This window comes from Leptolyngbya sp. GGD (assembly GCF_026735145.1).
Classification (GTDB): domain Bacteria; phylum Cyanobacteriota; class Cyanobacteriia; order Leptolyngbyales; family Leptolyngbyaceae; genus Leptolyngbya; species Leptolyngbya boryana.
Genome location: NZ_JAPQKE010000005.1, coordinates 230,687 through 286,699 on the forward strand (window position 1 = coordinate 230,687; position 56,013 = coordinate 286,699).

Genomic DNA, 56,013 nt, shown 5'->3' on the forward strand with positions numbered 1-56,013 from the left:
TTCGCTGGGCAAGACCTTCAGCGATCGCGGTTTTACCGACACCGGGTTCACCGATCAAAACTGGATTGTTTTTGGTGCGACGGGACAAGATCTGGATCGTGCGTCGGATTTCGTCGTCTCGTCCAATGACCGGATCGAGTTTCCCTTCGCGAGCATACTGGGTCAAATCACGCCCGTATTTTTCTAGGGATTCGTATTTATTCTCAGGAGTCTGGTCGGTCACTTTTTGATTACCCCGAACTTGTTCGATCGCGTTTCTTAATTTTGCTTCATCGATTCTAAATTCTGACAGCAATGCTTTTCCGAATCGACTGTCTTGGGCGTACCCGAGCAAAAGATGTTCGATCGAGATAAAGCTGTCCTCGAACTGAGTGCGATATTCTTCAGCTCGATCAAGCAAGGCATCGGCACTGCGTCCCCAGTATACCGAGGTTCCACTTCCAGAAACTTTTGGCTGACGGCGAATAAAATCATCGGTACGATCGCGCACTCGATCGACGGGGACAGCGAGTTTGTTGAAGATGCTGATCGCTAAGCCATCTTGTTCGAGTAGAGCTTTCATCAGATGCTCGGTCTCGATTTGCTGCTGCTGCGCCTGTTTTACAATCTCTTGAGTTCGGATGATTGCTTCCCAGACTTTTTCGGTAAATTTTTCTGAGTTGGTCGGCTGCATCGTGTTCCCCCTTCTGTGTCGATCGTGCTATCGCTATTGTAGAGAAGGGATGGAGTCTGGAGAGATCGGAGTACCGTCCTTTGGTGAGCGAGATAGCCGAAAACTTCTCCAATTAGATGTCCTAGAATAGGAGCAAATCCGACAATTGAAGTAGATCAAATGAATACAGATGTACAGACTTTAGCCAAAATAATGGAAGAAGACGATCGCTGGCTTTCTGACCATTTCGATGAGTTGATCGATCGATATCCAGGAAAAATTGTTGCGATCAAAAACAGCCAACTTGTTGGAGTAGGGGATAGTGCGGCAGAAGTTTGTCGCCCATTTCGGGAGGCGGGTGACAAAGTGATGCCGCTTGTGGTTGCAATTCCTTCTGCTACAGAATGGGATAATTTATGGATTTGAAGCTTCAAGTTGAGAATGAATGACAACGGTTAGATTTCCTTACAAGCAAATCCGAGGAAAAGTTCAGCCTTTCATTCCAATTGGAATGAAGTTAGGGGAAACTTGGAAACGTTTTGAAGCTTACGTTGATTCTGGCGCAACTTACACGCTGATTCAAGCACAACAGATCGATCCAGCATTCCTTGATTTTCGGACAGGTGAAAGAGTTGCCATTCAAGTCGGAAGTGGCAGCACGATCGCAGTTTATCTGAATCAGATCCAGCTTCAACTCGGCACAGAACTCCTCACCTGCCCGGTTGGAATTTCTGATCAATTAGGCATTCGATTAAATGTCTTGGGAAAAGCAGGCATCTTCGATCGCTTTCATGTTTGCTTCCGTCAATCGCAAAGAAGCTTACTGTTTGAAAAAATTGAGGTAACCGGAGAGGATAGCAGTGGTTAACTTTGTCTGAATGGATAAACGCTTCACTTTGTGGCATAAGCTATTCTTAGTGGTCAAGTCACAGATATATCCTACGCAGGTTTAGTATTTTCGCCAGTTTGGATCGATTTGAGTCAGCAGGGATTCTGCCGTGACGCGAGGTACATAGTATTCTGATAAGTCTCTCAGATTCATTGCACCGCCGCCCGATGTTAGAACTTTCCAAGTCTCGTTCTCTTTTCTCAACAGCATCATGCCGCCTGCTTCGCCTTGTTGCCATTGAAGGAGAGCGGTGTTTTCGACGATCGCGGTTTTCTTGATCGTTGCTTTGACAGATCCAGGAGTATTGAGGTGCTGAAGGGCGGTTTGCTCCATAGATTGTGGCTTTGAAGTGCCCGATGGTTGACTTGCGTCTGGATCAAACTGTTCAGAAATCGTCATCAACTGATCTCTCGCACCGAGTTCTAGCTGATTCCAGCGAGCTTCATCGGTGATGACGTTGATTTCTCGTTTTCCGACGAGTTCGACGATCGTCTTTTTGTCTTCTGGGAGCAGAACGACGACTTCATCAGAATGAAAGTACCGAATTGCGTAGATATCGCCCTGCTCATTTAGCCAATACCCCGCGCCATCGCCTTCGTTCTTCAGAGATGAAGAGGCAGAAACAATGCGGGTAACTCCTTGCGTGTCAGTCATGCTGCAAAGGGTGTAGCGCATATTCCCGACCACTTTTTCCTGCTGTTTACAGGCTTTTTGGGTAAGTCGTTCAAACTCCGTATAAATCGCCTCTGCACTGGGTTGAGTCGGCGAGGGGTTTGTTTTGCTTAAGGATGCTTCGGCTTGTCGGGGTTGCGAGGATGGCTTTTGAGGAGATGCGGAAGCGGGCTGGATAGGAGTGCTAGATAAACTTGCAGTGTTGGGTTGCCCACAGGCTAGTAAACCGAAACTGAATGCAATTAGTCCGCTCAATTTGGAGAGTACAGCTATTCTTGTGGGCATGGATGTGCTTTGTGATTAGATTGCTGAGTGAGTATACCCCGCAGAGTCTAAGAATCACTTTATACTTTGGTGCAGTTCGGCGATCGAGCTTAGTTGCCGAACTGTTGTTTGGCTCGATCGTAGATTTCGACGGTAATTTGAGTTGCCCCCATTTCTTGAGCAAGTTTTTCGATTTTCTTGCGGGCTGCGGGTCGCACGAAGAAGGGGATTTCTTTGAGTTTTGCTTCAGCTTCGGCTGTCCATTCCATCGTTCAGATTCCTCACACTTGGGTTGTGTCTCAATTGTGTGTTCCTATTTTATCGGTTGAATCTGCACCTAAAGCATGGTTCGCGTATCTCAGACCCTCTTGTTTCACTGTTTTTGGATGACATCCAATCTTAAGAACATCAGGCACGATCAAAATAGCATGGATGAAAAACGCAACTTTAGCTATGTTCAGCAATCCAATTGTCCAAATCATCTAGGTTGCGAAAATCTAGTAGAGCTTCGCTGAGATCTTCGAGGACTGGAAGCGGAAGCGCAGTTAACCGCGATCGCACTTCTTCAGGCAGTTCTCGTTGCAATCGTCGATTCAGTATCCGTGTGATTAAAGCGATCGCTTGCTCCCTTCTGCCTTCTTCTCTACCTTCTTCTCTACCTTCTTCTCTACCTTCTTCTCTACCCTTTGCTTGCGCTTCTTCTTTCGCTTCTCGAATCGCACGGGGTTCTTCAGATAGATTAATTCCTAGCATCGTTTTAATCTCCAAGAGGCTTAAGGTTGAAAACTTGTACGCCATGATCGAGGTGACTACATCTATTATGTCGTTCCTTTCCCTTGCAGTTAACGTCTCCTCATTTGCACGAGCCAAAAGCGATCGCGCTGTTTCAGGTGCTTCTTCCGGTTTTACGATTGTCAGGACAACCGCTGCAACTGAAAGGGGGAGCGATCGCGGTTCTCCTAATTCATCTAAATAAATCCGATGAACTTGATCACAACTGAGCAAAGCACGAAACGGGTGAATATCAACCTGCTCAACACTTCGAGACGGATAAATAATCACGGCTTGCCAATCTGAGAACCGTGGTAAATTCGCTTCACGCCTTGTTCGATTGCGATAGAAGTACAAAGCAGATTCACTGAACAACCGTTCGTAGAGTTCTTCGTCTCTCTGAAATTGCACTTCGCAGAAATAGACAACTCCCGGCTCGGCAGAGTCAGGCGGCAAAAAGACTCCATCAATCTCAAACTTAGGTTCTTTCACCGCAACCGAATCAAACCGATAGTCTGCTGCATTATCCGGTCGCTGATTGATCAATTCAAACAACAGCTCTGGAGATTGCTGAAACAACTTGTAGAAGAGAGGATCGCGTCGCATGTTCGGCTTCAAGGAGTCCGTTCAATTGTACTATTGCGCGAATCACTTCTCAATTTTCTTTCTTAACCGCGATCGCTCAAACCCTCTCCTACCAACCCAATCGAGTCGGCTGCTCATACACCCGTTTCAACGTATTTACATCTCTCGGTGAAATAGTTGGTGGCGTGCGCACCTGCGAAAAATACATTACATCGGTTTCTAGAGGGCTATGTCCCCAAATTCCTAAAGCATGACCCAACTCATGCCGCGCTGCTAGCAATAAAGAATCATTTGGACGATTGGGCTGAATCCGAATTTTCATCCGATGCCGCAAAACAGAGTTTTGTTTGTAAAGCTCGAACCGAGCATCCGCAAATCGAACTCGCTCCGTTGGAGGAAACCGGAGCGGAATAGAAGCACGATCAAACACAATTCCCGCTTCTTCTCTTTGATCGGTCAACTCTAAGGGAAAATAAGCTTTCCACTCATTCACAGCCTGGATCATCAGCTTTGCCCAAGTCGAATCTCCATGCGGAACATACACTTTGACTGGAAATTCTGACCAAATCAAATACTCCGGCTCAGTTTTCTCAACACGATCGAAATAATCGCCCGATCGATCAGACCACTGCGCCAAAATCGGTGGCATTGCGTGAATCTTTGGAGTCGCCTGCACCGAAATTGCCCAAAACAAAACGCATCCGATCGCGAAACAGATCGAATGCGCTTTGAACCAATTCCACTTTAACGACCGAGCCATCCGGCACTGAGAACCACCGTGATTCCCATACAAATCGTCATTAATAACCAGGTCAGACGATTCAGCGTCGTCTCTGCACTTTTGGTACTGGTAAACAGTTGCGCTTGACCGCCCAAACCGCCCAAACCATCCCCTTTCGGGCTATGCAGCAGCACCAGAATAATTGTTCCTACCGCAGAAACCATCCAAATTATCTTCAGCACTGCAATTAGCGTCATCTCAACAAATCCAATACGATCGACTCGTTTCTCATTATATGAACATTGCAGATACATTGAAGAATTTTCGGACATTCACTACTGCCCTGTATTACTTGGACTGGGGCTTGCAGTCGCTTCAGGAGTAGTCGTTGGTTCGCTCGTCGATCGCGGTTGTTCTTGACGGGCAGGCTCCTGCTGTTGAGAACTGGGCGTAGAAGGCGAGGTTTGAGGGTTAGGTCTGGGAGATTCAATTCTGACTTCTGGAGCCGGAACGACGACAGGCGCACTTTGCTGAGGTTGGGGAACCGGCACAATGCGATCGCGCTCAATCACTCGCTCGCGTACCTCTGGAGACGGAGACGGAGACGGAGATGCACTCGGAACCACAATCGTGCGTTGCGGAACCGGAGTACGATCGCGCTGGGTGACAAAATATGCCAAAGCTGCACCGCCTAAAACTAATCCGGTCAACAAGATTCCAATCAAAAAACCATTCGCCGTATTGTTTTCATCTCTGGCTTGCTGTGCGTCTTCATACCGCTGCCTTTCAACCGTTTGTCTGGACAAATCGTTACGGTTATAGCTTGGTGGGTTCAGTGGGTCGTTTGAAGTCGAGCCAGGATAGTTTGTGCGATCTTGGGGATCACGAGGATTGGGATTTGCCATTTTGAATAGTCCTTAATTATTTACAGCCAAAATCACTGAGGTTGATGTCTCAGATTGGTATTCATAGATGCTCTAATGCAACCAAAATACTCAAAACGCCAAGGCAAGTCACTCTGTCTGGAGAAGTGAGCCTTGGGCTGAAAAACTGAAAGTTACGTCAACCTTTAGAAAGAGAAGCGCTCAGAGCGAATGACAAGTTCAATACAGCGGGTCGCAGGTCGCAAACTTAGACTTGCCTCAAAATCCACCTTTTGATGTCTCACCCTAATTCTTTAATCGCTGCTTCAATAGAGATATTTCTATCAGGCGATCGAGTATTCTTAGAATAATAATAAGAATTGTTAACAACAATGACCTGGAATTTTTTATTGGAACTCTTTTGGTTTGACCGATCTGTGCCGCTACGGCGAAAGCGCTCTGCCTTTGAGATCGAGGATTTACCTGGATTGTGGCGCATTCATTGGCAACTGGGCAAGACGATAATTCTTTCCACCTTTTACACCCGCATCGACCAAGCTTGTATCCTCTGGGGAGTCATCTCGACTCTCATTTTTGCCACCGCTCAATTTTTAGCGATCGACTGGCAAATTCAAGCCTTCTTATGGTCGGGATTGTCATTGGTGGGCACGCTCTCAATGGCAAAACTTTCTCAGTGTTGGCGCACGATTAAGCCCCTGAAAGATGTGATCGATGCTTGGGTCATCCTGATGCTGGTAGGAATTACTCTCACGGATTTGAGTATATTTCTAAGTTGGGGAGAACTGATGGCGCGGCTGTGCCCTCTGTGGCTAGGCATTAATGCGATCGGGTATTTGTTCACAGGTATCAGGATTCGATCGCGGGCATTTGCTTGGATCGGAGGGCTAAGTTTTTTGGCGATCGCGCTCCTGCCTTATGTGGGTGGATGGGAATTTCTGACTACGGGACTCGTTACGGGAGTGAGTGCGCTCTTGATTGCTGAGTTGCAGTGGGATTCAGGGGATGTCTGCGCTCATCTCAAACGCCTCGAAAGATAGCGAGATCTAAATATTCCTTAAGTAGTATTGGTGAAATATAAACTGTCACGTAAGATACAGAATATAACCCCGAGTTTATAGATTGCCTGGGGAATCCTCAAGCAATAGCCTTTTTAGATTATCTCTCTTATGCGTCACTCCCGGCTTACTCAATCTTATTTGTCTCCGTTTCCCAGTCTCGAAGTGCGAGAAACGGAAATCGGACGGTCTGTGAAACCTTGGACTTGTCAGACGATCGCTCAAATGAGTATTCCAAAAGCTGATGTCCTGGTTGAGAAATCGCCTGTGAAGGCGCGACGGCTTGGCATTGTCCGCCGCTCTCATTCTGTTGCAGATGCGCATCGCGTGACGATTCACCGGAATGTCACACGTCGAATGCAGGTTGCGAGAGAACGAGGCGATCAAAATCTTTTACGCGCTTTAGAAGCCGAACTGCGAGAAATGGTCTCGATTTAAGCGTGAATTCAGTTTGTAGGTGAAGGTTAGCAGGTGGTATTGGAGATGATCCAATGCCACTTTTACTTTGTGAGATTAAATACTTTGTGAGATCAAAGCCGATCGCACAATTCAAAAACTCGCTGGCTGGGATACATTCGATCGCGCTCAGGTTTACTAGAATTCAGAAGTGTTAACTTATGGCATCTGTTTTTGAATGCTCGACTCTGGTACTTCAACTCCGCATTCCAACCCCCAAGCCGCTTCAGAGTGGTCTGCTCGATCAATCCGACCGATCGGGGCTTATGCGCTGCAAGGTTTAGCGACTTGGCACAATCAACTTGTGACGATGGATGCGATCCGAGGCTATTTGCTTCAGGTCAATCCCCTCAGTGACAATACAACAATTCTCAATTCCTATCACACCGAGCTATTTATCGAAGCAACAGGCTTTGCGGTCTGGGAGGATACGATTTGGTTTGCGAAAGGCAAAGAGGTTTATTGCTGTGAGTTTGGACAGTTTGAGCCGCAGTTGTTCACTGTTCTACCTTATGAAGCCGATGGAATCGGCATTTGGGAGTCAACAGTTTATATTACGAGTCAAAAACTGGGATATATTCTGATCTACGAACGTCAAACGAAACGCAAGATTACCCAATTTCCGTTGCCTGGCGTTGGAATTACAAATTTGACGGTAAGAGATGAAGAGCTTTGGCTATGCGATCGCACCGAAGAAACGGTTTATTGTCTCGATCGCGCAACGGGTGAACAGAAGTTCAGTATGCTCACTCCATTTGAGAATCCAACTGCGATCGCGTTCTTGAATTCAACGCTGTATGTTTCCTATGCGGGTGAAGAAGCTTACATTCGTGACAATCCGAATGCCGACCCGAATTTAGAGCTGACCTATCGCGATCGAACGTTCATTCATCCCTTACATTTTCGCCATTATCCAGACGAGCGCTACACGTTATCGACTGGATATTTGGTGGAAATGTCGTACGTTGAGGAACTCCTTCCCCTCGATGACGTGGAATTAACCGATCTAGAATGGCGAATTGCATTGCCAACGGAAACGCATCGTCAAAAGATTCGCAGCGTTGAAGCGATCGGGATTCCGTTTACCGAAGATATCCAAGACGGACAAAGAGTTGCAGTCTTTCAATTTCCGAGACTCAAATCTCAGGAGCGGCAGATTTTCGGCTGGAAAGCGGTGCTAGAAGTTCGAGGTATTAAGTATCAGTTTTCGTTTGAGGATGTTGAACAGTCGCCAGAGCTTCCGCCAGAATTTCGCGATCGCTATTTAGTCGATGATGATGAATTGGCAATGGATAAGCCAGCCATTCAACAAGCTGCGAAAGAAGCGATCGGAACGGAGACCAATGTATTACGTAAAATGCTGAAGATTCGGAATTACGTTTACGATCGGTTATCTTATGGGATTAAACCTCATATTGATTCTCCTGATGTCGTTCTTGATCGCGGAGTTGGTTCCTGTGGTGAATACGTGGGCGTGTTGCTAGCATTATCTCGTCTGAATGGAATTGCTTGCCGAACGGTTGGACGGTATAAATGTCCGCCTTTTGCCGATCGCCAAAATGTCCCGCTTGAACCTGACTACAACCATGTGTGGATTGAGTTCTATCTGCCTGGATATGGGTGGCTACCGATGGAGTCAAATCCGGATGACATTGTTGAGCGTGGACCTTATCCGACTCGATTTTTCATGGGGCTACCCTGGTATCACGCTGAGATTGGTAAAGGCATTTCTTTTGAATCGCTGAGAAGTCAAGGAATCCCGATTGGTGATTTGATGGATTTATCGATCGGGGATTTAGCATTAAATCATATTCGATTCACAATCTTGGGAGAATTGCCTCCGCCATAATTGCTGTCTTTTAGATCCGCTCAACTTGCAAAACTCTACGTGATTCAATGCCAGAATCTTCTGCGGGTTGAGCGGATCTGAGACCCAAACACCACGATAAATTGAATGTTGTGTCCAAACCGATGCGATCCTTAGATCAGACGATCGCGAAATTTAAAAATGTTCTGGCTCGAAATTTTATTAACTATCCCAGTGCTAGGTTCAATGGTCTTTTACCTCGCCTGTGCCTACTTCACACTGCAATTTTTCTCAAAATCTCACTCGATCGCATCTTCCGAAGATCCTGTCTCTGTCTTGGTTCCGATTTGCGGTCTCGACGAAGGTGCATTTGAAAACTGGTCATCTCTCTGTACGCAAGACTATCCGACCTACGAAGTCTTATTCGGTGTTGTCGATGAAACCGATCCAGCCGTCCCTATGCTCTATCACCTCAAAGAAACCTACTCGGATCGGGTTCAAGTCTTCGTCGGACTTCCCCCACGCGGAATCAACTTCAAAGACAGTACCCTTAGTTACCTTTTAGAACAGACCCAATACGAAACTCTCATCTTTGCGGACAGCGATATCCGAGTCGCTCCAGACTATATTCGCACTGTCACTGCTCCACTCGCTCAAGTTGATGTCATCACCTGTGGTTACATTGCGCATCATCCTCAGTCTTTGACCTCCGCGATCGCGTCTCTGGGGCGTTGCTGTGACTTCATCCCGAGTACTTTAATTGCCCGCACCCTCGATCGAGGATTAAAATTTGCCATCGGCGTGACGATTGCGACTCGAAAATCTACTCTCGTCAACTTTGGCGGACTCCAACTCAACCGCATCGGCTCAGACTATAACCTCGGTAAACGGGCTGCTCAAGCTGGTTACACCGTCGAACTTTCCCACCTGATTCTCGAATCCGACACAGGAAAAGAAAGCCTTTGGGATCTCTTTCAGCGAGAATTACGTTGGTCAAGAACGATCCGCTTCAACCGAGGTAGCATTTATTACAGCATGATCTTTTGCTACGGAACAATATTGTCTCTGCTGTTGCTTTTAGTGTCGAAATTTGCAGCTTGGGCAATCGTGCTGACTGGATTAGCCTATGTGATTCGTTATACTCAAGCAACGATCGCAGCATTCAGCATGGATGCCTCTGGGCTATTGCGTTGGTTATGGGTTCTGCCATTTCGAGATGCATTGAGTTTGGTAATTTGGGCGATCGGTGGATTTGGGCGAGAAGCCTACTGGCGCGGGCGAAAACTGCGCATCGAAGGAGATGGAATCATTCAGCAAATTGACTAAGTGCAATCCATTTGAAGCTTTCATCAAGAAGCAGGGCGTTTACCGGATTGTGAAACCTGAGTGTGCTAGTTTTTAACACATGTTGCCATTGGGAAGAGTGGAATGTTTGGTTTAACGAAAATCAGCTTAACCAAATCGCGCAAAATTGCTCTTGTAGTCGCAGGCGTTGCTGCTACAGGAGGCATGATTGCGATCGCGACTCAGGCGAGAGCACAATTTCGGCTCTCTCAAGTAATGCCTGCTCCTGCTCCTGATACTCCTGATGCTTTCGCTGCACCGAGCCAGATTGGCATTCCAGGCGCTCCACCCGCCCCGATTACCGCTCCGCCCGCTCCTGCGCGTCCAACTCGAAGACCTCGCCGCATCCCCATCGATCCAGTTCCCATGCCTGGAGATGCCCGCGCTCCGCTGCCTGAACTTCCGAGACCACTCGACATTCGCACGCTTCCCGGTTCTCCGGTCACTCCAATTAGCGGCATCTCTGGCAAAGTAATGTTCACTCCTATCTGTCCTGTCACCGCTCCATCCGCTTCCTGTCGTGTTCGTCCCTACACAGGTGCGATTAAGATCACGACAGTTGCCCGCGATCGCGTAACACGTCTTGTCACTGACCCCGAAGGACTCTTCCAAATTCGCCTGATTCCCGGCATGTACGTGATCGAGCCTGACTCTCCCGACTTCCCGATCGGAACCAGTCAAACGATTACTGTTCTGAACAATGTGATGCGTCAAATGGAATTCAACTTTCAGGGAAATCCGGCAGCAGTCGGTGCAACCCTGCCACCGATCCGGACTGCCCCCGGCACACCCGGTATGGGTGCAGCACCCGCGCCGCTTCCAGGGGCAATGCCTCGATAAATCAAGGATTCACTGCTTCCATGCTCCAATTACCTTGATGCAAGTGATATTGATGTCGATTCTGCGGGTCGCCTCTGAGTTCTAAGTGATCTACAGAAAGCGGCTCAAGTAAGAGTAAGCAAAACTGCGGCAAAGGTTCCGGCTGATTTGGGATAGGCGGCGAGAATGTCTCTGCGGCAGCGCGAGGGAGTCCTGGATGTGCCCAAGCGAATTGAATTCTGGCACTGTCAGACATGTCTTGCCATGCTTGCTGTCTTGCTTTTTGGAGCTTCTCATCTGAATTTGCGCGATCGATGAGCTTCAACTCTCCTGCAATCCGAAACTGCTCACGAGTATTCGGAAAATACCAGCACACCTCTCCCCAAGGGCAATGCTCGATTTGCTGAGGTTTCTCACTGCGATCGTCTGTGACGAATTTAAGCTGATCCGTCTCTTCTAAAAAGCCTCGGAAGACAATAGTGCGATTTGCGGGCTTGCCATCCGGACGAACCGTTGCCAGTTGGACATACCGGGCATTAGGCAGAGCGCGATTTCGATGCAGCGCACGAGCAATCAGAGAACGCCAAGGAGCTAGGGGCATAAACAGTACGATCGAGAAATGCTTTACAATTCTACATAGATGTTCTCTTGGTGTTATGCCTTTACCGACTGTAATTTTGCCAGGCTATCTTGCAGGCGCGATCGACTATCGCGAAATGCAGCAAACTCTCATTGACCTGGGAATTCCAGCCGTAACCGTTCCTTTGGTGAAGCGGGACTGGCTGCCAACCTTGGGCGGTCGATCTGTGTTACCGATTTTAGACAAGCTTGATCGCACTGTTCAAGAAGTTCGGCAGACTTACAATACCGAGAAAATTAATCTCATTGGGCATTCCGCAGGCGGATGGATTTCTCGCATCTACTTAGGCGCAAAAGCTTACGACATTCACGGCAGGGTTAGCGATCGCGTTTATAGCTGGCAGGCACATCAATTTGTTTCAACCTTAATCACATTAGGCACACCACAAACGAGCTATGAACGCTGGACATTGAAGAATTTGAACTTTGTCAATCTGACGTATCCAGGTGCGTTTTACCCAGAAGTCAAATATGTCTGTATTGCAGGCAAGTCGATTTTTGGAGTGCGGCGGGTTGGAAGTTGGCTAGCTTATAGCAGCTATCAATTGACAGGAGGCAGAGGGGATACTTGGGGAGATGGAATTACCCCGATCGAAGCCGCCCACTTAGAAGGAGCAGAGAATCTGACTTATGAAAACGTCAGTCATTCTCCACGATCGAGAGGCAAGTGGTATGGCTCTGCTGAGATTGTCCAACAATGGGCAACCTATCTCAATTAAAAAAGAGGGGTGCAATTGCCCCCTCCTTGAAAGAACTAATAATTCAACTGACCTCGATTCAACTTACCAAAGAGCACGTACTCCACCAGAACTATCGCTGTCATTTGTGTTAGAAGGCGTGGTGGTCGAATCTGGAGTGGTGGAGCCGCCAGGCGTGGTGGTCGAATCTGGGGTGGAACCGCCAGGTGTTGTAGTTGAATCTGGGGTGGTGGAACCGCCAGGTGTTGTAGTTGAATCTGGAGTAGTGGAACCGCCAGGCGTGGTGGTCGAATCTGGGGTGGTGGAACCGCCAGGTGTTGTAGTTGAATCTGGAGTGGTAGAGCCGCCAGGTGTCGTCGGGACAATCACATCTCCAGAAGGACTCGGCGAAGTTGGGCTAGAAGTTCCCGGAGTTACTGTTGATGGAGTGCTGCTTGGAGACGATTGGGTTGGACTGGAAGATTCGCTCGGGCTAGCCTCAGTCGGAACCGTCGAAGGATTCGATCGTGGAGAAGTCGGCTGCTGAGAAGTCGCTGGGCTGGAACTAGAACCCGGAGCCACAGAACTGCCCGGAGTCATAGAGCCACTGGGCATCGTACTGCTAGGAGCTAGGCTAGGAGTTGAAGTGTCAGGTGATGCCGCAGCAGAGCGATTATAAGGCGCTTCATTAAAGATACTGGGATTGGGATTGACCTTTCCTAGTGACGGTGTTGAGTTACGAGGCAAATCTGTGTTTGGAGAACTAGAAGGCGCGATCGTAGAAGAATCTGGAGTTGCCTGAGCCAAAGCCCGGGTATAAGGTGCTTCGTTAAAAATACTAGGATTCGGATTCAATGGCGACTGTGCCATTGCAGGTAGCGAGAGCAAAGAACCAAAGCTTGCGACCCCGATTGTCCCTGCTAATTTTGTAAATGCGTTTCTATTCTTTCCGTTCATTCGGTCTCTCCTGTATACCTAAAAGGGTTTTTGCAGATTGAAACTCACCGAGTTTCCGGAAGCGAGAATCCGAGTCTGGATTACCACCACAGGTTGTAGTCTAGTGATTGCGAAAAAAGACCTACTCCCCCTCTGGTTTGATTTATCCGAGTGCAAATTTTATGATTCGGGATCAGTTCTTCACGACAACTTCTGTCCCTACTTGAACTTTGCCAAAGAGTTCTTCAACATCTCGGTTGTACATACGGATGCAGCCATGCGAAGCCGCCGTTCCTACTGATTCTGGATTCGGTGTGCCATGAAAGCCGATCCAATTTTTGCCATCTGTCCAGAATCCAATCCAATATCGCCCCAAGGGATTGTCAGGATCGCCCCCCGGAATCGTGTATCCTTCCAGGGGATGAACCCAAGCCGGATTGCGAATCATTTGGCGAACCTTATAAGTTCCAGCGGGTGTTTCCCATCCTGCACGTCCAACAGCGATCGGATAACTTTTCACTTTGGTATCGCCGCGATAAACCGTCACTCGTTTCTGCTTCAACCGAATTTCTAATCGCATCGGTTGAGTTTGCGGCTGAGTTTCTGGGGCGGACTCAATCGCAGGTGGAGCCGAGAAACTAGGTTGCGGCATCAGAATCGTTGCACAGGTGAGCAGAGCGACCCCACACCAGAGTTTTTTTCGCTGCATCGACTTGATTTAGGATTAGCTACGTTAAGACAAAATCAAATTTGCGTTAGGTATTGCATCTATCATCCGTAGGAAATTCTCCAATGACCTCGGATCTCACATTGCGATATCATCGGGATCGACGCGATAGAGAAAACTTATGTCTGAGTCAGTCAGTGAAGCCTTTTCGCCTGCAATCAGCGATCGTATCTGCGGTCATATGAATAAAGATCACGGCGATGCAGTCTTAGTTTATGCCCAGTATTTCGGGAAAGTCAGCGATGCAAGTGCTGCTGAGATGAAATCCATTGATGCCAAAGGTATGGATCTTTCAGCACAAGTGAATGGTGAGACAGTTCCGGTACGTGTGAATTTCGATCGCACCTTAAAAGATGCCAAAGAAGCGCATGTGATCCTAGTAGAAATGCTGAAACGAGTCCGACCCAGCGACTAACAAACGCAGGATATAAGCCGCATGTTCTTAAGACTGTTCGATCATGCGGCAGTTTTGGGTATTCAAAAAGAGGGTAATCTGATGCTCTTCTGGGCGGACTGCGGTTCGCCCTTTTTCCTGTTTATGGCTCACCACGTTTTTGTCTTTCTGGAAATTCTCTCGTGCGAAGGTGGGATTCAGTCTTACGTCAAGGATATTTTGCAAGCCTATTCGCAGTTAGAAAGCGCGAACGCTGATATTTTTCTCCTACGAGATGGTGCTGACGTTGAGAATCCATTTGTGTCTGAACACATGCGATTTCACTATTGCAAAATGGATTCCGCCAAACTCGGACGTGCCAAACTGGCGATCGCACTTTTCACCCATCTCCTCAAGCATCGTCCTAGCCGCGTCTTTTGTGGACATATTCACCTCGCGCCACTGGTCGAACTGCTCTGCAAACCGTTGGGTATTCCCTATACCGTTTTGACTTATGGAAAAGAGGTGTGGGAGCCATTACCGAGCCGCAAACAAAAAGCGCTACAAAATGCCGATCGCATTTGGACAATCAGTCGATATTCGCGCGATCGCACCTGTGCAGCGAATGGGATTGATCGCGATCAGGTCGATTTTCTCTTCTGTGCAGTCGATGGCAACGTATTTCGTCCCCAAGCCAAAGCGCCGGAGTTAGTCCAGCGTTACCACCTTGAAAATCATCAAGTGTTGATGACGGTTGCCCGCTTGTGGTCAGGCGATCCCTACAAAGGTGTTGATGTCACTATTCGTGCGCTGCCCGATATCCTCCAATCTTGCCCCGATGCGAAATATTTAGTGATTGGGCGCGGTGATGATCAGCCCAGATTACAAAAACTTGCCGAAGAATTGGGAGTCAGCGATCGCGTTGTGTTTGCGGGGTTTGTTCCCTCTGAGGAATTGCCAAAGCATTATTGTTTAGCAGATGCGTATGTGATGCCTTCACAAGAAGGATTTGGCATTGTGTATTTAGAAGCAATGGCTTGCGGGGTTCCAGTACTGTCTGGTAATGCAGACGGCTCTGCCGATCCCTTACAGGATGGACGGTTTGGTTGGCAAGTGCCGTATCGCGATCCGGTTGAAGTCGCGATCGCTTGCATCGAGATTTTAAAGGGCGAAGACCAGCGCTGTAATGGACACTGGCTCCGAGAACAAAGCCTATCGATTTTCGACAAACCTGCCTTTACTCAACGTCTAAAGGCACTGCTATAAGAACTTCATTAAGCGCGTTGCTGTAGCGATTCCCCACTCCCCATCTCCCCACTCCCCACAAAAATTGCCTCTGACGTTCAATCAAACGTCAGAGGCAAGCAACATTAGATCAGAAAAAGGAATATCTTACTTTTCCCAGTTCTTCGCAACAACTTCCGCTAAGTCTACAACGCGCTGAGAATAACCCCACTCGTTGTCATACCAAGCGACAACTTTCACCATGTCGCCGCCCATCACCATGGTCAGAGCCGCGTCAATGATCGAAGATTCATCGGTTCCAGCATGATCGCTCGAGACCAACGGCAGATCGCAGTACTTGAGAACGCCTTTCATCGTCGTCTCAGCTGCTTCCTTGATCACCGCATTCACTTGTTCCGCGATCGTGCTCTTCTCAACTTGCACAACCAAATCTACAACAGAGACGTTCGGAGTCGGAACCCGCAACGCAATCCCGTTTAACTTACCTGCTAATTCAGGCAAAACCAACGCTACCGCTTTTGCAGCACCCGTTGAAGTCGGCACAATATTGATTGCTGCTGCCCGTGCGCGTCGCAAATCCCGGTGGCTCGCATCGAGAATCCGCTGATCTCCGGTATAGCTGTGCGTGGTGGTCATTGTCCCTTTGATAATGCCGAAATTGTCATTCAGCACTTTCGCAATTGGAGCTAAGCAGTTGGTTGTACAGCTTGCATTACTAATAATGTGGTGTTTGTGGTGATCATATTCATGATCGTTCACACCCACAACGAAGGTTCCATCTTCGTTTTTACCCGGCGCAGTGATCAGAACTTTTTTCGCACCCGCATTCAGGTGCTTGGTTGCGCCTTCTTTGGAGATGAACACGCCCGTCGATTCAATAATCAAATCGATATCCCACTCTCCCCACGGAAGATTCTCGGGATTGCGATCGGACGTACATTTGATAACGTTACCGTTCACCGTAATGGTGTTTTCGTCCGCGCTCACCTCGCCGGAAAACTTACCCAGCATCGAGTCATACTTGATCAAGTGAGCGTTGGTTCTGGGATCAGACGTGTCGTTAATCGCAACCAATTCGATTCCCGTCTGTTGTCGCCCTGCCCAGCACCGCAAAAAGTTGCGTCCAATGCGTCCAAAGCCGTTGATCGCTACTCTAACCACTGCGTCTTGCCCTCTGAATATAAATACCTATTGATGCAGACATCATACCGTAAAACAATGCGCTCATCTCAACTCAAAATCAATCTGGGATCAACAGATGGTGACAAGCAGGAAAAATGAGTCGCAGCGACTGATCCCTGAAGCATGCTGAGATGAATGGGCGATCGGGCAATCTCGGTGAACTTGGAAACGACCACAATTCGCTTGAGAAGCAAAAACATGTTTCTGACTGTGCAAAAAAATTGTGCATCAGCCATCTGTTGAATGCAGCCCTGAATCTAATCTGAGTCTTTACCAATACTTGTGTTCTTTCTGGCTTGCGGGGAACCCTAGGCAATCTAAAGAGTAGATGCCAATTCAAAATACTTGTGGCAAAATCTGTAGCGACTCTACAACTGTCGTATGGTGAAAAACTTGAGAAATGGAGCAGATTGAAGAAAAAGGTACAAAATTAAATCACGATCAAGTTGAGAATCGATGCAAATTGGCTAAAAAGTTGAGAGCATTTCTCACAAACGTTTAGTACCTTTAGAAGTACACAATTTAGGCTTGAATTTGTTGACAGATTGCGGATTGCAATTCAATTATTAAAAAGTTGAATTCTGTCAGGAATTGGAGCAGATCGACTTGTATCTCGTTGATTACAGCTTGTTCTGATTCAAACTCCCCAATTAAGAGCGTTCAAACTAAAATTATTTTGAATTGTTCTAAATGGACTCGATTTAGATAAGCAGATTTGCTATCAAAATGTTTTCTATTACCGTATCGGTAATAGAAGATCCTTGATATGATAGCGCGTGACATTGGTGTGGTGTTTAAGGAGCAAAAATGCTGAGTTCCGTTGACTTCAGCGGCAGACCATTTCATTTCATCGGCATTGGTGGAATTGGAATGTCAGCCCTAGCTTATGTCTTGTTAGACCGTGGGTTACCTGTTTCTGGTTCGGATCTCAGATCCAGCCACATTACTGAACGACTGCGAAGCTTGGGCGCGCAGATATTCATCGGACAAGATGCGTCGAATTTGGATCATTATCAAGTCAGAGCACAGCTTGCTCAACCCGTTGCCGCTGGTGCAAATGTTGTCACATTGCCTGCACCCGTCAAGGATCTGCCCCAAGTGATTTGCTCGACGGCGATTAATCCTACAAATTCTGAATATCGAGCGGCGCTAGAGCTAGGATGTCCAATTTTTCATCGCTCGGATCTCCTTGCTGCGTTAATTCGAGAGTATCGCAGTATCGCCGTCGCTGGAACGCATGGGAAAACAACGACGAGCAGCATGATCAGTTACATGCTCTACAATGCGAAGCTTGATCCGACGGTCATTGTGGGTGGAGAAGTCAAGGCTTGGCAAGGAAATGCCCGGATTGGACGGGGTGAATACATGGTTGCAGAAGCGGATGAGTCAGATGGCTCATTGGTTAAATTTGCACCTTATATTGGCATCATCACGAATGCAGAATTAGACCACCCCGATCACTATAGCGATTTGGATCAAGTCGTTCAAACGTTTCAAACGTTTGCCAGCCAGTGTCAAGTCACAGTCGGCTCGATCGATTGTCAAACAGTTCGCGATCGCATTCCCCCCAACATTACGTACAGTCTCGATCCGGCGACAAAGGCAGACTACACCGTGGATCAAATCCAGTATGCAGGGGATGGAACGACGGCGAGAGTGTGGGAACGGGGGCAGGTATTAGGAGAAATCAAGCTGCGAGTGCTTGGACAACACAATTTGAGTAACGCGCTGGCTGCGATCGCGGTCGGTCGCCTCATTGGATTGGAATTTAGTACGATTGCTGCCGCGATCGCGCCGTTTGAAGGTGCGCGGCGGCGGTTTGAACACCGGGGTGATTTTAACGACATTTTATTTATTGATGACTACGCGCATCATCCCAGTGAATTACGGGTCACACTAGAGGCAGCAAGACTGCAAGCTGGCAAGCAATCGCCGCGTCGTCGTGTCGTCGCCATTTTCCAACCGCATCGCTATAGCCGCACTCAAACGTTTTTAGCGGAATTTGCGGAGTCTTTTGGAGATGCTGATGTCGTGATTCTCAGTGATATTTACAGCGCTGGAGAAGTCAATACAGGCGAAATTAGCGGTCAGATCCTTGCTGATCTTGTCGCAACACATCATTCGTGCGTGCATTACCAACCCTCGCTACCTGCGATGGGCGATTTCCTGAACAAACTTCTTGTGCCGGGAGATTTAGCAATTTTTCTAGGAGCTGGAAACTTGAATCAAATCATTCCAGACGTCATGGCGGCTCAACAACGAGTTGAGAAAGCTGCTTCCTAGAAACTTCGTGTTTGTTGTGTTGAATGCAATGTGAGATCTGAACCGTGATTTCTGATTACATTGCGGTAAGGGTCTCAGGTTTAAGCTTACCTGTGACAATGTTATGACACTCTCTATTGATTCCCGGACTGTTCATTCACCCGTTATTTCCGATTTCTCTCGCAAGTCTAGCTCGGTTGCCACTCCGTACTCGTCTAGTGAAGCCACTGCAAAACCTGCACGCAAGATACTCACTCTTCCGCTCCCTGGTACTGACGCTGTGCTAAAAGCCAATGTTCCTCTCGCTTCGTTGACCTCTTTCCGGGTCGGTGGTCCTGCTGAATGGTACGCTGCCCCCCGCACAACTGAAGAATTACAAGCGAGTTTAGAATGGGCGCATGCTCAGGATATTCCAGTGACGATGTTAGGGGCTGGCTCAAATTTATTAGTCAGCGATGCTGGATTGCCAGGGCTTGTGATTTCGACTCGGCATTTGAGATTGACTGAGTTTGATGATGCGACGGGTCAGGTAACCGTGGGTGCGGGTGAGCCATTGCCGAGATTGGCTTGGAAGCTTGCCGATCGCGGATGGCAAGGCTTTGAATGGGCGGTTGGGATTCCAGGAACGGTGGGCGGAGCCGTTGTGATGAATGCTGGCGCGCACAATAGCAGTATTTCCGAGATTCTGGTTAAGACGACAATCTTGCGGCCAGACGGCACGCTGCAGGTGCTAAAACCTGCAGAGTTACAGTATGAATATCGCACGTCTGCTCTGCAAGGCAGTTCGCGCTATGTCACATACGCCACGTTTCAATTGCAGCCTGGAGCGGATCCAACGGCAGTCAATGCAGTGACGGCAAATCATAAGCAGCAGCGACAAAACACTCAGCCTTATCATTTACCGAGTTGCGGCAGTGTATTCCGCAATCCCGATGCGTACAAAGCGGGTTGGTTAATTGAGCAGGTAGGCTTGAAAGGACATCAGATCGGTGGTGCTCAGGTGGCGCAACGACATGCGAATTTTATTCTAAATTGTGGCGGTGCAACTGCATCTGACATTTTTGAGTTAATTCATCATGTGCAGCAACGAGTGCATCAGGAATGGTCGCTCTTGCTGGAGCCGGAAGTGAAAATGTTGGGTGAGTTCTGATTGTTGGGTTGGAATCTCAGATCTAGGTGGGGAATGAGGAGATGGAGAGAACCTAAACTCAGCTTGCTCTCTATTTCCCCATCCGAATCGATTATGGTGCGAGTCGTCGAGATCCCACGATCGATAAAATTTAGGTCTTTTGAGTAGGGAAATCCCTAATCAGATTGGCGCAGCTAGAGTGCGTCGGATTTGCATCCCGGTGTCATAATTAAATCTGTTTGATTGTTGCCCTGTTCGGGTTGAGCAGGCGACAATATCCACTCATTATTCACTAAAACGTTATGTCACAAGGACAGGGATTTGGCTTCGGTCTGGGCAAAATGCGCGAATTGACCGACGCAATTAAAAAGGCTCAACAGGTTCAAGAAGGCGCAAAACGGCTTCAAGAAGAACTCGAACAAATGGAGATTCAAGGCGAGGCAGGCGGCGGTCTTGTCAAGGTGACAATGAGTGGAAATCAGGAGCCACTGAAGGTTGAAATCTCACCAGACGCGCTGAAAGAAGATGCGGAAACCTTGTCGGATCTCGTACTCGCTGCGACTCGTGCGGCTTATGAACAATCCACGGCAACGATGCGCGAGAAGATGGAAGACTTGACGGGTGGGTTAAATCTGCCTGGCTTAGGTTAAGCGATCGGTTTGACAGATCTTTACATGAAACCGGACTATGAGTTGATAGTCCGGTTTTTTAGCGTTTATGAAAGGGTTGATCGGTTATCTGGCTGAACTCAAAGTCGGGAAAGCGGCGCTTTGGTGCTATCTCATTTGGTATCTTGTGACGCTTTCGTTTCATTTCGATCCTGCCCCTGCTATTTGGATCAATTCGATTGGGATGAGCGCTGTGATTGGAACGGGTCTGGTTTTCAGTGTTGCTTCCCAGACGGCAAAACTGCGCAGTTGGCAAACCTTACGGCTCTATTTGATGCCTTTTTGTGTTTCAAGTTTTGCAGCTTTGATTAAAGGAAAAGGCTTTATTGTCGTTGTCTCACCCGATTTACGGGAGACATTCGTTGCCATTGCTTGCTGTATTGCCTTTCTATCTGTTGTGATGGCAGTCAAGTTCATGAAACGGCGATCGTTGCTTACCCCTTAACGGTTTTTTTCATGTGACTGTCTGGCTGCAAGGCGAGCTTGCCACGCTCGAATTGCGATCGCGGTTCTGACCAAGGGTGAAACAAATTCCAGGTTTTCCGGTTCCAGTTCAGCTTGAGATAACGGGTAATGACTCAAACAGGGGCGGAGCGTTTCTAAGTGATCTTCGAGTTCTAACATTCGCAAAATCTCATCGGCTGATTTGAAGCGATCGTGCGTTGAAGATTTCAGCATTTTGTCCAGAATTCGCTCAAAATGATCACTCACCCGCGCCAGATTTTGCCAATTTAATTCTCCTGTGTAGGGGTCGTAATCTTGCTCATTGGGAATTCTGCCCGACATGAGATAGAGACAAGTGACACCGAGCGCATAGAGGTCGCTCGCATAGGTCGGACGCATGGCAATTTGTTCAGGAGGCGCAAAGCCAATCGTGCCGACAAAATGAGTTGCCATCGATCGCTCAGAGTAATCCGGCGCAACACAGCGTTCTTTCACTGCACCAAAATCAATCAAAACCCAGCGTCCATCTTCTTTACACCAGACAATATTAGACGGCTTGATGTCGCGGTGAATCACCTTTTGTCGGTGGACGTAATGCAGGAGCGGCAGAAATTCTTTTAGAAACTGTTTCACCGCCTGTTCTGACCAAACGCCTGACTTACGGACATCTTGAGCCAGGGTGCGACCTCGGACGAATTCTTGAGCGAGATAAAACTCGCCCTCAATCTCGAAGTAATCTAACAATTGGGGAATCTGAGAATGGCTGCCCAATCTCGCTAAAGTTCTCGCTTCCTGCTCAAAGCGTTGACGTGCTTTTTTCAGGGCAGAGGGATCTTGAACCTTAGGACAGAGCTGTTTAATCACACAGCGAGGTCTTCCCGGCAGCTGCATATCTCGCGCTATATATGTGACTCCAAAGCCACCGCGTCCCAGCACCCGTCCGATCGCATATCGATCGTGTAACAGATCATCAGAACGTTGTTCTGGACTCGCCTCATGCCTTGAAGAATTCACAGGTAACGTCATGCTGGATAAGCGCCAATCTCGAAGGACTTCGGTAAGAGTTCTAACCTATTGTCTCTCTGTGTTCTTCTAGTTTAGGGGCGCTCGCTCCGGATCACGCTAAATCTTTAAACTCGGCTCATGCCCAAAAGTCAGTTACGTCATATCCCAATTCTGCTAACATCTGCCGTAAGAGCGGTAAGCTCAATCCAATCACGTTGGTATGACAGCCTTCTAGTTTTTCGACAAATAAGCCGCCTCGTCCTTCTAAGGCAAAACAGCCGGCACAATTCATCGGTTCTTGAGTGGCAACATAGGCTTCAATCTGGCGATCGCTAATGTCTGCAAAATAAACCTGCGTCACCTGCGTTCTGACGAGCGGTGGATAAGGCATCAATGCGCCTTGCTCCGTTGTGTAAGGCTGCAAAAATGCATGTCCTGTAAACAATTCGCCCACATTGCCGCGCATCATTTTCCAGCGCGCGATCGCCTCGTCAGGGTCTTTCGGCTTGCCGTGAATTTCACCGTGAATCGCCAAAACTGAATCACAGCCAAGAATCAATCCTGGATGCGTAGAGAAAAAACCAGGCGGTAATTCAGCCTGACGATCGAACAAATCGCGCATCGTCGATCGTGCCTTCCCTTCAGCCAAAACCTGCACGAGTTGTCCGGGGTCGGTAATTTGAATTTGCGACTCGTCAAAATCGCTCGGGTAAACCATGACAGGAATCCCAGCCATCGCTAAAAGTCGCTTTCGAGCCGGAGAAGCAGACGCAAGCACAAAGGGAACAGGCATCGATCTAATCTACCTTGAAGGACTTCACAGATTTGGTCAGCAGCGGAGCCATTTTCTCCCAACGCGTCTCAGAGGTAGACGCATTCATGGTGTAGAGCTTGCCGCGATAGACGATCGCACTTGCCAAATTATGACGCTGCTCTTGATTCGGCAACGTGACCAAATATTCCAACAGGTAATAGGTGCGATCGGCAATCTGACGCTCCTCAGCGCTAATCAATTCAGCCTTGCGACCTGAATCAGGCGGAGCGATCGCGCTTTTGCCCAACTGATATCCCACGTCTGAAGGTGTGCCCAAATCCGACAGCTTCTTCTTACCGGGAACGGGGTTGATCACCATACTGATATTCTCGGTCTGCTCGATAATGTCATGAAACACCACATCAGGACCGTTTGCGACCTTGACCGAAAGCCAACCGTTGGGATAGAGGAAGCGATAGCCGTCGGTGCTATCCACAAAACTATTCAGCCCACCCACGCCAGACACACAGCCCTGCAAACCCAGTGCCAGCACCATCAGCAAAACGGCAACGACTCGTTTGAAATTCTTCAACATACATCCAATCAATTAACGCAGGGCAAAACAATGAGATCTATTGTCCCACTTCCCTCATAAAAATCTGCGCTGAATTGCGATCAAATTTGTCAAAATGGAGCAGCACTGTGCGAGAAGTCCGCTAGACTGTAATGCTGTCTGGGAAAATTTTGATTTCAGCAATTGTATCGGTTGCAACTTCCCGCAACTCTACGGAGGCAGGAATCGGACTTCGCCCACAGAATTTGCTAGGTGCGTTGCTAGACTTCACCCGCGAATTCGTCATGGATTCTCGGTACAATGCTGGCAATTCGTAATTTACCATGCGTGATTCGTAGTTAGGAGCAGTGAATGATGGAATGAAGCATTCTCAAATTCTGGGTCTTTCAGCCTTGAAGAAATAAGGTTGCTTCAGACAAATCGTGTAGTGTGACTAGCTAAATTTAAAGGAATGAGTGTCTCCGTGAATGTAATGCAGTTGAATAGCCCACCTGCTCCGCCAACTCCCCCAACTCCGATTATTCTCGATGGTCTGCCCGATCCACCCGTTGCCGATGGCGTTTGCCCCCGTCGCACCCGGATGCAGATCGATTTGTTATTGCTCGCGATCGAGGCGTTAGATCTCACTGGATCAGAGGCAATCTTGGCGGTTGCAAACGATTTTGACCTGCGCGGAGTCCTCAAAAATCGAGTGGCGCTGTGGCGGATGCGATCGACGAATCCATTCCGTCGCTATGCTCAACGTCGCCCTTTAACGTTAGTTGAAGCCAAAGCGTTAGTCCTGATCACTTGCTATTTGGCACGTCGTTTAACCGTGTTGATTCGGCAATTGCTTTTGGCGTATCAGCAGTTGAGTGAAAAGAATCTGTCTCCCGATCATCATTTTCGGCTCTCAGAGTATCTAGAGCGATTTCGCGCGCATTATCGCAGCCGGATGAATTCCAAGCGGGCGGGAGTTTTGGCGTATAGTTCAGATGAAAAACTGAACGAATTGGCGCTGGATTTGTTAGAGCAATTGCTGTTTTGTACGGGGACTTCCGGTGTACAACGGCTGTGGATTAGTTTGTTTGACGGAGAAGTGCAATGACGAATGCAATGACGCTACAACGGCAATACAGTTTGCCGAATTGCACTTTGATTTTGGAAGGGCTATCTGATCCAACTGCCACTGGACAAGCCGATATTCGTCCGGTCATGTCGCTTTTAATCAATGCAGAATGTCATCTGCCTGGGCAAGAAACGCCTCTTAAGGGCGGGCGTGAATTCTTTGAAAGCCTGGTCACAGCAGTGAGTTTGTATGCTCAAGAGTTTCTCAGTGGCGTTCATTTACCGCGTCATACGTATAGCGATCGTCCTTCTTTCGTGACCTTAGAGCGTCTCGATCGGTCTCATCACCGCCTCAGTGTCGGAAAAGATCCGAATAATCCGGCGAGTGAAGAACGCTCTGTGGATTTGACCACGGTGCAATTATTTGATCTCGTTGAAGCGATCGATCAATTTGTGGCAGATACGCAGACTCTGCCGTTTTGGTCACTAAATCTTTCTCCTGTACCGAAACGCTATGCTCGCTCTGGCGAACCGCTTGCAAAACAAGTCGTTCCGGCTTCGATTGGCATTTCTGGCTTGGCATTGGCAGCGGTTGCCTTTTTCTCTCTGCCCACAATGCGGGTGAAAACTCCGGAGTGTTTGAGTCCGGGCGCGCCCGATTGTCCGGCTGCGATTGCCAACAACTCTCCGAGTCCGAGTCCATCGATTAGCCCGAGTCCCACCACTTCTCCAACGGCTGTGGCAAGTCCCGATCTGACCCAACTGGAAACGGCGCTGAATGCTGCCCCTGCGATTACCGATGCGGCGGAGTTGAAAACATTGGGCGATCGCGTCACTGAGCAGATTCGCGGTAGATGGACGACTCAATCTGCGGTGACTGAAGAGTTAGCTTATCGAATTGGCGTTGCCAGAAATGGCGATATTGTCGGCTTTAAAGCTGAAACGCCAGTTGCATTAGAAAAAGCAAGACAACAAACACCGCTCTTGGATTTGCTCTATCTTCCACCTGGAGGAAGTACGCCGAATTCTGAGCCACTGGCACAGTACCGAGTGGTTTTCAAACCACAAGGCAATCTTGAAGTGACTCCTGCGAATGCTGCTTCAGCTGTTCCGAGTGCAACGGTTGCGGCATCCCCCAGTCCAGATGCGGCAACCGTTGCCGCATCGCCTAGCCCAACTGCAACGGTTGCGGCATCGCCCAGTCCAACGGCTGCTGCCACACCTGCGACCGAATTGACTGATGCTGAGACTTTAGAGAATTTGCAACCAAAGCTCTATGATGCGATCGACAAAAGTTGGCAAGGCAGACCACCGTTTGACAAAGATTTAGTCTACCGAGTCCGCATCAAACCGGATGGCACGATCGTGGGATTCCAACCCGATAATCCTCCTGCAAACGAGTTTGTGAAGAGCACACCCTTGCCGCAATTAAGTAAGCAGATCGATCCAAATGCACCTGCCGAGTCAGCAGCCTCATTTAAGGTGGTGTTCAAACCCAGTGGTGTGCTGCAAATTAATCCTTGGTATGGAGTTGTGAGGAAGAAATAGAGCCTGTCAATTCTTTGCAAAATCTAAACTCAGTCCGGGTCGTTGCTCAAGTGCGATACCATCAAGGAACTCTAAGCGTTAGCTAGAACACAATTTCATGGAGCAAGACTCACTACCAACAGAGGTTATTCTGACCCATCCGCGTCGCTCTCTTGGCAATGTCCAGTTAGACTGGTCGCCCCAGCCCGGAGCCTATCTTGACTTGGAGGGTCAGACTTATGCCGTTTTAGAACGCCGTCATCGCTACCAACTCAACTTAGGGCGCTATCGACTCCATAAAGTCGCGCTCTATGTCCAAACAGCTCAACGCCCACTCGAGCGATCATTCGTCGATGGGCGTTGGTTTTTGGGAGATGCGAGTTGTGAATTTAATGCGCGATCGGAGTTAGTCCGATGTGCTGTCAATCCAGATGGTCCTTGCGAAGGGTGCCGTCACTATAGTCCGTTGGATTAAGGTTTTGTGACACTCCATTGTGTAATCGGTGACATGGCTTTCCAGCCTAGAAATTTCCCGATCGCTTCTGCTCTTTGAACCGCAATGCGAGTGAGTTCTCCACCGAGTTGACTTTGATAATGGAATAGTTTGGCTTCTGTTTCGACGGTGACTGCATTTGCCACGAGTCGTCCTCCAGATCGCAGCGATCGCCAACAGGTTTCCACGACATCCGGGACAGTTAATCCGCCTCCAATAAAAATCGTGTCGGGTTCGGGTAGATCTTGAAGTGAGATCGGCGCTTTGCCCGCAACGATCTTTAAATTGGGAACGCCGAGGGTATTGGCATTTTGGGCGATGAGTTTGAGGCGATCAGCGTTGGATTCGATTGCGATCGCGCGGCATCTGCGATCGGATCGCATCCATTCGATTGCGATAGAGCCACACCCTGCGCCGACATCCCAGAGCAATTGTCCTGGATGCGGAGCCAGGGTGGATAAAGTCACTGCTCGAATTTCGCGCTTTGTCAGTTGCCCGTCGTGGATATAAGCCGAGTCAGGAAGACCTGGAATTCGTGCAGGTAAGGGAGTAGAAGCACAAGTAATGGCGATCGTATTTAAGTCAGCGAGATGCTCGAAGTCTCCTCGAACAATTCGTTCTTGAGTGCCGCCTAGATGTTCGAGAACAACGATTTCGCTGTCGTCTAAACCGCGTTGCTTGAGGAGATGCTGAACAATCGCAGGAGTTTGTCGATCGGCACTTAACACGAGAATTTTTGCGCCTGGATACAATACAGCATTCAGCAAAGCTGGATCGCGCCCACAAAGGCTCAGCGTTTCGACTTCTTGGAGTGACCAGCCTAAGCGCGCACAGGCGAGGCTAAAGGCTGAAGGCGCGGGTACGATCGTTATTTCTGCAAGGTCAACGTGACGGGCTAAGGTTGAACCAATTCCGTAGCACATCGGATCGCCGCTTGCGAGGACGCAGACGGATTGCCCTCGGTAGGTGAGAAGTTTTTGAATCGAATGATCGATTGGAGAAGTCCAGCGAATTTTGAGGCGGGAATCGGGTGGCAACATGGCTAAATGTCGATCGCCCCCGAAAATAATTTCGGCGCGATCGATGAGTGTTCGACTCACTGGCGAAATTCCGTCGATTCCATCGTCGCCAATTCCAACAATCGAGAGCCACTTGTCCATACCCTATCCTGATTTGAGCAATCCTGATATGATATGAGGAGAACTTCTCGGATGACTAGCTCAATGGTAGAGCATCGGACTCTTAATCCGCTGGTTCTGGGTTCGAGCCCCAGGTCATCCATCGCTTTTAGCCTACTGAGACACTCGAAGAACGATTAGTTTCGCTGACTGCAGCTTTCAATCTCAAGTGGTTAGCCGAAGACTATCGGGACTATCTTACTGTACTGCCGAGATAGGTTATGACAAAAGAAATCAGCGCTCTACTAGAGAGCGCTGGTTTAGGCTACCTTCATTTTCTGCCTAATTCAGAAGGTGCGGTTTAACCGAGTTGCTTCTGTTTGAGCCGCCCGAGTGCCCCAACTGCCAATACTCCCAGAGCAGCAGCCATTCCGGGTTCAGGAACAGATGTTGGAGGTTCGGGCGTATCGACAACGGCGCGATAAATGGTGGCATGGGAGAGTGCTTGGGCGATCCCTCGTCTATTGGTTGAGACACCTTGAGTTTCCCACGTTCCACTAAATACCTCTAAAGCAGCAAGGTTCTCGAAGAAATAGGCACTCCAAGAATTACTTGCTTTCAAACTGAGGACGAAGGGACCTGTAATACCGGCTGCGATGCTCCAGTTGCCGGAAGTTCCTGATGAGTTATCAAATGTAGTGTTAAACGCACCTGCATCAGATTTGCCGACGAACTGCCAGTTTGTGATCCCGTTGAATACTCCTGTGGACAGTTTATCAACCAAGTCACCTGATCCATCGCCTTGAGCATCGTTGCCAGTAAATGAGCCAATACAACTGGTTGAAGCACCTAAACCGAAAGCAGTGACAGAACCTGCTGAGCAGTTTGCAGCATGAGCGGGTAGAGATGAAATTGAGAGTAAACCAGTCGCTAACAGCGATACTGGCAAGAATGTTGTGGACTTCATTGCGTGTTCTCTTGACAAGATTCAGTTGAGTAAGGAAAGTACTAGCTCAAATCAAGTATAAAAATATACTTAAATAGGCGTGCTTAGTATTAACCAGATCAACCTAAAGACCCTAACCTGCGTCATATTCTTTACAAAATCTTCGTCAAAAATAAATCTTTCATGTTTATATCCCAGCCTAGTTGCTTATATGGCTACTTGCTCGCCCGTTTGGGTATGTTGATCTATTGAATCTATCTCTTTAAACCCGTCAGGAAGACGGGTTTTGTATGGACGAGATTTTTGTGAAAGAGAAGTGCTATATCCTCAGAGCGGTCTTTCAGTGCGATCGCTCCTAGCATTCATGTCTATCGTTCGCTCTTAGTTTTATACTTCATTGTTCCAGGAGAGGTAGAAATGAAGTGAGAGGTGCATAAGATCAAAAATAGAGTCGTAGGGACTAGTACAGCCTCTAGGCACAAGGAGAACCCTATGAACACAAAAAAATTGCTCTCTGGACTTGCACTGTTTGCTCTACCGATGGCACTTGGGTTAGCTATGCCCTCACTTGCTATGCCGAATAACGGTGGAAGTGGAACGAAGATGGACGAGTTAAAGAAAGGTGGATATACCTGTGAAAGAGTATCAGTCAATTTCATTGAATGTACAAAGGATGGCAGTCCTACGTATTGGTGTACAGACAATGGGGAATGCCAACAACAAGCTAGAAGGCATGTAACATTTCCTGGTCAGTTACCAGGAGCAGTAGATCCAGGAAGACCAACTGTAGTCATTGAGGCTCAACCGATTCTTTCTCCGTCCAACCTTGGAGTTAGAAACGGTGCTCAATTTTAAGACTCTGCGGACAAAGACTTTGCATACATATCCTTTGTCCGCAGAGTCTTTGTCAAACACCTGCAACAGTCTGGGCAGTGGAGTATGGTCATTGGCATTGCTTGGAGTTAGTCAGATGTTGAGGAGTTTGCCTCAATCGTTGGCTGCAATGTTTTATTTCAAAAGTGCGTCGCGGCTCAGCGATCGATGAACTAACATCGGTGGACGTAGGCATAAGTAAACCAACGCGCCCAATAGAGGAATCCAAGCAATCCGAGATAGCTGAGAATCTACCCTCAATCCGCGTCGTGCCATGTCATCCTCTAGCAACGTCGGATAGGGAAATAGAAGACAAAATAACCCATTTGCGAGCGTCATCCCATGCACAAATCGATTTGTCATAAACTCTTGGGCAAATCCAGTCCAATCTCCCCAAGCGATCGCATAAACAACTAAAACGATAGTGCTAATGGTGAGAATGATGCCTGTTTTCTGAGCATCGAGAATCGCAATCCAGGAATCTTTCTCACCCTCAAATGATTGATTGGGCTGACGTAGTGCTAAGTATGGGATGAGACCAATCACGCCAGTCGCGATCGCGGCTAGCATAAATGCCCAGGCAGGTATCGATTGCATTCTGCCATCTGCAAAGATCAAGCAACTGTAAATCAAGAGCCAGATCCCAACCAGACTAAACAGTGCAATCAGAACTGGATTCATCGACAACAATTGTCCTGAGAGTAACGGTTGAAACGTATCGGCTGCAATCGGTGGGGCAAAGAAGAGGACGTAAACAATAAACCCCACCCAAATCAACCAAAGAACTTGCGATCGTGCCATGATTTAACCCTCATCCCAATATGCTTGATTGTTGAGATTGAGAGTGGTCAAATCCACCCTCTAAAGGCAGATTGAACCTAGCTGATGTGCGCTTCGATCGTGCCTTCCGCTTCTAGTACGATCGCTTTTAGTTGCTCCAGTGTTTTCACGTCTGCACTTTGCCACAAGCCTCGTTGATTCGCTTCTAGTAATCGTTCTGCCATGTCTCGCAGTGCCCAAGGATTCTTAGATTGAATAAAATCCTGAACCTGTTGATCAAACAGATATGCTTCAGCAACTCCTTGGTACATATAGTCTTCAACACAGTGAGTTGTTGCATCATAGGCGAATAGAAAGTCGATCGTAGCAGCTAGCTCAAATGCCCCTTTGTAACCGTGTCGCATTGCTCCAGTAATCCATTTTGGATTGATAACTCGCGATCGATAGACTCTTGCAATTTGTTGTTTGAGCGATCGTATTTTTGGATTCTCTGGGAGTGAATGATCGCCGAAGTAAGTTGTTGGGTTCTTTCCTTGGCTTGTCCGAACTGCCGCTGCCAGTCCACCTTGGAATTGATAGTAATCGTCGGAATCGAGTAAATCATGCTCTTGATTGTCCTGGTTTTGTAAAACAATTTGCATGGAATTCAATCGATTTTGGAACGCTTCGGGAGCAGATTGGGCAACACTAGAACTCATGTAAGCATAACTACTCCAGTTAATGTAAGCTCGTGCTAAATCTTCCTCAGTTTCCCAATTCTGAGATTCAATCAATCCTTGCAATCCTGCCCCGTATGCGCCTGGTTTTGAGCCGAAGATGCGATGTCGCGATCGTCGATCTGCCTGCTCAGGCGTTAAACCTGTTGCTTCCCACGTTTGCGTCTCTTCTTTGACCTGAGCCGCGATCGGATTTTGATCAGCGGGTTCATCGAGTTGAGAGATCGCAGCAACGGCTTGATCAAATAAATCAATCAAATTCGGAAATGCATCACGGAAAAAACCTGAAATTCGCAACGTGACATCGACTCGGGGGCGACCCAAAAACGAGAGAGGTAAAATTTCAAAATCGACGACTCGCCGAGAAACGCCGTCCCAAATCGGTTGAACGCCAAGCAATGCGAGAGCTTCTGCAATGTCATCGCCGCCTGTTCGCATCGTGGATGTTCCCCAAATCGAAAGCCCAAGGGTACGAGGATATTCGCCGTTTTCTTGGGTGTAGCGTTCCACGATCGCTTCTGCTGCTTTTCGCCCGACTTGCCAAGCACTTTCAGTTGGAATTGCTCGAATATCAACCGAGTAAAAATTGCGTCCGGTTGGTAAAACTTCAGGTCGTCCGCGAGTTGGTGCGCCAGAAGGAGCAGCCGGAACATAGCCCCCATTCAACCCATGTAAGAGATAGCCAATTTCTTGATGCGTATTTTGCAGAGCCGGAAGCAGAAAGCTTTGAATCCACTTAAGTTCTGCCGTGTAAATATGTCCTTCTGCAAGGTCATTTTCGAGTAAGCGATCGACTAAGCGAATTGCCTCAAGCTCGATTGCTTCGATCGCGTCTCCAGCATTTTGATAGCTTGGAACTGCATCACTTGGATCAGCAGTGAGTGGATCAAAATCTAAGTTCCAATCTTCTGCGATCGCACGAGTTAATCCCATTCGATTGGCTTGCGGATGACGCGCGATCGCAATGATCAAATCTCTCAACTGCCGATTCTCTGGGCATTTTCCAAAAATATGTAGTCCGTCTCGAATCTGAGCTTCTTTTAACTCACAGAGATAGCGATCGGTATTCGTAATCAGATCAGAATCGCCTGCTAGCTCATCTTTGAGATTGTCTTCTTCTACTAAATTGACAATGTGATCGCGAACTAGCTCTAATCGCGAAGGATTGAGATCTTGAGCTTCGTAGTACTCATCAATTAAAGCTTCTAATTTTTGCAAATCCCCATAAAGCTCTGCGCGGGTCATTGGAGGAGTCAGATGATCCAAAATCACAGCTTGAGCGCGACGTTTTGCTTGAGAGCCTTCGCCTGGATCATTGACAATAAAGGGATAGAGGTGAGGTAAAGCCGCGATCGCAGTTTCAGGAAAGCAATTTTCAGATAGTGCAACACTTTTACCTGGTAGCCATTCTAAATTTCCGTGCTTGCCGACATGAACGATCGCTTGTGCTCCAAAGTTCTGTCGCACCCAATAGTAGAAAGCCAGATAAGCATGAGTCGGTTCCAAATCCGGAGCATGATAGTTCAAAGAAGGATCGAGATCATAGCCTCGCGCAGGTTGAATGCCCACAAATACATTTCCAAGTTGAATGCCTGGAATCGGAAATGATTCAGTTGCAGTATTCCAGCGATTCAAAACAGATTGCTGAATCGATGCAGGCAAGGTTGAAAAGTAAGCTGTGTATTCTGCTAGAGGTAATGCTTGATGAATGGTGCGTAGCTCTCTTGCTTCTGGATCATTCGTTACGCCTGTGGTTAGTAACTTTACTAGCTCGTCTCCAGTTTCAGGAATGTTTTCAACGTGATATCCCTCATTCTGTAAAGCTTTGAGGATTTCAATACAGCTTGCTGGCGTATCGAGTCCCACACCATTTGCTAAACGTCCATCTCGGCTAGGATAGTTTGCCAAAATCAGCGCAATTTTACGATCGCATTTTTCACTCCGTCGCAAGTTCACCCAATTCTGTGCTAGATCTGCGACAAACTCTACTCGATCGCGAACTGCTTGATAAGTGACTACTTCAGTCTGCAATTCTGGATGCCGCGACTGTACCGATTTAAACGAAATTGCTCGACTAATAATTCGTCCATCGACTTCAGGTAAAGCAACATTAATTGCAGTATCCCGTGGAGAAAGACCTCGTAATTGGTCATTCCATTGTTCAACGCTGCCACTACTTAAAATCACTTGTAGCACTGGAATATCTAAAGCTTGCCAAAGTTCCGGCACCGTTGAAGAAGGCGACGCGATCGAGAAACTGGTTGTATTCAGCAACAGATCAATTGACGGTTGCTCTTTCGGCTGAAAGTAACTCAACAATTCACTCTGAATATCTGGATCGCGTAACGAAGACACAAAGACGGGAACAGGACACAGATCGCGATCGCATAATGCTTTTGACAATTCATCAATTACCGTCGTGTTACCCGATAAATAATGCGCCCGATAGAATAAAATCCCTACCTTGCGCCGACTACATACGGAGCGATACGGGCAGCTTTCTCCCGCCCGATACAATCCCATACGCGGCACAGGCTGAGGCTCAGCAACCGAAGAATTGAGATCAAAATCCAAATAACGCTGCGCCAAAAGCTGAATCACATTGCGATAGTTTTCAACGCCTCCCTCATTGAAATAGCGCCAAACCCGTTCCACTTGAGTAAATGGAACCGTCGAATGGCTCATCAACTCTAAATCCGGTCGATCGTCTCCGGGCAAGACAATCAATGTTGCCCCCGACTGCCGCACAGTTTCACGCACGACTTCTAGTCCGTACGACCAATACGATCGCCCTCCAATAATTCGCAGCACAATCACTTTTGCCTGCTCTAACACTTCTTCGGCATAAGTATCGATCGTCAATTGCTGCTGAAGCTGTAACAGATTCACGCCTCTGACTTCGGGGAAGGGAGTCGGCAACTGCGAAATTGCCCCTGCTAAAGTCTGAATATCCGTATCCGCTGCCGTCATGATGACGATCGGCGCGGGAGTCTGTTCTATGAAGACAACCCCTTCTAGATCAGGAGTCCAACCGCCAGGAGTTGCAGCAATCCGATGCATAAAAATCACACAGTATTATCAGCTTTTCACTCTATCGTGACTCCTTCAGCTTTGCCATCTCTGCCTCTTGAAAGATGGGCAGATATTAAGACTTATATAGAATTGCAGAGATATACCTTTGCCTAATAAACTAGAGCGTTACAAATTCCAGTGCATTCAAATTCAGATTAATAATAAAAGAAAGGCTCATAGAGATCGCGGCATTCTTTTTTGGATGCGATCTCTCCTTTACCACCCTCTGCGCCCGCTCCCCGGATATGACAAGCTCCCGAACTCATTCTGTCGGTCAACTCCTGTCTTGGGCAATATTTCACCAAGTAGTAGATCTGCTACAAGCTACAGTTGGAACAGATGCGATCGTTCTGACTGAAAATCAGGCTCCCAAACGGTTTTTCCTGGCAGCTTCACCGAGCTTTAGTGCACTCATTCAAGCTGATGCGATCGATGCCGATTACTGTCAGTTGCATCTCACGTTCTCGCCTGACCAAATTTCGGCTTTTTTAGAAGAAATCAATTATGCTTTGCCGTTCCTGCTGCAAGAAAATCAAAGCGATCATCAAAGCGAATTCACCTTAAATCTGATTAAACTTTTTGCTCACTCTGCGCACCCTTCAATTCAGCATCAAGTTGAACAAGAACGCTTGATCAATCAAGTCACGACCCTGATTCGCCACAGCTTAAATCTGCCCGTGATCTTAGAAACGGCAGTGCATCAAGTGCGTGAGTTTCTCGAAGCCGATCGCGTGATCATTTACCAGTTCAATTTTCCGGCACCTTCTTGCCTGATCGATGGCGAAGTTCTCACAGCCGATCCGACTGTGCCAAATCTGGATGGCATTACTTATGAAGCGCGTAGCAGCGATAGAATTCCGTCTATTCTCAATTTGATGAATGAGTACAGTGCAGCGAGCCTGAAGCACTTGCAAAAACGCCACAGCGATTCTGTAACTTGGGCAGCCAACAGCACAAAATCCAAGAGTTCAACGGTCGCGTCTTTACTCGATGAGCCTACTGCCATTTCAATTCAAGCTGAACTTGTCACGCCGATCATGGTTCAAGAGGAACTCTGGGGACTGCTAATCGTGCATCAATGTCAGCATCCGCGACAATGGCTGGAGCGCGAAAAAATTCTACTCCAGCGAATTGCTGAACATTTAGCGATCGCAATTTATCAATCCAAACTCTACAGCGAACTGCAACAGCAAAAAAATACCTTAGAGCAGCAAATTATCGATCGCACTCAAGAACTGCGAGACACATTAATTGCAGCCGAATCGGCGAGTCTTGCCAAGTCTGAATTTCTCTCGACGATGAGCCATGAGCTTCGCACTCCGCTGACGACAATTTTGGGAATGGCAGCCACGCTGATTCGCGCGTTCCAAGATACCAACTACATTCTCACGCCTCAAAAACAGATTGAATACTTACAAATCATTCAAGAACGAGGCGAACACCTGCTGGCTTTGATCAATGATTTGCTAGATCTCTCGGAAGTTGAAGCCGGAAAAATGATTTTGGAATGCAAAGAGGTTTCTCTATCAAAATTGGCTCAACAGTCGATTCAACTGGTGCAGGGAAAAGCTGATGCGAAACAAGTCGCATTGTCGCTCGAACTGTTACCGCCAGGAGAGCGAACATCCCGTGATTTTCGATTTCAAGCTGACCCGCTGCGGGTGCAACAAATCTGCCTCAATCTGCTAAGTAATGCCATCAAATTCACACCAGAGAAGGGACAAGTGACCATGCGTGTGCGAGTGAGTAGCACTACAGCGATTCTGCAAGTCGAGGACACAGGCATTGGAATTCCTGCTGAGCAGCGATCGCTGCTGTTTCAAAAATTTAAACAATTGGATGCATCCTACCATCGCAAATATGAAGGGACAGGATTAGGACTGGCATTGACTAAGCAATTAGTGGAACTGCATGGGGGTACGATCGAGGTAGACTCGAAAGTCGGGGTGGGATCAAAATTTACCGTCTTTTTACCTTTGCCAAGAGCTTGAATATTTGTTTTGAAGCTAAAATTTTGAAATGTCAACCCCCTTTGTTGTGAAATTTCAAAGTCACGAAGCTGCGATCGCGACCGTGCAATCATTGCAGGAGATGAAAGCAGCGATCGCTGATATGTCTATCTCTGTCAATTGTCCAGTGCTGGTGGTGATTGGCGGAGCCAGTAAGATTAGTGCTGCTGATTATGAACTGATACAGCAACTGTTTGTAAAAGTTCTTGCCCCGATCGCTCAAAAATGGCAAGCAGCGATCGTCGATGGTGGAACGGATACGGGTGTCATGCAGTTAATGGGTCGAGCACGGCAGCAGATTCAAGGAACATTTCCGCTGATTGGCATCTCTCCAGTTGGGCTGGTGACTTTGCCAGGTCAAGCAATTGACTCAGAACAGGCTGCACCCTTAGAGCCACATCATTCTCATTTCCTACTAGTTCCAGGATCAAATTGGGGCGATGAATCATCCTGGTTAGCAGCAGCAGCATCCGAGATTGCGCAGTCGGCACCCTCTGTGACGGTTTTGTTAAATGGTGGCGAGATCACTTGGGAAGATGCTTTGCAAAATGTCACGGTTCAGCAGCGACCTTTGATTGTGATTTCAGGCAGTGGACGTGCAGCGGATTTGATTACGGCAGGCTTGCGAGGAGAACCAACTGACGATCGTGCGATTCCTTTAATCGAATCGGGACGAGTTCAAGCGATCGAGCTAACAGACTTACACCAATTGGACAGAACGATCGAGGCAATGTTTGCCGCTAATCCCGTTGACGCAGGATAAATTCCGCGATCGCTAAATCCATCGGCGTTGTGACTTTCAGATTCGTCTCTTCTCCTGGGAGAATTTGCACAGGCAGTTGACACTGTTCAAATAACGCTGCATCGTCTGTGACTTCCCAGCCTTGAGTGCGTCCTTCTAAATGACATTTTTTCAACAAGGGCACCGAAAATCCTTGCGGAGTTTGGGCTGCCCACAATTGTGATCGCTCTGGAGTCGAGGCAACTAGACCCTCTGAGACGACCTTAATCGTGTCTTTGACAGGAATTGCCGCAACCAATCCATCACAGGTTTGCAGGGCTTCCGTACAGCGATCGAATAGTTCTGGAGTCGCTAAACAGCGTGCGCCATCATGAATGAGCACCTGTTCTGCTTCGGGCGGCAGGGCTTGAAGTCCGTTGTAAACCGATTCTTGGCGAGTTGTGCCGCCTTGAATAAAGTGGACAGGTTTAGTCAACTTCAGAGATCCCACGATCGCTTTAAAATCATCCCAATCGAACGGCTGTCCGATAATGCCAATCCAATCGATTGTCTGAGATGCTTCTGCGGCAAGCAGTGTCCAAGCCAGAATTGGCTTTCCCAAAAGATCAAGCAGTAATTTGTTGCGGGGAGCTTTGTTCTGGCGTTGCCACGCGCTGCCCATGCGCTGCCCTGAACCTGCCGCAGGAATTAATAAATACACGTTCTCTCAATCCAAGTACGCTGACAAAAATAATGCGATCGCATCCTCATCTGCTCATGCCTGCTTGCTTACGGGCGAGTCAGATCAGGACAAAAAATCGATTTGCTGTTGTCAGTTTATCAGCCTAGCGACAGCCTAAACTCACCCGAGTATCAGTGTTCGTCAAGGTATTCGAGCCGCCTGCTGTCTGACACAGTTGAGCGACAGTGTCCGGATCGAGTCTTGCACCCGAAAAATCAGCATTCGCGATCGTTGTACTTGTAAAACTAGCTCCGCGCAAATCAGCATTTCTAAACACCGCATTGGTCAAATCGCTCGAATCAAACCTGACTCCTGCGAGTTGAGCATTATCTAATCGAGCATTTCTGAGATACACCCCAACCAACGGCTGATTCGTGAAGTTCGCACCTGTCAAATCTGCTCCACCAAAGAATGTGTTGCCTAACGTTGCGCCTTGAAACACTGCGCCTACTAATCGAGCCGATCCAAAATCCGTATTCAGCAGATACGCATTTGTAAAATTTGCTTGGGCGAGAATCGCTCGGCTCAAAGAAGCCCGACTAATATCGGCTCCTGTGAAATTCACTCCTGAAAAGTCACTAATTCGGCGCTCACTCGATCGCGCATTCACGATCAGTTCCCCGGCTTGAATCCCGCTGAGATTTGCTCCACTGAGATTAGTGCCTCTAAAATCTGTGCCAAACAATGAGGTATTAATCAGCTTTGCATTACTGAGATCGAGGTTTGCCAAACTCGTGTTTGTGAGATCGCAACCGTAACAGGTCTTGGTCGATCGAAATTCTTGAAGTTGCTGCGAATTTTCTGCCCGCGCTGAGACTGCCAATAAATTCGTCAAAACTGCGATCGTCAACCAGCTTTTTTTCATCACGTTCCTTCCAATCCAAAAATCTAAAATCCTTTGCGTAGATCTAGCTAGACCTTATCAAAACTTTAACGAGAGTTCATCAGTAACACCGTAGAGCGAATCAGACTCAGAGTGAACACTGGCGGTGATCCCCCTTGGTGAGAAGCTATGTTCCAAGACTCATCGATCGAAGAAATGCCTGTTGTGTTGGATCGCCTTCCTGATTCAGTCTCCGATTTGTTTCAAGATGCTGGAGTTTGGTTTGATCCAGTAGACTACCCGCTACGTGAAGGAGATCCGGATTGCGATCGCATCTCTCCATCTCTTAAGAAAACAGTACAATCCGATTTCACCACTAGAAAAGCCACTTTACATGCTCTGCAAACTTTGAATCCTGGCAATGCTTTGCGACGTATTGCGCTACATCCTGATGGGGAAACACTTTTAAGCGTTGGTTCTCTTACCCGTACTAGCCCATCTGAACTCACGAATACGGTGCAGATTTGGAATTGGCGAACGGGTCAGCGGCTCTTTTCCTTGCAAGGACATACCGCTCCAATTACCGCAATGGCGCTGAGCCAGGATGGCAAGACTTTAGTCACCGGAAGCCAGGATTGCACGATCAAGGTTTGGCAAGTTGCCACCGGGGAAGAACTAACGACGCTCAAAGGTCATCACAGCCCAATTACCGCGATCGCCATCAGTGCAGACGGGCAGATGGTGGTCAGTAGTGGTTGCAATCAGTATGAGTGGCTAGGTCGTCGCGCGGATCTGACGGTACGCGATCGCAGCTTACGCATCTGGAACCTGCCTCAAGGCGAAAATACTCACATCTTGCCTTGTCTGACTGATGTTCCGATTCTTGCGGTCGCCATGAGTGGAAAAGGCTTGCTCAAGATCGAACAGCGCCCCGAAGCCATTAGCTTAAAGACGGGCGAAGCTCGCTTTAGCTTAAATTGGCTCACACCGTATGAGCAATGGCTCGACATGACTCCAGATTGGCAGCGTGTTGCAACGATCGTGGGTCGGCAGGTCTGGATCCGCAAAGTGGCAACGGGTGAGATCCGCTGTCGAATTCAGCTTGACCCAGCCGATGGCGCGCCACATGTCGCTGCGCTCAGCCCCGATGGTCAATGGTTTGTCGCAGGCTATCAGCGAGTTGATATCCATCCGAAACACCGAAATTATGCGCGTCGCCAGAATCTTTTGAGAATTTGGGATGCAGAGACGGGGCAATTGTTAAATAGCCTTGGGCAAGCAGATCTAGGTCAAGGACTGTGGCAAGCTGTCCAATTTAGTCAAAACAGTCGCTACTTAGTGACCAGTGTTGAGAGTGGGTTAAAAGTTTGGCAATGCGATCGCTAAAGTCGAAAAGACCTGTTTATTCTCGCGTTTCGACTGCGCTCAACCTTCTAGATCCTAGATCTTTACGAGTTGAGTGCAGCCGGAACCTGACCTAACGCAAGCTAGATAATCTTTTCCAATCCATAGACCAAAGACTTCAACGAAATCACTTTCCGAATCGAGAGCAACACGCCAGGCATGTAGCAAGTGCGATCGGTTGCGTCATGCCTCAAGGTATAAATTTGCCCTGCTGCCCCGAAAATGATTTCTTGATGTGCGACCAGCCCAGGCAGGCGAATACTGTGAATGCGAATGCCTTCTTCTGCCTGTGCTCCTCTTGCGCCTGTGATCTTTTCGGTTTCATGCACAAGCGGCTCATTGTAAGTCTTACCCAGTTCTGCGAGCATCTGCGCCGTTTGAACGGCTGTTCCGCTCGGTGCATCTGCTTTTTGATTATGATGAAGTTCAATAATTTCAACATGATCGAAATACTGAGAAGCTTGAATTGCAGCTTGCTGCATCAGCACAACCCCGATCGAGAAATTGGGCACGATCAAACAGCCCGTACTTGCCTTATCTGCAAATTCTGCTAATTCTTGAATCTGTCCCGCACTCAGTCCGGTGGTTCCGACAACAGGACGTACCCCATACGCGATCGCGGATCTGACATTGTTATACACAGCATCGGGGTGAGTCACATCCACGACGACTCCCAACTCTTTTTCTTGAGAGAGCATTGCCATCATCGATTCATATTCGTTGGTTACGGGGACTTCCAATGCTCCGCAACCAATGACTTCACCGATATCTTCTCCGAGATACTTGGGATTTTTCGCCAGTGCGCCGATTAAATTCATATCCGGTGACTGCGAGACGGCTTTAATAATTTCCCGCCCCATTTTTCCGGTCGCTCCATTGACGACCACTGGAATCCGACCCGCCATATGATGTTCCCAAACTCAGCTTTCTTATCTTAAGGGGCGATTCTGCCAACCCGCTAAACAATTCTTCTGGTTGGCACAGAATCCGCATGCGGATTTTATAGGGCAGTTGCATCGATCTCAGCTTGAGTCGATCGCCGATTTGCCAGAAAGGACTGTACGGTTTGAACTCCTGCCCACACTGCAATTCCGCCGAAGATACCTGCAACTGTATTCACCCAGGGATTCTCGGTATGTCCGACAGTACTGACGATATGGATAAGGATCATGTGGAACAGATAGATATAGTAGGTTGCGGCTCCAACAGTTTGGAGTGGCGATTTGATGAATTGAGGAATTGGAACGGTAGGAATCCAGAGCAGTAATGTGCCTCCGAGCACCATCCACACGGCATAGGTGTAACTGATATAGGCATAGCTCAGACGAGTTAAGATTGGAACCAGTGCCCAGAGTAGACTTGTTGAGACTGCTTTTTGTTGTTTGGTGTGAGCGAACTGAATGATCCAACCCATCGAGAACATCCAAAGTAGCATGTGGGGCAGTCGGTCATACAAGTGAGCAGTATTCCAAACCGCGCCTACTCCAAGCTTGGCAATAATTCCGATAACTAGGGTCGCTAATCCAAATTCCCAAGGAGAGACTCGTGCAAATTGTCGCAGAGGTTTGAGGGTGAACAGTAACGAGAAAAGCAGAATGATTTGGACTAACACACTGACAAACCAGACTGGGAAAATCGCAGAGACTTCTGGATTCACAAAGTTACTGAATAAAAAGAGTACACTCAGGTCGAAGTCCCGTTTCCAGAGTTGATAGCTGAGGGAAATGATGAGATAAGGCGTGACCAGGTTGCGGAGCAGGGAGAGAATGGGTTGAACGAGTCGCCCTTGCACCAAGGCTTCAGATTGAAATCGAGCGAGGTTGGCTCCTGCGATCATCAAGAGTAGGAATGCGCCCCCAGAGAAATTCATGAGCCCCGCGTGATCGGCAACGACGACGAAGATCGCGATCGCTCTCAAAATGATATTAGTTTCAATCGGGCTGAACGCCTTTTTCTCAGGTGTGAGCGTTTCTAACTGGGCGATTGACAGATGCTCCCAGCCTTGTGGCAAGTAGCCTAGATGCCGCTCCAGTTCCATCGCGAGCTGCACATACGACAACGAATCTCCACCCAGTGAGATAAACGTATCTTCAGGCTGAAGATGCCGCAAGTTCAACAACCGACAGAACGCGGATTCAATGTAATTTTTCCGCTTCGGATCGACTGTTTCGACAGTCGCGGTTGGTGCCTGCTGAGTATACCAGTCTGCAAGTTGTCGGCGTTGCACTTTTCCGGTTGCTGTTTTCGGAAGTTCATCGAGTTCGACAATTGCGATCGCATTGCCTGCATTGACGCCAAACTCTTGAGTTGCTTCTAACACAGCGTCTCGAAGTTGAGATTTATCGATCGTCACTGCCGGAGTCACGGCAACCAAAAAACCTTCTCCCCGTACTGGATCTGGTTTACGACAAATTGCCAGCCCGGTTGTATACCCAATTTTTTCATAGAGTTTTGTCTCAAGGGCTTCTGGATGAACTTTCAGCCCTCCACAGTTAATCACATCATCGGCTCTGCCTTTGTAATACAGCAGTCCATGCTCCAAACTTCCTAAATCTTTTGTGATCAGCCATCCGTCTGCATCTGGAATCGGGGCTTCTTCTCCTTCAATCAGATAAGTCTGCGCTACATGCTCTCCTCGAATGGCAATCCGCCCATCTTCGGTTAACTGCACCTCAACCGAGCCGATCGCTTTGCCAACGGATTCGAGTGCTTCTCCCTCAGCGTTATGCAGTTCGAGTAATGTTGTTCGAGAAGCCTCAGTTAAGCCGTAATGCTGAACAATCCGCGCCTCTGGAAAGAGAGCTTTCATGGCTTCTTTTTCCTGTCGGCTCATGTACTGGCTTCCAATCTCGATCCAGCGCACACGTCTGCCCGCATTCCCAATCAAATCTGAATTTGCCAATAACACTCGCCACAGGCTCGGAACCGCTGAAATCGCGTTAATCTCACCGCGTTTCAGCATCGCACCGATTTCAGCTGGATTGAAGCCTGTTTCCGGTAAGTAAAGCTGTCCTCCAACCGATGAGATCGCTCTTGCTCGCCCAAATCCGAAAGAATGATAGACCGGAACGCCAATATACTCCCGAATCTCATCAGTGACCTGCATCAAGCCATTGAGTCGGCTAACGACTTCTGCCAAATTGCCGTGGGTCAGTAAAACGCCTTTTGGTTTGCCTTCAGTTCCAGATGTAAAAGAAATAACCGCAGGCTCATGACTCGTAGAAGGTTTGAAGCCTCGACTCATCCAGCCTGCTTCGGAGGTTGGAGTGAAGACACGATCGACTTTTGCAGCATTGATGCGATCGTGATCGTCTCCGTGTTTAAGCGGGACTGCAATTTCTTCGGATTCAAGACAAGTCAATATCGCATCAAGATAGCCTGTGGAATTTAGGGCGACAATTCCAAGGCGCGTTCTCACTGAGTTTCGAGTTTCATCGATCGTCATAGTTCAAGTCAATTTTGCTTGCGACTGACGATTTACCCTAGCTAATTTTGCTTAGATTTAGCAGTATTCTGACGAAGACTTTGTAATAACAAAACAATTTTACGTAATACTAACTCAGTAATCTCCCGCAGGCTAAAACCGTTAATTCAACCGGGGTATAGAAATATCTTGGATTACTATTAGTCTACATTCGGTGAATAATTTAGGAAAACTTGATGGAGCGTGTTAATCGCGATCACCGATTTGCCAAAAACGCCTGCAAGGTTTGATGCCGAGCCAGATACTCAGTCCACCTCATGTTGCTAAGATTGGACAAACTGAATCAGCGCATCATACCAACAGGCCAAAGCGATCGCATTCCTCTCAGACTGATCTAGAAGGGATGCGATCGCTCAAGTACACTAGTGCAGCAATTGTGGGTTAGCCGCGATTAATTGTGGCAAAGATATCGTTGAGAATTTCTTGTGCGCCTTGCTCTTTTGCTCGGTGGGCCAGTTCGGTTCCTAATTTCTCAGCATCGACTGCCGCACCAGAAACGCTATCTTTCACAAGCTTTTTGCCATCTAAGCTAGCAACAATTCCGGTCAAGGTGAGTGTGTCGCCTTCAATCTTGGTATTGACACCGATCGGAACCTGACAGCCGCCTTCTAGTTCTCGCAAGAAAGCCCGCTCTGCATAACACCGATAAGCAGTGGGCTGATGTTCTAGCACTTTGAGAATTTCAAGAATCTCAGTATCGCCTTCACGACATTCAATGCCTAATGCGCCTTGTCCAACGGCATGTAGCGAGATGTCAGACGGAATGAGTTGATGAATACGATCGCTTAAATCCAACCGATTCAATCCTGCCGCCGCCAAAATCAGCGCATCATACTCACCCGAATCCAACTTTGCCAATCGCGTGATCACATTTCCACGCACATCTTTGAAGCTGAGATGTGGATAGTGATGCCGCAATTGTGCTAGCCGCCGCAGTGAAGAAGTTCCAATCACTGAACCTTCGGGTAACGATGCTAAGTCTTTATCCTTGTGCTTTTCATGGACGACCAAAGCATCTGCGGGGTCTTCGCGTTCCGTCACGCAACCTAGCATCAACCCTTGGGGCAATCGAGTCGGCAAATCTTTCAAGGAATGAACTGCGAAATCGGTTGTGCCATTGAGCATTCCATCTTCAAGTTCTTTGGTAAATAAACCTTTGTCCCCAATTTTCGCCAATGCCACATCAAGGATCTTGTCGCCTTGAGTGTTCATCGTATGAACTTCAAACGTATGTTGAGGAAAGGCTTTCTGTAACTGCTCCTGCACCCAATAAGTCTGAACTAAAGCGAGCTGACTTTTGCGTGAAGCAATCCGAATGGTACGAGTTGGGCTAGAAACAGTTGAGGACATAATTAACGGAAAGTTGATACGTGCTTATCAAGTGACTATTCTTCACCTTACCGCAGTGTGTTGCCCGATTTGCGTGTCAATTCCGCCGAATTCGTTACAGATGATTAAGATGGCGGCCTTTCTCAGATCGCTCTACTTATCTTCTAATGGATCGCTAATATAGTGTTACTTATTGAGGGCACTAATTTTTATACTCTATCAATAGAGCTAATATTCCTAGATGTAGAGAGCCAATATTACTAGATGTAGCGTTTGCTAGAAAAAATCAAAAGAAAAAACACTACTTATATAACCCTTGCAGTACATTGGAACTGAGACAACTAGTTCCAGTGGAAATTATGAAAACCCTTAAGCTTGTTGAACTCTTCCTATCTGAACCAGTTGAAGTTAGATTTAAGGAAGTTCGCGATTTATTGAATGCTTTCGGTTTCGAGGAAGTTCGTTCAAAAGGCAGTCATCATATTTTTCGCAACTCTAAGGGACAGACACAAATTGTTCCAAAAAAGGGCGGACAAAAAGTGAAACGGACTTATGTTAGAGAGATTGTAGACCGACTTAATTTAGAAGAGTGGTATGCCAATCAGCAAGACGAATCCTAAGCCTCTGGAATACTATTTAAGTCTCACTTATGCCGTCACCGTCTATCCTGAACCAGAGGGCGGCTATGTCGCTGTGATTAAAGATCTTCCTGGCTGTATGACGCAGGGAGAAACAGCTGACGAGATTATGGAAAACATTGAGGAAGCTCGGCAATTGTGGATCGAAACTGCATACGATTTTGACGATCCAATTCCGTTACCTTCTGATCGCTTATCTGCTAAAGCTTCTTAAAAATAATTTCCTTAACCTGTTCTGCGGTTGCCGGAGCTAACAAAACACCGTTTCGATAATGTCCTGATGCTAGTAAAACATTGGGCTGAACCTCTTCAATCACTGGAGCCGGACGACCCTGCGGACGTGGACGCAACCCAAACCACGATCGCACAACTTCCGCCCCTTTGAGATTTGGACAAAACGCGATCGCTTGCTTCATCACCGCATCAAACATTTCTCGATCGGGCGGCAACACTTCTCCTGATTCTGTTGGAAACTCAACGGTTGCACCGACCCAGTATTCAGCATTTCCAAGTGGGACAATATGCACATCATTCCCTGTGATTACAGGCAAATCTGAATTACTTAGCGGTTGAGGTAAGCGTAGATGAATCGCTTGTCCTAAGACAGGACGAATATCAACGGCTGAAATCTCACGCGATCCAATTCCTGCTGAAATTACAAGATAGTCCGAGTCGATCGAGCCTTCAGAAGTTTGAGTCTGGTGCCCTTGCATCTCCAGTACTTTTGCTCCAAACTTGAAGGCTACACCGCGCATTTTTGCGCCTTCAATCAAAGCTTGAGTGAGTGCGATCGGATGAATTTGTCGATCGCTCGGTGAATAAACCGCAGCACTGGCTTGCTGTAAAAACGGAAACTCTGCATTCAACCGTTCTCGATCCCAAAGCTCTAACGGTAAATCCTGGTTGCGCCGCACTTCAATCAAACGATTCCAGACGGTCAAATCATCTTCTGGAAATTGCAGCATCAAAATTCCCTGACGATTAAACAGAATGGATCGTCCGGTTAATTCTGCTAATTGAGGAACTAAGTGGTTATAGTACTGAATTCCAAACAGTCGCATTCTCAAATTGCGACCTTTTTCTTTTTTACTAATTGCACCCATCAAAACGCCGAGCGCTGCCCCTGTTGAGCTTGGGCACTCTTTCACATCGGCTTGAATTGGGGTCGGCTGCGCGTCTACAACCGTAATCTCGAGGTCTGGAACTTGGCTTAGTTCATAAGCGATCGTAGCGCCAACTACACCACAACCTGCGATCGTCACTTTCATAAATGATTAAGGCGGAGAAATCACACTTTTCATTCTCCGCCTTAAGCCTTAACCTTGCGGAATCAATTTATAGAATGATTCCACGTCTTTCACCGTTTCTCCATAGTAGCGAACAGCGACTTTGTAGTTATTTTCTGCAGATGCTTGGTCGATCTCAACCAAATCATTCGCGATCTGTTTTGCGAGATCCCGTGCAGCTTTTTGCTCTTTTGGCAACAAATCAGTCGAAATGCGACCCATCAGGATGCGCATTTCTCCCAAAGGCCCATGAATGAAATTGCGCGCGAAAATGAAATCTTCTTTCTGAATTAACTCTTGCAATTCGGGCAATCGCTCAGTTAACTGCTGCAAGTCCGCTGTATGACCCTGAATTTCAGCAATTCTGTCGGGAGTGTAGGTCGGCTTCACCGCTGCCGGTCCGCCACATCCCACCATCACAATTGCCAGGAGAGTACAACAAATGAGTCCCAAAATAGACCGATACTTTGACATAACCTTAATTTCTAAATCACTGGGTTACCGCGCTCTCAAAGGGTTTTGAGTCACAGCTTATGTAAAGGAGTGTATCTCAAAACGTGCCTACACCAAAGCCTCCTGTTTACAAATCGCCACCGTAATCGAAAGGCAAAGATAAACTAGGATTGTCACTGTTTTTTGCGCTTAAGTTATGGTTCTCTCCTTCAGACAGGTCGCGATCGCCGCTTCATTATTGACGGTCGGCGGCGGCGCGGGTTTGGTTGCCAATCATTATTTGGTCAATCGCGGTCAGGGACAGCCGTTTCAGGTGCAGCTTGCTCCACCGAGTTCGGTCTCCGTTGCGGCGAATGGCAGAAATAATGAGAATTTTATTTCGTCTGCTGTCGATCGCGCAGGTCCCGCAGTGGTGCGAATTAATGCCGTACGACGGGTGTCGAGCAATGTGCCAGAAGCCTTGCGTAATCCAGTGTTTAAGCGATTTTTTGGCGACCAACTCCCTGCGCCTGAAGATCGAGTGGAGCGGGGAACGGGTTCAGGCTTCCTATTGACCGCAGATGGTCGATTGTTAACGAATGCGCATGTGGTCGATGGAACGGATACGGTAGAAGTGACGCTGAAGGATGGGCGTACGTTTGAAGGGCGAGTCGTCGGCAGTGATCCTGTAACCGATGTCGCAGCGGTGAAGATTGACGCGAATCAGTTGCCCACAGTGACGCTTGGCAATTCTAAATCCATTCTGCCGGGGCAATGGGCGATCGCGATTGGCAATCCCCTCGGCTTAGATAACACGGTGACGGCGGGAATTATTAGCGCGATCGGACGATCGAGCCGAGAAGTGGGCGTTTCCGACAAGCGAGTCAGTTTTATTCAAACCGATGCCGCGATCAATCCCGGCAATTCGGGTGGTCCGTTACTGAACGATCGTGGAGAAGTGATTGGGATCAATACGGCAATTCGAGCCGACGCTCAAGGGTTAGGATTTGCGATTCCGATTGAAACGGCTCAGCGCGTTGCAGAACAGCTTTTCACCAAAGGTAGCGTCGATCATCCCTATCTTGGAATTCAAATGATTGATCTCAGTGCTGCGATTCGGGATGAACTAAATAAAGAATTGGATGGCAAAACTCAGGTGACTGAGGAGCAGGGCGTATTTATTGCTCGAGTTGCGGAAAATTCTCCAGCCGCACAGGGGGGGCTGAAACCAGGCGACATCGTTCAAAAGATCAATGGTACGCCTGTCAAAACATCTTCGGATGTACAAGCACAGGTGGAAAGTAGCCGCATCGGAACGCCGCTTGGAATTGAGGTGAAGCGTAGCGGCAAAACTGAAACGTTGCAAGTCCGCCCAGGAGCATTTCCGAAGCGATCAAACTAGAGAGGATAGGGCGATCGATTTAAAGGTCGCCGATCTGATCTTCAAGTTCCATGCGCTGTTCCATTTGGCGCAAGAAGTAGCCTGTCAGCATGGCAGAGGCGAGCAGTCCTGCGAGATTTTCGCGATCGGTGGTAATTTTGACGTTGAAGCCGTCACTGGGTAGGACACCGACTAAGCCTTGAACGTTGTGCGAAACGATTTGTTTGACTTGTGGGCTAACGGTACGCGCAACACGTTCTAAAACTTCCGGAGGTTGATGCTGGAGATAACGAAGGAGCGCATTCGCATCATTCGCTTCTGCATCGGTATGAAGGAAATTTGCACGGTCAGGATTAAATGCCATTGAGTTCCATTAAAACCTATCCAATTATTTTGGCATTTCTTTACAGATTCGCCCACACTGAAACGAGACAAAATCAAGTCTTTAAACTGTATGCCGTTCCGGATTGCCCCTCCTGAGATTGATCATCCTGAATATCTTCGCCATCGCAATTGGATGCAGCGATCGCTAGAACTTGCAGAACAGGCGGGAAATGCAGGAGAAGTGCCAGTAGGGGCAGTAATTGTGCGAGGCGATACTGTGATCGCAGAAGGCGAAAATCGGCGAGAACGCGATCGTGATCCGACGGCTCATGCCGAAGTTTTGGCGTTAAGGCAGGCAGGACAGGTGTTAAACAGTTGGCATTTAGAAGACTGTACACTGTATGTCACTCTGGAGCCTTGCCCAATGTGTGCGGGTGCGATCGTGCTAGCGCGCTTAGGATTGTTAGTCTATGGTGCGGATGATCCGAAAGCAGGAGCGGTCAGAACTGTATTGAATCTGCCGGATAGTCCAGCCTCAAACCATCGCTTAACCGTGTTAGGTGGAATTTTAGAAGCACCTTGTCGGGAGCAGTTGCGGGATTGGTTTCGGCAGAGGCGCGATCGTGCTAGAGAGATGGGGAGATAAGAAAATTCTCCCCTCTCATTTCCCAAAACTATGCTCCTAACCAACGTGCTGCATCTTTTGCGTGATAGGTGAGAATTAAATCTGCACCCGCGCGCTTAAAGCTGAGCAAGGTTTCCATCACCACCCGTTCCTCATCAATCCATCCATTCAGCGCTGCTGCTTTCACCATTGCATACTCGCCCGACACATTGTAGGCAGCGACCGGAAGATTGCAGGCTTGCTTCACTTGATGAATGATGTCCATGTAGGCTAGAGCAGGCTTCACCATGAGCATATCTGCTCCTTCGGCAATGTCCAGCTCGATCTCTTTAATTGCTTCGCGTGCATTGCCCGGATCCATCTGGTATGTGCGGCGATCGCCAAATTGCGGAGTTGATTCTGCGGCATCGCGGAATGGGCCATAGTAAGCCGAGGCATACTTCGCGGCATAAGACAGAATCGGAATATCCTGGAATCCTGCTTCATCCAATCCTTCCCGAATCGCAGCAACGAAGCCATCCATCATTCCAGAAGGCGCAATGATATCGGCTCCAGCTTTGGCTTGAGAAACTGCAACTTTCTTCAACAGGTCCAACGTTGGATCATTTAAGACGCGACCTGTTAAATCGCCGACTTCCAAAAATCCACAATGACCGTGCGAAGTATACTCACACAAGCAAGTATCTGCAATCACAATCAACTCTGGAACCGCTTCTTTCACCGCCGTTGCTGCTTTCTGAACAATGCCGCAGTCGTGCCATGCTCCAGTGGCATCTACATCTTTGTCGGCTGGAATCCCAAACAAGATAATCGACGGAATGCCCAAGTCGTAGACTTCTTTGGCTTCTTCAACGATTTTATCGATCGATAATTGATACACGCCAGGCATTGATCTGACTTCGGTCGCCACACTTTCACCTGGAACGGCAAACAAAGGATAGATCAAATCACTCGTTGTTAGGACATTTTCGCGCACCATGCGGCGCAGTTGAGGATGGGTGCGTAACCGACGAGGGCGATGAGTTGGAAACATAGGAATATCAACTTCGATAAAAAATCCGAATCAATTCGGGGAGACTTTACAAGTCTAAAACGTGGCTGGAACCGAACGACTGAAGGTAACGAACTGTAAAATGCCTTTGTTAGGTTAATTTGCGCGATCGGGCATGTTAGGGGAAATCTCACCTTGGAGAAGCCCTATGCTGAAAGCGATTGTCGGACACAGTAACGATCCAGATTCCTCCAGCGCCATTGCAGAAGTCATTGCTCAATGTCAAGCTGCACTGAATGGATTAACACCGAATGCAGGCATGTTATTTGCCGCGATCGACTTTGACCACGCTTTGATTTTGCAAGAGATTGATCAAGCCTTTCCAAACCTTGAACTGATTGGCTGCACAAGCGATGCAGAATTATCCGATACGCTGCAATTTCAATACGATTCGATCGTGCTGACGCTCTTTTGCTCAGATGAAATTGAAATCCGCGCCGGGGTCGCGCGGAATCTTGGTGAAGATGCGATCGCTGCCACACGATCGGCAGTTGAACAGGCAACAGGTGCTCAACCACCTCGACTCTGTATCACCATCCCAGAAGGCATCAAAACCAATGGAACCCTGATTCTCAAGGGATTACAAGCTGCATTAGGAGAACAGTTTCCGATCTTTGGCGGCATGTCAACTGACAATTATCGGTTTGAAGCGACCTACCAGTTTTATAAGACTGAAGTATTGACCGACGCGGCTCCGATTCTGCTGTTTTCTGGTGCAGCGCTGAAATTTTCACATGGAATCGCCAATGGATGGGAGCCAATTAGTGTCTCTAGCCAAGTGACCAAAGCGCGAGGCAATTGCGTTGTAACGATTGGAGAGCAATCTGCTTTATCGTTTTTTCGTGAACAACTCGGTGGTGCAGATCCCGTTCCCCAGAATCCTTTAGCAGTTTTTGAAGCGGGAGAGCCTGAGTTTTACTTGCGGGGGTTTAGTGGATTTGATGAGACAACAGGAGAGGTGCACTGTCTGGCAGATGTGCCTGAAAACTCGATCGTCCAAGTGAGTACTGCAGGTCGTGAAGATATTCTTGCTGCGTGCAAAACTGCGATTCAGCAAGCGGCCCAATCTTATCCCAGCCCCCATCCAACGATCGCTTTAATTTTTAGCTGTGACTGTCGCTTCAAACTGTTAGGCAGTCGAGTCACAGAAGAATACGATTTGATTCGAGATTGTCTACCTGCTGAAGTAGTTTGTAGCGGTTTTTATACTTATGGAGAACTTTCCCCACTTCATGAGTATGGGGCAACTCGGTTACATAATATGACGATCGTGACCTTGCTTTTGGGGACTTGATGGATGGATTGCGAAGCGTTAAAACAACGAGTGCAAGAACTGGAAAAAGCAAATCGGATTCTTGAGAAGAAATTAAAACGCTCGGAATCGAGTCAGGCTGAACTGGAAAGAACGAATGATCTGAAAGAGGCTCTCTTTAGAAAAGCAATTCGGGATTTACAAGTTTCACAGGAGACCGTTCAAAAAAGTCATGAAATCCTACAGCAGCAGGCTGCCGAACTCGAACAAGCATTGTCGAATCTCAAACTGACTCAAGCTCAGTTGATTCAGAGCGAAAAAATGTCGAGTTTGGGGCAACTGGTGGCTGGGGTAGCGCATGAAATTAATAACCCAATCAGTTTTATTTATGGGAATTTACGCCATGCTCAGGAGTACGCAGAAATATTAGTGCAGATGATTCGGGCATATCAGAATAGCTCGATCGAGGAAATTCAAACGCTCAGCGAAGAAGTCGATCTCTCGTTTGTGTTGCAAGACTTCTCCAATGTGCTGCGATCGATGTCATCAGGAGCGGAGCGCATTGAAGAGATTGTGAATCTATTACGGACATTTTCGCGGCTGGATGAAGCAGAACTGAAGTCAGTCAGTCTGCATGAAGGTCTGGAAAGTACGTTGATGATTTTGGGATCACGGCTGCGGGGCAGAGTGAATCGGCAAGAAATTCGGATTGTGCGCACCTATGGAGAATTGCCCAAGATCGAATGCTATGCCGGGCGAATAAATCAGGTGTTCATGTCATTGTTGAGCAATGCGATCGACGCGTTGGATGTGCGATCGCAAAAATCAGAACCCGACTGGCAACCCCAACTGACGATCCGGACAGAAATTGATTCGGACTGGGTACGAGTCGGAATTGCTGACAATGGAACAGGGATTCCAGAAGCGATCCAAACGCGAATTTTTGACCCATTCTTTACGACAAAGCCGATTGGTCAGGGAACAGGATTGGGCTTGTCGATCGCGTACCAAATCATCACAGAGCACCATCGCGGCAAATTGAATTGTCATTCTGTTGTTGATCAGGGCACAGAATTTTTAATTGAGCTTCCACTACTTTGAGAACAAGCGGAAATAAAGCGACTGAAAGAACTCCTTGATCGGAAAAAGAATGTAAGTGATCGGATTAATCGTCACAATGATGTCGCGAAAATCTCGTTTCGCGAGTGCCACGATCGCCCAAGCGACCCCAGAGGCAGACATCACCCCATAAGGATTTAACTGACTCTTAAAGGGTCCTAAAACCAACTTGCGGATAATACAAGGTGCATCTAATCGCCGCAGGGTAATCAAATCTCCTAAAGCTCGCTTCGATAGCTCATAAAGCGGACTCAGCGCCGGATTCACTTCAGCCTCAGAGGTATTAATCCAAAGTTCTTTGAGCGCTTTGTGCGAAGATTCGGTGACTGTTTCAAGAAATAGCTCTGCCAGTCTCCAAGTTGAGAATGTATTTACTTCATAAGAAGTCTGGATTGCGGCTGGAGTGCGATCGCCGTAGACATTGACGCCATGATTCAGAATGAAGATGTCTACCTTTTGCAGCCGCGATCGCAATTCTTCTTCCGCTCCAATTTGCCAGTGCAGCACTTCTATGCCTTCAGCAAACGCGCGATCGCTCGTCGTTAGCGCAACAACTTTCGCCCCATGCTTCGATAGCTCTGCAATCAATGCTTGCCCTAATGCTCCGGATGCGCCAGTAATAGCCACTGTTTTGCCTTTCAGCGCCAAACTTGTCCCTAACAATTTGTCCACAATTGTAAAATGACCACAATAATAAGCATTCTGATCATCAAAATGATGTCGCCAATGGTAGGTTCGATTCACAATCCAAGGCTTGGGCAACTCAATTAAGTCACCGGGCTTATGAGTCACATCGGTTTGCAGCAGTAACCCTTGCGATCGGGCAACGGCTGGAATTAAGAAGACCAGCGAATACAAACAACCGATCCATAAAACAGGCAATTGAGTACAGGCTGCCAGAATTGCAGCGGCACCTAGCATCGCGATCGCTTCTGGCACATCATTATTCAGTTGTGCCTTTTGGTACATCTCTAAGCTTGTGATTGTTAAATCAGGACGATAAGCCTTGTGATGTAAATTGTGTCCTCGCTTTAATGGCTGCCAGTAGTGTCCAGCAATGTGGTAAGCGTCTCGCACCAGTTCCGTGAACACGATCGCAGACGCTCCCAAGAGGCATTGAATAGCAATCTGAGGCAAAAGGGAGAAATCCATGAAGTGGGTATAACGTAATGCTTCTTAATAATTCTTTCCCTACTTTACCTTGAGTCTGTCGATCCAAATCTTAATTCCAATCCATTTCGCGACTGGATTGATCCGATCGCAGTGTTTCAAAGGGATGTTGTAAATCGTCTTGCGCTTCTTCGATCGAGATGCACACCTGTACCGGGCCATAGCGATCGCGAATCGCTCCATCGATCTGCTCGATAATCCATTCACTTGCCCCTAAAAAATCTGGATGGACGAACACTCGCATTTCGACTAAAACTTGCCGCCCGACGATTCCGCGCGATCGCACGTCATAACATTGGGTCACCCCTTGCACCTGTCTGACCATTTGCCCGATCGCCTCAGGAGCAATTGCAACTTGTCTGACCATTAACGGTAATTGCCAATTTAAAACCCGCCAGCAGCTCAATCCGGCGGTAATTACCATGACGATCGCCAACAAGGGATCAAGCCAAGCATATCCCTTCCAAATTCCCAGGAGTCCCAGGAGCAAAAACATCGTCAGCCAAGCGTCCTGCAAAATCTGACGCGCATTCACTTTCAAAATCGAGCTATCGAGCGTCCGTGCCACTTTTCGCTCAAAAAACGCTAAGCCCACACTGGCGAGAGACACGATCGCGAGCAGTCCAATCACAGATAGCCGCATCCGAATCGGTGGCAGGATAGCTAGCGTAGGCTGATTGGCTAATTGCTCGATGGCGGTTCCAGACAAACTGAGGCAGGCAAATCCTAATAATGCGACTAGCAGCAACGCCAACATTGCTTCCAACCGACTATGCCCCCAAATTTCTCGCCCTGGGATGCGATGGGGTGAAGAGATTGCAATTAAACCGAGCACTGTACTGAAGCCATCAATAACAGTATGAAGACATTCAGCCACGATCGCTAAAGATTTTGTTGCCCAAGCTGCACCCACTTTTACAACTAACATGAGTAGCGTCAGCCAAAGTGTCATCAATAGAATTTGGCGGCTTACTCCTTTTTGATTTCTGACTTCAGCCATAACGCGCTCTAAGGTAGGAGGATGATGGAAAAGGCTGACATCCCTCACCCTGAATTTAAGTTATGCAGCACTCTGATATTCGATTATTGGTCTTAGACATTGACGGGACAATCGCAGGCAAGTCTAATAATATCCGCGAACCTGTGCTTGCAGCGATTTCCGACGCACAGAATTCTGGGGTGCAAATTGCGATCGCGACGGGTCGCATGTATCGCTCTGCACTGCGCTTTTATCAAACCGTGGGGTCTTCTCTGCCGTTAATTGCCTATCAAGGCGCATGGATTCAAGATCCTGCGACGAATCAGATTCTACGGCAATGGTCAGTTCCCAAAGCACAAGTCTTGGAACTGCTCGACTATTTTGAGCAATCGCATCTCCGAGAATTGTTATCAATTCATTTCTATATCAATGACGATCTCTATATTCGATCGATGACTCCGGAGACGGCAGCTTATGTTCAGCGATCGGGCATTGTCCCAATCGAAGTTGGGGATCTGCGGAATACATTAGATATGGAACTGACAAAAGTTTTGGCGCTCAGCGACGACACTGAACTCATTGATACGATGCTGGGGTCGCTTCAGAAGCAGTACACTCCTGCTGAGCTTTATCTAACAAAATCTGTCGCAACGTTCTTTGAGGCAACGAATCCGGCTGCGAATAAAGGAACGGCTGTGAAGTATTTAGCTGAAGAAATTCTGGGTCTGAAGCCTGAGAACGTGATGACGATCGGTGATAACTTCAACGATCTCGAAATGATTCAATATGCTGGAATTGGGGTGGCAATGGGAGATGCTCCGGGCGGAGTCCAACAATATGCCGATTGGGTTGCGCCGAGCGTTGAAGCAGATGGAGCTGCGATCGCCATTCGGAAATTTTTGCTTTAAAACAGAAAGAACGCCGACGACTGGCCGTGTTTCGTCTCGGCGTTCTAACTGGTTCGCTCCTCACACTCCAATACTATAGGCGGGTTCAATAGCTTTGTCACGTGTTTGTCGATAAAAATTCGTTATGTCGATAACATGACGACGGTGTGACAGGATAAAACGATCCCGAATCGAAAATTAAAGTGTTTCCGGCGCTACAACACCAAGTCCCTGCTCTAAAAGCTGTTTTA

At 47.9% G+C, this 56,013-nt stretch carries 60 protein-coding genes and 1 tRNA gene (2 of these 61 only partly in view); 30 read left to right on the forward strand and 31 right to left on the reverse strand.

Going from position 1 to position 56,013, the window contains the following annotated elements; genetic code table 11:
* A protein-coding gene (gene clpB, locus OU814_RS22800; protein WP_268242190.1) for an ATP-dependent chaperone ClpB crosses the window boundary here: on the reverse strand, positions 1-673 show its 5' end (the start). Its footprint begins 1,952 nt before the window's first position; only the first 673 of its 2,625 coding nucleotides appear in the window; it begins with the start codon at positions 671-673; the stop codon falls past the left edge of the window.
* A gap of 159 nt (positions 674-832) precedes the next feature.
* Here clpB and OU814_RS22805 point away from each other — a divergent pair, with 159 nt between their 5' ends.
* The gene (locus OU814_RS22805; RefSeq protein WP_268242191.1) at positions 833-1,078 is read left to right on the forward strand and encodes a DUF5678 domain-containing protein; all 246 of its coding nucleotides are present in this window, start codon (positions 833-835) and stop codon (positions 1,076-1,078) included.
* A 19-nt stretch (positions 1,079-1,097) separates the two neighbouring features.
* Positions 1,098-1,520 (forward strand): hypothetical protein, encoded by a 423-nt coding sequence (locus OU814_RS22810; protein ID WP_268242192.1) that lies wholly within the window; start codon positions 1,098-1,100, stop codon positions 1,518-1,520.
* Between the two features lie 81 nt (positions 1,521-1,601).
* On the opposite strand, the gene OU814_RS22815 is transcribed toward OU814_RS22810, so the two are convergent.
* The 6 genes from OU814_RS22815 to OU814_RS22840 all read right to left on the reverse strand — a co-directional run bounded on the left by OU814_RS22815 (position 1,602) and on the right by OU814_RS22840 (position 5,459).
* On the reverse strand, positions 1,602-2,498 hold the full coding sequence (locus OU814_RS22815; RefSeq protein ID WP_268242193.1) for a hypothetical protein: 897 nt from the start codon (positions 2,496-2,498) through the stop codon (positions 1,602-1,604).
* 89 nt (positions 2,499-2,587) lie between these two features.
* Positions 2,588-2,746: a PCP reductase family protein gene (locus OU814_RS22820; protein ID WP_017291315.1), complete on the reverse strand. Its 159-nt coding sequence runs from the start codon at positions 2,744-2,746 to the stop codon at positions 2,588-2,590.
* Positions 2,747-2,924: 178 nt separating this feature from the next.
* On the reverse strand, positions 2,925-3,854 hold the full coding sequence (locus OU814_RS22825; protein ID WP_268242194.1) for an Rpn family recombination-promoting nuclease/putative transposase: 930 nt from the start codon (positions 3,852-3,854) through the stop codon (positions 2,925-2,927).
* A gap of 88 nt (positions 3,855-3,942) precedes the next feature.
* Positions 3,943-4,593 (reverse strand): peptidase, encoded by a 651-nt coding sequence (locus tag OU814_RS22830; RefSeq protein WP_268242195.1) that lies wholly within the window; start codon positions 4,591-4,593, stop codon positions 3,943-3,945.
* Positions 4,578-4,886 (reverse strand): preprotein translocase subunit SecG, encoded by a 309-nt coding sequence (gene secG, locus OU814_RS22835; RefSeq protein WP_263970843.1) that lies wholly within the window; start codon positions 4,884-4,886, stop codon positions 4,578-4,580. The genes OU814_RS22830 and secG overlap by 16 nt, the downstream gene beginning before the upstream one ends.
* Before the next feature lie 3 nt (positions 4,887-4,889).
* The gene (locus tag OU814_RS22840) at positions 4,890-5,459 is read right to left on the reverse strand and encodes a hypothetical protein (RefSeq protein ID WP_017291309.1); all 570 of its coding nucleotides are present in this window, start codon (positions 5,457-5,459) and stop codon (positions 4,890-4,892) included.
* 350 nt (positions 5,460-5,809) lie between these two features.
* Here OU814_RS22840 and OU814_RS22845 point away from each other — a divergent pair, with 350 nt between their 5' ends.
* The 5 genes from OU814_RS22845 to OU814_RS22865 all read left to right on the forward strand — a co-directional run bounded on the left by OU814_RS22845 (position 5,810) and on the right by OU814_RS22865 (position 10,940).
* Entirely contained in the window at positions 5,810-6,475 is a 666-nt protein-coding gene (locus OU814_RS22845) for a hypothetical protein (RefSeq protein ID WP_190652577.1), read from the forward strand.
* A 129-nt stretch (positions 6,476-6,604) separates the two neighbouring features.
* Positions 6,605-6,931, forward strand: coding sequence for a hypothetical protein (locus OU814_RS22850; RefSeq protein WP_268242196.1), 327 nt, complete (start codon positions 6,605-6,607; stop codon positions 6,929-6,931).
* A gap of 196 nt (positions 6,932-7,127) precedes the next feature.
* Positions 7,128-8,798 (forward strand): transglutaminase-like domain-containing protein, encoded by a 1,671-nt coding sequence (locus OU814_RS22855; protein ID WP_268242197.1) that lies wholly within the window; start codon positions 7,128-7,130, stop codon positions 8,796-8,798.
* A 159-nt stretch (positions 8,799-8,957) separates the two neighbouring features.
* Entirely contained in the window at positions 8,958-10,082 is a 1,125-nt protein-coding gene (locus OU814_RS22860; RefSeq protein ID WP_268242198.1) for a glycosyltransferase, read from the forward strand.
* Between the two features lie 102 nt (positions 10,083-10,184).
* Positions 10,185-10,940 carry a hypothetical protein gene (locus tag OU814_RS22865; RefSeq protein ID WP_017291304.1) on the forward strand — a complete coding sequence of 252 codons (756 nt, stop codon included), beginning with the start codon at positions 10,185-10,187 and terminating at the stop codon, positions 10,938-10,940.
* A 1-nt stretch (position 10,941) separates the two neighbouring features.
* Here the strand turns inward: OU814_RS22865 and OU814_RS22870 are convergent, their stop codons facing one another.
* Positions 10,942-11,520, reverse strand: a complete 579-nt coding sequence (locus OU814_RS22870; protein ID WP_017291303.1) for an Npun_F5749 family FMN-dependent PPOX-type flavoprotein — start codon at positions 11,518-11,520, stop codon at positions 10,942-10,944.
* 55 nt (positions 11,521-11,575) lie between these two features.
* Here OU814_RS22870 and OU814_RS22875 point away from each other — a divergent pair, with 55 nt between their 5' ends.
* A complete protein-coding gene (locus OU814_RS22875) occupies positions 11,576-12,277 on the forward strand; it encodes an esterase/lipase family protein (protein ID WP_190652574.1) in 702 nt (233 codons plus the stop codon).
* A 63-nt stretch (positions 12,278-12,340) separates the two neighbouring features.
* Here OU814_RS22875 and OU814_RS22880 read toward each other — a convergent pair whose 3' ends face one another.
* Together OU814_RS22880 and OU814_RS22885 are read right to left on the reverse strand one after the other, a co-directional pair.
* Complete coding sequence (locus OU814_RS22880; protein ID WP_268242199.1) at positions 12,341-13,192, reverse strand: hypothetical protein; 852 nt, start codon at positions 13,190-13,192, stop codon at positions 12,341-12,343.
* 172 nt (positions 13,193-13,364) lie between these two features.
* Positions 13,365-13,880, reverse strand: coding sequence for a L,D-transpeptidase (locus tag OU814_RS22885; RefSeq protein ID WP_268242200.1), 516 nt, complete (start codon positions 13,878-13,880; stop codon positions 13,365-13,367).
* A 139-nt stretch (positions 13,881-14,019) separates the two neighbouring features.
* Here OU814_RS22885 and OU814_RS22890 point away from each other — a divergent pair, with 139 nt between their 5' ends.
* Together OU814_RS22890 and OU814_RS22895 are read left to right on the forward strand one after the other, a co-directional pair.
* Complete coding sequence (locus tag OU814_RS22890; protein WP_268242201.1) at positions 14,020-14,313, forward strand: DUF2470 domain-containing protein; 294 nt, start codon at positions 14,020-14,022, stop codon at positions 14,311-14,313.
* Between the two features lie 21 nt (positions 14,314-14,334).
* Positions 14,335-15,537, forward strand: a complete 1,203-nt coding sequence (locus OU814_RS22895) for a glycosyltransferase family 4 protein (protein ID WP_268242202.1) — start codon at positions 14,335-14,337, stop codon at positions 15,535-15,537.
* Positions 15,538-15,663: 126 nt separating this feature from the next.
* Here OU814_RS22895 and OU814_RS22900 read toward each other — a convergent pair whose 3' ends face one another.
* On the reverse strand, positions 15,664-16,677 hold the full coding sequence (locus OU814_RS22900) for a type I glyceraldehyde-3-phosphate dehydrogenase (RefSeq protein ID WP_017291296.1): 1,014 nt from the start codon (positions 16,675-16,677) through the stop codon (positions 15,664-15,666).
* An 828-nt stretch (positions 16,678-17,505) separates the two neighbouring features.
* Here OU814_RS22900 and murC point away from each other — a divergent pair.
* From murC to OU814_RS22920, 4 genes are all read left to right on the forward strand, one after another.
* Positions 17,506-18,981 carry a UDP-N-acetylmuramate--L-alanine ligase gene (gene murC, locus OU814_RS22905; RefSeq protein WP_017291294.1) on the forward strand — a complete coding sequence of 492 codons (1,476 nt, stop codon included), beginning with the start codon at positions 17,506-17,508 and terminating at the stop codon, positions 18,979-18,981.
* A gap of 103 nt (positions 18,982-19,084) precedes the next feature.
* Positions 19,085-20,110: a UDP-N-acetylmuramate dehydrogenase gene (murB, locus tag OU814_RS22910; RefSeq protein WP_268242203.1), complete on the forward strand. Its 1,026-nt coding sequence runs from the start codon at positions 19,085-19,087 to the stop codon at positions 20,108-20,110.
* Between the two features lie 281 nt (positions 20,111-20,391).
* Positions 20,392-20,739: a YbaB/EbfC family nucleoid-associated protein gene (locus tag OU814_RS22915; RefSeq protein WP_017291292.1), complete on the forward strand. Its 348-nt coding sequence runs from the start codon at positions 20,392-20,394 to the stop codon at positions 20,737-20,739.
* Between the two features lie 67 nt (positions 20,740-20,806).
* Positions 20,807-21,202 (forward strand): hypothetical protein, encoded by a 396-nt coding sequence (locus OU814_RS22920; RefSeq protein ID WP_268242204.1) that lies wholly within the window; start codon positions 20,807-20,809, stop codon positions 21,200-21,202.
* Here OU814_RS22920 and OU814_RS22925 read toward each other — a convergent pair.
* The 4 genes from OU814_RS22925 to OU814_RS22940 all read right to left on the reverse strand — a co-directional run bounded on the left by OU814_RS22925 (position 21,199) and on the right by OU814_RS22940 (position 23,859).
* Positions 21,199-22,227 carry a serine/threonine-protein kinase gene (locus tag OU814_RS22925; RefSeq protein WP_017291290.1) on the reverse strand — a complete coding sequence of 343 codons (1,029 nt, stop codon included), beginning with the start codon at positions 22,225-22,227 and terminating at the stop codon, positions 21,199-21,201. The two genes, OU814_RS22920 and OU814_RS22925, sit on opposite strands and share 4 nt — an antisense overlap.
* Positions 22,228-22,342: 115 nt before the next feature.
* Positions 22,343-22,999 (reverse strand): nucleoside triphosphate pyrophosphatase, encoded by a 657-nt coding sequence (locus tag OU814_RS22930; RefSeq protein ID WP_017291289.1) that lies wholly within the window; start codon positions 22,997-22,999, stop codon positions 22,343-22,345.
* 4 nt (positions 23,000-23,003) lie between these two features.
* A complete protein-coding gene (gene psbP / locus OU814_RS22935) occupies positions 23,004-23,555 on the reverse strand; it encodes a photosystem II reaction center PsbP (RefSeq protein WP_017291288.1) in 552 nt (183 codons plus the stop codon).
* 121 nt (positions 23,556-23,676) lie between these two features.
* Positions 23,677-23,859: a hypothetical protein gene (locus OU814_RS22940; RefSeq protein WP_268242205.1), complete on the reverse strand. Its 183-nt coding sequence runs from the start codon at positions 23,857-23,859 to the stop codon at positions 23,677-23,679.
* A gap of 126 nt (positions 23,860-23,985) precedes the next feature.
* Here OU814_RS22940 and OU814_RS22945 point away from each other — a divergent pair, with 126 nt between their 5' ends.
* The 3 genes from OU814_RS22945 to OU814_RS22955 all read left to right on the forward strand — a co-directional run bounded on the left by OU814_RS22945 (position 23,986) and on the right by OU814_RS22955 (position 26,583).
* Positions 23,986-24,621 (forward strand): DUF3038 domain-containing protein, encoded by a 636-nt coding sequence (locus OU814_RS22945; RefSeq protein WP_026149027.1) that lies wholly within the window; start codon positions 23,986-23,988, stop codon positions 24,619-24,621.
* Complete coding sequence (locus OU814_RS22950; RefSeq protein ID WP_268242206.1) at positions 24,618-26,129, forward strand: DUF4335 domain-containing protein; 1,512 nt, start codon at positions 24,618-24,620, stop codon at positions 26,127-26,129. The genes OU814_RS22945 and OU814_RS22950 overlap by 4 nt, the downstream gene beginning before the upstream one ends.
* Before the next feature lie 97 nt (positions 26,130-26,226).
* Positions 26,227-26,583: a DUF6464 family protein gene (locus tag OU814_RS22955; protein ID WP_017291284.1), complete on the forward strand. Its 357-nt coding sequence runs from the start codon at positions 26,227-26,229 to the stop codon at positions 26,581-26,583.
* Here OU814_RS22955 and cbiE read toward each other — a convergent pair.
* Complete coding sequence (gene cbiE, locus OU814_RS22960; RefSeq protein WP_268242207.1) at positions 26,580-27,761, reverse strand: precorrin-6y C5,15-methyltransferase (decarboxylating) subunit CbiE; 1,182 nt, start codon at positions 27,759-27,761, stop codon at positions 26,580-26,582. The genes OU814_RS22955 and cbiE overlap by 4 nt on opposite strands.
* A gap of 49 nt (positions 27,762-27,810) precedes the next feature.
* Here cbiE and OU814_RS22965 point away from each other — a divergent pair.
* A tRNA-Lys gene (locus OU814_RS22965) sits at positions 27,811-27,882 on the forward strand.
* A 198-nt stretch (positions 27,883-28,080) separates the two neighbouring features.
* On the opposite strand, the gene OU814_RS22970 is transcribed toward OU814_RS22965, so the two are convergent.
* Positions 28,081-28,686 carry a hypothetical protein gene (locus tag OU814_RS22970; RefSeq protein ID WP_268242208.1) on the reverse strand — a complete coding sequence of 202 codons (606 nt, stop codon included), beginning with the start codon at positions 28,684-28,686 and terminating at the stop codon, positions 28,081-28,083.
* A gap of 471 nt (positions 28,687-29,157) precedes the next feature.
* On the opposite strand from OU814_RS22970, the gene OU814_RS22975 reads away from it, so the two are divergent.
* Entirely contained in the window at positions 29,158-29,520 is a 363-nt protein-coding gene (locus tag OU814_RS22975) for a hypothetical protein (RefSeq protein WP_268242209.1), read from the forward strand.
* Between the two features lie 153 nt (positions 29,521-29,673).
* Here OU814_RS22975 and OU814_RS22980 read toward each other — a convergent pair whose 3' ends face one another.
* Both OU814_RS22980 and cobN read right to left on the reverse strand, forming a co-directional pair.
* A complete protein-coding gene (locus tag OU814_RS22980; RefSeq protein ID WP_268242210.1) occupies positions 29,674-30,339 on the reverse strand; it encodes a hypothetical protein in 666 nt (221 codons plus the stop codon).
* Between the two features lie 77 nt (positions 30,340-30,416).
* A complete protein-coding gene (cobN, locus tag OU814_RS22985; RefSeq protein ID WP_268242211.1) occupies positions 30,417-34,094 on the reverse strand; it encodes a cobaltochelatase subunit CobN in 3,678 nt (1,225 codons plus the stop codon).
* A gap of 257 nt (positions 34,095-34,351) precedes the next feature.
* On the opposite strand from cobN, the gene OU814_RS22990 reads away from it, so the two are divergent.
* A complete protein-coding gene (locus OU814_RS22990) occupies positions 34,352-36,097 on the forward strand; it encodes a sensor histidine kinase (protein WP_017291241.1) in 1,746 nt (581 codons plus the stop codon).
* A gap of 28 nt (positions 36,098-36,125) precedes the next feature.
* Positions 36,126-36,878: a hypothetical protein gene (locus OU814_RS22995; RefSeq protein ID WP_268242212.1), complete on the forward strand. Its 753-nt coding sequence runs from the start codon at positions 36,126-36,128 to the stop codon at positions 36,876-36,878.
* On the opposite strand, the gene ispD is transcribed toward OU814_RS22995, so the two are convergent.
* On the reverse strand, positions 36,856-37,557 hold the full coding sequence (ispD, locus tag OU814_RS23000; RefSeq protein WP_268242213.1) for a 2-C-methyl-D-erythritol 4-phosphate cytidylyltransferase: 702 nt from the start codon (positions 37,555-37,557) through the stop codon (positions 36,856-36,858). The genes OU814_RS22995 and ispD overlap by 23 nt on opposite strands.
* Before the next feature lie 124 nt (positions 37,558-37,681).
* Positions 37,682-38,443, reverse strand: a complete 762-nt coding sequence (locus tag OU814_RS23005; RefSeq protein WP_190652563.1) for a pentapeptide repeat-containing protein — start codon at positions 38,441-38,443, stop codon at positions 37,682-37,684.
* 147 nt (positions 38,444-38,590) lie between these two features.
* On the opposite strand from OU814_RS23005, the gene OU814_RS23010 reads away from it, so the two are divergent.
* Complete coding sequence (locus tag OU814_RS23010) at positions 38,591-39,787, forward strand: WD40 repeat domain-containing protein (protein ID WP_268242214.1); 1,197 nt, start codon at positions 38,591-38,593, stop codon at positions 39,785-39,787.
* Positions 39,788-39,888: 101 nt separating this feature from the next.
* On the opposite strand, the gene dapB is transcribed toward OU814_RS23010, so the two are convergent.
* The gene (gene dapB / locus OU814_RS23015) at positions 39,889-40,710 is read right to left on the reverse strand and encodes a 4-hydroxy-tetrahydrodipicolinate reductase (RefSeq protein WP_017291236.1); all 822 of its coding nucleotides are present in this window, start codon (positions 40,708-40,710) and stop codon (positions 39,889-39,891) included.
* Positions 40,711-40,805: 95 nt separating this feature from the next.
* Positions 40,806-43,250, reverse strand: a complete 2,445-nt coding sequence (locus OU814_RS23020; RefSeq protein WP_268242215.1) for an AMP-binding protein — start codon at positions 43,248-43,250, stop codon at positions 40,806-40,808.
* 268 nt (positions 43,251-43,518) lie between these two features.
* Between OU814_RS23020 and OU814_RS23025 the strand changes: the two genes are divergently transcribed.
* Positions 43,519-43,674 carry a hypothetical protein gene (locus tag OU814_RS23025; RefSeq protein WP_268242216.1) on the forward strand — a complete coding sequence of 52 codons (156 nt, stop codon included), beginning with the start codon at positions 43,519-43,521 and terminating at the stop codon, positions 43,672-43,674.
* On the opposite strand, the gene hemC is transcribed toward OU814_RS23025, so the two are convergent.
* A complete protein-coding gene (gene hemC / locus OU814_RS23030; RefSeq protein ID WP_017291233.1) occupies positions 43,671-44,639 on the reverse strand; it encodes a hydroxymethylbilane synthase in 969 nt (322 codons plus the stop codon). The two genes, OU814_RS23025 and hemC, sit on opposite strands and share 4 nt — an antisense overlap.
* A gap of 338 nt (positions 44,640-44,977) precedes the next feature.
* Here hemC and OU814_RS23035 point away from each other — a divergent pair, with 338 nt between their 5' ends.
* Positions 44,978-45,238, forward strand: coding sequence for a type II toxin-antitoxin system HicA family toxin (locus OU814_RS23035; RefSeq protein WP_268242217.1), 261 nt, complete (start codon positions 44,978-44,980; stop codon positions 45,236-45,238).
* The gene (locus OU814_RS23040; protein ID WP_268242218.1) at positions 45,213-45,470 is read left to right on the forward strand and encodes a type II toxin-antitoxin system HicB family antitoxin; all 258 of its coding nucleotides are present in this window, start codon (positions 45,213-45,215) and stop codon (positions 45,468-45,470) included. Before OU814_RS23035 ends, OU814_RS23040 begins: the two co-directional genes overlap by 26 nt.
* Here the strand turns inward: OU814_RS23040 and OU814_RS23045 are convergent.
* The gene (locus OU814_RS23045) at positions 45,457-46,524 is read right to left on the reverse strand and encodes an NAD(P)/FAD-dependent oxidoreductase (protein ID WP_268242219.1); all 1,068 of its coding nucleotides are present in this window, start codon (positions 46,522-46,524) and stop codon (positions 45,457-45,459) included. The genes OU814_RS23040 and OU814_RS23045 overlap by 14 nt on opposite strands.
* 48 nt (positions 46,525-46,572) lie before the next feature.
* The gene (gene psbQ / locus OU814_RS23050) at positions 46,573-47,016 is read right to left on the reverse strand and encodes a photosystem II protein PsbQ (protein ID WP_017291231.1); all 444 of its coding nucleotides are present in this window, start codon (positions 47,014-47,016) and stop codon (positions 46,573-46,575) included.
* 175 nt (positions 47,017-47,191) lie between these two features.
* Here psbQ and OU814_RS23055 point away from each other — a divergent pair, with 175 nt between their 5' ends.
* A complete protein-coding gene (locus OU814_RS23055; RefSeq protein ID WP_268242220.1) occupies positions 47,192-48,376 on the forward strand; it encodes an HhoA/HhoB/HtrA family serine endopeptidase in 1,185 nt (394 codons plus the stop codon).
* 19 nt (positions 48,377-48,395) lie between these two features.
* Here OU814_RS23055 and OU814_RS23060 read toward each other — a convergent pair whose 3' ends face one another.
* Entirely contained in the window at positions 48,396-48,719 is a 324-nt protein-coding gene (locus tag OU814_RS23060) for a DUF760 domain-containing protein (RefSeq protein WP_017291229.1), read from the reverse strand.
* A 90-nt stretch (positions 48,720-48,809) separates the two neighbouring features.
* Between OU814_RS23060 and tadA the strand changes: the two genes are divergently transcribed.
* Positions 48,810-49,325: a tRNA adenosine(34) deaminase TadA gene (tadA, locus tag OU814_RS23065; protein ID WP_268242221.1), complete on the forward strand. Its 516-nt coding sequence runs from the start codon at positions 48,810-48,812 to the stop codon at positions 49,323-49,325.
* A gap of 28 nt (positions 49,326-49,353) precedes the next feature.
* Here tadA and hemB read toward each other — a convergent pair whose 3' ends face one another.
* On the reverse strand, positions 49,354-50,337 hold the full coding sequence (gene hemB, locus OU814_RS23070; RefSeq protein ID WP_017291227.1) for a porphobilinogen synthase: 984 nt from the start codon (positions 50,335-50,337) through the stop codon (positions 49,354-49,356).
* A 166-nt stretch (positions 50,338-50,503) separates the two neighbouring features.
* Between hemB and OU814_RS23075 the strand changes: the two genes are divergently transcribed.
* Positions 50,504-51,649 carry an FIST signal transduction protein gene (locus tag OU814_RS23075; RefSeq protein WP_268242222.1) on the forward strand — a complete coding sequence of 382 codons (1,146 nt, stop codon included), beginning with the start codon at positions 50,504-50,506 and terminating at the stop codon, positions 51,647-51,649.
* 3 nt (positions 51,650-51,652) lie between these two features.
* On the forward strand, positions 51,653-52,708 hold the full coding sequence (locus OU814_RS23080; RefSeq protein WP_017291225.1) for a sensor histidine kinase: 1,056 nt from the start codon (positions 51,653-51,655) through the stop codon (positions 52,706-52,708).
* On the opposite strand, the gene OU814_RS23085 is transcribed toward OU814_RS23080, so the two are convergent.
* On the reverse strand, positions 52,700-53,878 hold the full coding sequence (locus tag OU814_RS23085; RefSeq protein WP_017291224.1) for a bifunctional sterol desaturase/short chain dehydrogenase: 1,179 nt from the start codon (positions 53,876-53,878) through the stop codon (positions 52,700-52,702). The genes OU814_RS23080 and OU814_RS23085 overlap by 9 nt on opposite strands.
* A 70-nt stretch (positions 53,879-53,948) precedes the next feature.
* Positions 53,949-54,896, reverse strand: coding sequence for a cation diffusion facilitator family transporter (locus tag OU814_RS23090; protein ID WP_017291223.1), 948 nt, complete (start codon positions 54,894-54,896; stop codon positions 53,949-53,951).
* A 62-nt stretch (positions 54,897-54,958) separates the two neighbouring features.
* Between OU814_RS23090 and OU814_RS23095 the strand changes: the two genes are divergently transcribed.
* Complete coding sequence (locus tag OU814_RS23095) at positions 54,959-55,783, forward strand: Cof-type HAD-IIB family hydrolase (RefSeq protein WP_017291222.1); 825 nt, start codon at positions 54,959-54,961, stop codon at positions 55,781-55,783.
* Positions 55,784-55,960: 177 nt separating this feature from the next.
* Here OU814_RS23095 and OU814_RS23100 read toward each other — a convergent pair whose 3' ends face one another.
* Positions 55,961-56,013, reverse strand: the final stretch of a protein-coding gene (locus tag OU814_RS23100; protein WP_268242223.1) for a DALR anticodon-binding domain-containing protein. 910 nt of this gene lie beyond the right edge of the window; the window shows 53 of its 963 coding nt (coding positions 911-963); its start codon lies beyond the right edge, outside the window; the stop codon is at positions 55,961-55,963.

Coding starts and splice junctions, on each gene's coding strand:
- psbQ (WP_017291231.1), bottom strand. CDS start 47,016: ATGTCAAAGTATCGGTCTATTTTGGGACTCATTTGTTGTACTCTCCTG.
- OU814_RS23055 (WP_268242220.1), top strand. CDS start 47,192: ATGGTTCTCTCCTTCAGACAGGTCGCGATCGCCGCTTCATTATTGACG.
- OU814_RS22885 (WP_268242200.1), bottom strand. CDS start 13,880: ATGCAGCGAAAAAAACTCTGGTGTGGGGTCGCTCTGCTCACCTGTGCA.
- OU814_RS22925 (WP_017291290.1), bottom strand. CDS start 22,227: ATGACGTTACCTGTGAATTCTTCAAGGCATGAGGCGAGTCCAGAACAA.
- OU814_RS22865 (WP_017291304.1), top strand. CDS start 10,185: ATGTTTGGTTTAACGAAAATCAGCTTAACCAAATCGCGCAAAATTGCT.
- OU814_RS22815 (WP_268242193.1), bottom strand. CDS start 2,498: ATGCCCACAAGAATAGCTGTACTCTCCAAATTGAGCGGACTAATTGCA.
- dapB (WP_017291236.1), bottom strand. CDS start 40,710: ATGGCGGGTCGGATTCCAGTGGTCGTCAATGGAGCGACCGGAAAAATG.
- OU814_RS22890 (WP_268242201.1), top strand. CDS start 14,020: ATGTCTGAGTCAGTCAGTGAAGCCTTTTCGCCTGCAATCAGCGATCGT.
- OU814_RS22840 (WP_017291309.1), bottom strand. CDS start 5,459: ATGGCAAATCCCAATCCTCGTGATCCCCAAGATCGCACAAACTATCCT.
- OU814_RS23075 (WP_268242222.1), top strand. CDS start 50,504: ATGCTGAAAGCGATTGTCGGACACAGTAACGATCCAGATTCCTCCAGC.
- OU814_RS23020 (WP_268242215.1), bottom strand. CDS start 43,250: ATGACGATCGATGAAACTCGAAACTCAGTGAGAACGCGCCTTGGAATT.
- murC (WP_017291294.1), top strand. CDS start 17,506: ATGCTGAGTTCCGTTGACTTCAGCGGCAGACCATTTCATTTCATCGGC.
- OU814_RS23045 (WP_268242219.1), bottom strand. CDS start 46,524: ATGAAAGTGACGATCGCAGGTTGTGGTGTAGTTGGCGCTACGATCGCT.
- OU814_RS23025 (WP_268242216.1), top strand. CDS start 43,519: ATGCCGAGCCAGATACTCAGTCCACCTCATGTTGCTAAGATTGGACAA.
- tadA (WP_268242221.1), top strand. CDS start 48,810: ATGCCGTTCCGGATTGCCCCTCCTGAGATTGATCATCCTGAATATCTT.
- OU814_RS23080 (WP_017291225.1), top strand. CDS start 51,653: ATGGATTGCGAAGCGTTAAAACAACGAGTGCAAGAACTGGAAAAAGCA.
- psbP (WP_017291288.1), bottom strand. CDS start 23,555: ATGTTGAAGAATTTCAAACGAGTCGTTGCCGTTTTGCTGATGGTGCTG.
- cbiE (WP_268242207.1), bottom strand. CDS start 27,761: ATGGACAAGTGGCTCTCGATTGTTGGAATTGGCGACGATGGAATCGAC.
- OU814_RS22870 (WP_017291303.1), bottom strand. CDS start 11,520: ATGCCCCTAGCTCCTTGGCGTTCTCTGATTGCTCGTGCGCTGCATCGA.
- hemC (WP_017291233.1), bottom strand. CDS start 44,639: ATGTCCTCAACTGTTTCTAGCCCAACTCGTACCATTCGGATTGCTTCA.
- OU814_RS22930 (WP_017291289.1), bottom strand. CDS start 22,999: ATGCCTGTTCCCTTTGTGCTTGCGTCTGCTTCTCCGGCTCGAAAGCGA.
- OU814_RS22825 (WP_268242194.1), bottom strand. CDS start 3,854: ATGCGACGCGATCCTCTCTTCTACAAGTTGTTTCAGCAATCTCCAGAG.
- OU814_RS22845 (WP_190652577.1), top strand. CDS start 5,810: ATGACCTGGAATTTTTTATTGGAACTCTTTTGGTTTGACCGATCTGTG.
- OU814_RS22995 (WP_268242212.1), top strand. CDS start 36,126: ATGTCAACCCCCTTTGTTGTGAAATTTCAAAGTCACGAAGCTGCGATC.
- OU814_RS22860 (WP_268242198.1), top strand. CDS start 8,958: ATGTTCTGGCTCGAAATTTTATTAACTATCCCAGTGCTAGGTTCAATG.
- OU814_RS22810 (WP_268242192.1), top strand. CDS start 1,098: ATGACAACGGTTAGATTTCCTTACAAGCAAATCCGAGGAAAAGTTCAG.
- murB (WP_268242203.1), top strand. CDS start 19,085: ATGACACTCTCTATTGATTCCCGGACTGTTCATTCACCCGTTATTTCC.
- OU814_RS23095 (WP_017291222.1), top strand. CDS start 54,959: ATGCAGCACTCTGATATTCGATTATTGGTCTTAGACATTGACGGGACA.
- OU814_RS22820 (WP_017291315.1), bottom strand. CDS start 2,746: ATGGAATGGACAGCCGAAGCTGAAGCAAAACTCAAAGAAATCCCCTTC.
- OU814_RS22855 (WP_268242197.1), top strand. CDS start 7,128: ATGCTCGACTCTGGTACTTCAACTCCGCATTCCAACCCCCAAGCCGCT.
- OU814_RS22875 (WP_190652574.1), top strand. CDS start 11,576: ATGCCTTTACCGACTGTAATTTTGCCAGGCTATCTTGCAGGCGCGATC.
- OU814_RS23060 (WP_017291229.1), bottom strand. CDS start 48,719: ATGGCATTTAATCCTGACCGTGCAAATTTCCTTCATACCGATGCAGAA.
- OU814_RS22850 (WP_268242196.1), top strand. CDS start 6,605: ATGCGTCACTCCCGGCTTACTCAATCTTATTTGTCTCCGTTTCCCAGT.
- OU814_RS22895 (WP_268242202.1), top strand. CDS start 14,335: ATGTTCTTAAGACTGTTCGATCATGCGGCAGTTTTGGGTATTCAAAAA.
- OU814_RS22940 (WP_268242205.1), bottom strand. CDS start 23,859: ATGGTAAATTACGAATTGCCAGCATTGTACCGAGAATCCATGACGAAT.
- OU814_RS22830 (WP_268242195.1), bottom strand. CDS start 4,593: ATGGCTCGGTCGTTAAAGTGGAATTGGTTCAAAGCGCATTCGATCTGT.
- OU814_RS23085 (WP_017291224.1), bottom strand. CDS start 53,878: ATGGATTTCTCCCTTTTGCCTCAGATTGCTATTCAATGCCTCTTGGGA.
- OU814_RS22920 (WP_268242204.1), top strand. CDS start 20,807: ATGAAAGGGTTGATCGGTTATCTGGCTGAACTCAAAGTCGGGAAAGCG.
- OU814_RS23090 (WP_017291223.1), bottom strand. CDS start 54,896: ATGGCTGAAGTCAGAAATCAAAAAGGAGTAAGCCGCCAAATTCTATTG.
- OU814_RS22990 (WP_017291241.1), top strand. CDS start 34,352: ATGACAAGCTCCCGAACTCATTCTGTCGGTCAACTCCTGTCTTGGGCA.
- OU814_RS22805 (WP_268242191.1), top strand. CDS start 833: ATGAATACAGATGTACAGACTTTAGCCAAAATAATGGAAGAAGACGAT.
- OU814_RS22975 (WP_268242209.1), top strand. CDS start 29,158: ATGAACACAAAAAAATTGCTCTCTGGACTTGCACTGTTTGCTCTACCG.
- OU814_RS22955 (WP_017291284.1), top strand. CDS start 26,227: ATGGAGCAAGACTCACTACCAACAGAGGTTATTCTGACCCATCCGCGT.
- OU814_RS22980 (WP_268242210.1), bottom strand. CDS start 30,339: ATGGCACGATCGCAAGTTCTTTGGTTGATTTGGGTGGGGTTTATTGTT.
- OU814_RS22950 (WP_268242206.1), top strand. CDS start 24,618: ATGACGAATGCAATGACGCTACAACGGCAATACAGTTTGCCGAATTGC.
- OU814_RS23035 (WP_268242217.1), top strand. CDS start 44,978: ATGAAAACCCTTAAGCTTGTTGAACTCTTCCTATCTGAACCAGTTGAA.
- OU814_RS22915 (WP_017291292.1), top strand. CDS start 20,392: ATGTCACAAGGACAGGGATTTGGCTTCGGTCTGGGCAAAATGCGCGAA.
- OU814_RS22945 (WP_026149027.1), top strand. CDS start 23,986: ATGAGTGTCTCCGTGAATGTAATGCAGTTGAATAGCCCACCTGCTCCG.
- OU814_RS22970 (WP_268242208.1), bottom strand. CDS start 28,686: ATGAAGTCCACAACATTCTTGCCAGTATCGCTGTTAGCGACTGGTTTA.
- OU814_RS23010 (WP_268242214.1), top strand. CDS start 38,591: ATGTTCCAAGACTCATCGATCGAAGAAATGCCTGTTGTGTTGGATCGC.
- OU814_RS22880 (WP_268242199.1), bottom strand. CDS start 13,192: ATGAACGGAAAGAATAGAAACGCATTTACAAAATTAGCAGGGACAATC.
- OU814_RS23005 (WP_190652563.1), bottom strand. CDS start 38,443: ATGAAAAAAAGCTGGTTGACGATCGCAGTTTTGACGAATTTATTGGCA.
- secG (WP_263970843.1), bottom strand. CDS start 4,886: ATGTCCGAAAATTCTTCAATGTATCTGCAATGTTCATATAATGAGAAA.
- cobN (WP_268242211.1), bottom strand. CDS start 34,094: ATGCATCGGATTGCTGCAACTCCTGGCGGTTGGACTCCTGATCTAGAA.
- hemB (WP_017291227.1), bottom strand. CDS start 50,337: ATGTTTCCAACTCATCGCCCTCGTCGGTTACGCACCCATCCTCAACTG.
- OU814_RS23040 (WP_268242218.1), top strand. CDS start 45,213: ATGCCAATCAGCAAGACGAATCCTAAGCCTCTGGAATACTATTTAAGT.